The following is a 57,671-nucleotide window of genomic DNA, read 5'->3' on the forward strand; positions in this document are numbered from 1 at the left end:
CGAGCTGGCCTCGCTGGCCGGCTACAAGCTGCATGACGACAAGGACGGCAGTCAGGCCGGCGGCGGCCTGATCGCCGGCATCGGCTACATCGCCGGCGTACGTTGCCTGGTGATTGCCAACAACAGCGCGATCAAGGGCGGCACCATCTCCCCCAGCGGCCTGAAGAAATCCCTGCGCCTGCAGCAGATCGCCTTCGAGAACAAACTGCCGGTGGTGACCCTGGCAGAAAGCGGCGGCGCCAACCTCAACTACGCCGCCGACATCTTCGTCGAGGGCGCGCGCGGCTTCGCCAATCAGGCACGCATGTCGGCCATGGGCCTGCCGCAGATCACCGTGGTGCACGGCTCTAGCACCGCCGGCGGGGCCTATCAGCCCGGCCTTTCGGACTACGTGGTGGTGGTACGCGGCAAGGCCAAGATGTTCCTCGCCGGCCCACCACTGCTCAAGGCCGCCACCGGCGAGATCGCCACCGACGAGCAACTCGGCGGCGCCGAGATGCACGCTCAGGTCGCCGGCACCGCCGAATACCTGGCCGAGAACGACGCCGACGGTGTGCGCCTGGCGCGGGAGATCCTCGCCATGTTGCCCTGGAACCAGCAGCTACAGGCGCGTCCGGCGAAAACCTGGCGCGAACCGCTGTACCCAGCCGAGGAACTGCTCGGCCTGGTACCGGCCGACGCCAAGAAGCCCTACGACGTGCGCGAGATCATCGCGCGCATCGCCGATGGCTCGGAGTTCCTCGATTTCAAGAACGAGTTCGACAGCCAGACCGTCTGCGGCCATCTGCAGATCGAAGGCCAGGCCTGCGGTTTCATTGGCAACAACGGCCCTATCACCCCGCAGGGCGCGGCCAAGGCAGCGCAGTTCATCCAACTGTGCGAGCAGAGCAACACGCCGATCCTGTTCTTCCACAACACCACCGGTTTCATGGTCGGTACCGAGTCGGAGCAGAACGGCGTGATCAAGCACGGCTCGAAGATGATCCAGGCCGTGGCCAACGCCACCGTGCCCAAGCTCACCATCGTCGTAGGCGGTTCCTACGGCGCCGGCAACTACGCCATGTGCGGCCGAGGCCTCGACCCGCGCTTCATCTTCGCCTGGCCCAACAGCAAGACCGCCGTGATGGGTGGTGCCCAGGCCGGCAAGGTGCTGCGCATCGTCACCGAGGACAAGCATGCCAAGGAAGGCAAGGAAGCCGATCCGAAAATGCTCGACATGCTCGAGCAAGTCACTGCGCAGAAGCTCGACAGCCAGTCCACCGCGCTGTACGGCACCGCCAGCCTGTGGGACGACGGCCTGATCGATCCGCGTGATACGCGCAAGCTGCTGGGTTTTTTGCTGGACATCTGTGCCGAAGCCAACCTGCGTCCATTGAAGAAAAGCAGCTTCGGCGTGGCGCGATTCTGACCGTAGGGCGGGTGAAACCCGCAAAGCATGCGGCGGGTTTCACCCGCCCTACAGACCCATTCGATACGGAGCACAACAACAATGATCTTCACCCAGGAACACGAAGAACTCCGCCGTACCGTCCGCAATTTCGTCGACAAGGAAATCAATCCGCACGTCGATGAGTGGGAAAAGGAGGGCCGCTTCCCCATCCACGACATCTTCAGGAAGGCCGGCGAACTGGGGCTGCTTGGCATCTCCAAACCGGAGAAATTCGGCGGCATGGGCCTGGACTACAGCTACTCGATCGTTGCTGCCGAAGAGTTCGGCACCATTCACTGCGGCGGCATCCCCATGTCCATCGGCGTACAGACCGACATGTGCACCCCGGCCCTGGCGCGCTTCGGCTCCGATGAGCTGCGCGAGGCGTTCCTGCGCCCGGCCATTACTGGTGAGATGGTCGGCTGCATCGGCGTCTCCGAAGTTGGCGCCGGCTCCGACGTGGCGGGCCTGAAGACCACCGCGCGCAAGGACGGCGATGACTACGTGATCAACGGCAGCAAGATGTGGATCACCAACTCGCCATCGGCCGACTTCATCTGCCTGCTGGCCAACACCAGTGACGACAAGCCGCACGTCAACAAGTCACTGATCGTGGTGCCGATGAAGACTCCTGGCATCACGGTGAGCCCACACCTGGACAAGCTCGGCATGCGCAGCTCGGAAACCGCCCAGGTGTTCTTCGACAACGTGCGCGTGCCGCAGCGCTATCGCATCGGCCACGAAGGCGCCGGCTTCATGATGCAGATGCTGCAGTTCCAGGAAGAGCGCCTGTTCGGTGCGGCGAACATGATCAAGGGCCTGGAACACTGCGTAGACACCACCATCGACTACTGCAAGCAGCGCCACACCTTCGGTCAGCCGCTGATCGACAACCAGGTCATTCACTTCCGCATGGCCGAGCTGCAGACCGAGATCGAGTGCCTGCGCGCACTGGTGTACCAGGCCACCGAGCAATACGTGAAAGGCCGTGACGTGACCAAGCTGGCATCGATGGCCAAGCTCAAGGCTGGGCGCCTCGGCCGCGAGGTGTCCGACGCCTGCCTGCAGTACTGGGGCGGCATGGGCTTCATGTGGGACAACCCGGTGTCGCGCGCCTACCGCGACGTGCGCCTGGTCAGCATTGGCGGCGGTGCCGACGAAATCATGCTCGGCATCATCTGCAAGCTGATGGGCATCCTGCCTGGGAAAAAGAAGGGCTGAGATACGCTGATGGTTCCCACGTCGAGGCGTCGAACCGTCCGCGTGGGAACCCATAACGGGACGCTCCGCGTCGCCAAATGCATTCCCACGCGGAGCGTGGGAACGATCTAAAGGTGCCCGCCAATGAGCAACCTGCCCCACTGCGACACCCTGCTGCTCGACCTCGAAGGTGGCGTGCTGCACATCACCCTCAACCGCCCGGACAGCCGCAACGCCATGAGCCTGGCCATGGTCGGCGAACTGCGCGCCACGCTGGAGGCCGTACGCCATGACGCGAACGTGCGCGCCCTCGTGCTGCGCGGCGCGGGCGGCCATTTCTGCGCCGGTGGCGACATCAAGGACATGGCCGGTGCCAGAGCCCGCGGCAGTGACGCCTACCGCGAGCTGAACCGCGCCTTCGGTGCACTGCTGGAAGAGGCCCAGGCCGCACCGCAGGTACTGGTGGCGGTGCTGGAAGGCGCCGTGCTCGGCGGCGGCTTCGGCCTGGCCTGCGTGTCCGACGTGGCGATCGCGGCCAGCAGCGCCAAGTTCGGCCTGCCGGAAACCACGCTAGGCATCCTCCCGGCGCAGATCGCTCCTTTCGTCGTGCACCGCATCGGCCTGACCCAGGCGCGCCGCCTGGCTCTGACCGCCGCCCGCTTCGACGGCACCGAGGCCCTACGCCTGGGCCTGGTGCATTACTGCGAAAGCGATGACGCCGCCCTGCAGCAGCGCCTGGACGAGACCCTGGAACAGATTCGCCAATGCGCGCCACAGGCCAACGCCCAGACCAAGGTCCTGCTGCTGGCCAGCGAACGTGAAGCACTCGGCCCGCTGCTCGACCGCGCCGCCGAACAGTTCGCTGCCGCCGTCACAGGCGCCGAGGGCGTCGAAGGCACCCTGGCCTTCGTGCAGAAGCGCAAGCCGAATTGGGCGCAGTAACCACACCAACAACTGTAGGAGCGAGCTTGCTCGCGATCAGCTCGAACCAGGATCGCCAGCAAGCTGGCTCCTACAACAAAATCGACAGACCGCAGCCGGGATGTAATCCGGACACCGACCAACCAGGTTGCACAGCAGGAGCACGAAGATGCCCGCATTCAACAAGATCCTGATCGCCAACCGTGGCGAGATCGCCTGCCGGGTAATGCGCACCGCCCTTGAGTTAGGCTACCGCACCGTGGCGGTGTACTCCGAGGCCGATGCCGATGCCCGCCACGTGCAGATCGCCGACGAAGCCGTGTGCATAGGCCCGGCACAGGTGGGCCAGTCCTACCTGCGCATCGACGCCATCATCGAGGCCGCGCGCAAGACCGGCGCCGACGCCATCCACCCCGGCTACGGTTTCCTCTCCGAGAACGCCGACTTCGCCCGCGCCTGCGAGGCGGCCGGTATCGTCTTCATCGGCCCGACCGTAGAGGCCATCCACCTGATGGGCAGCAAGCGCCTGTCCAAGATCGCCATGTGTGACGCCGGCGTGCCCTGCATTCCCGGCTTTGAGGGCGCCGCCCAGGATGACGAAACCCTGGCCAGCGAAGCCGAACGCATCGGCTACCCGCTGATGATCAAGGCCAGCGCCGGTGGCGGCGGCCGCGGCATGCGCCTGGTACAGGAAGCCTCCGAACTGCTGGGGCAGATCCGCACCGCCCGCTCGGAGGCGCAGAACGCCTTCGGTTCCGGCGAGCTGATCCTCGAACGCGCGGTGATCCGCCCGCGCCATGTGGAAATCCAGGTCTTCGGCGACCAGCACGGCAATATCGTCTACCTCGGCGAACGCGACTGCTCGGTACAGCGTCGCCACCAGAAGGTGGTCGAGGAAGCGCCCAGCCCGGTGATGACGCCCGAGCTGCGCCGCGCCATGGGCGAGGCGGCGGTGAAGGCGGCGGCTTCGGTCAACTACGTCGGCGCCGGCACCGTGGAATTCCTGCTCGAAGCCAGCGGCGAGTTCTTCTTCCTGGAAATGAACACTCGCCTGCAGGTCGAGCACCCGGTCACCGAGCTGATCACAGGGCAGGATCTGGTGGCCTGGCAGATTCGCGTGGCCGAGGGCCAGCCCCTGCCACTTCGACAAGACGAAATCCGCCTCAACGGCCATGCCATGGAAGTGCGCCTGTACGCCGAGGACTCGGCCGCCGGCTTCCTGCCGCAAACCGGCCAGGTGCTGCGTTGGGAGCCCGAGCTACTGGCCGGCGTGCGCATTGATCACGGTTTGGTCGAGGGCCAGGCGGTCACGCCCTTCTACGACCCGATGCTGGCCAAGGTCATCGCCTACGGCGCAACCCGCGACGAAGCCCGGCGCAAGCTGGTGCGCGCCGTGGAACAGTGCGTGCTGCTCGGCGTGAACGGCAACCAGCGTTTCCTCGCCAACCTGCTCAAGCACCCGGAGTTCGCCGCCGGCAACGCCACCACCGCCTTTATCGCCGAACACTTCGAAGGCGATCCCAGCCTGCAACCGCACACGGCCAGCCTGGCCGAGCTGGCCATGGCCGCCGCCCTACTCTACCAGGTCTCGGCCAATGCCCGCGCGCACCAGCCCGGCCTGTCCGGCTGGCGCAGCGCCGGCAGCGCGCCCTGGCGTTTCGTTCTCAAGCAGGGGGAGCACAGACACGCTGTGGAACTGGACGTGCTCGCCAGCGGCCCACAATCACAGCTTCGCGTGCACTGGGGTGAGGAGCAGTTGTCGTTGCGCCTACTGGCCAGCGACGGCCGTTGGCTGACCCTCGAACTGGACGGCGTGCGCCGCCGCCAGGCCTACCACATAGAAGGCGAGCATCTGTGGCTGTACGGTGAACACGGCAACCTGGAGCTGCTGGACGTGACCCACGAGCCAGCGGGCGGGCAGAACGCCGCCAGCAGCGGCGCGGTAAAGGCACCGATGGATGGTGCCATCGTCGACGTACTGATCGCCGAGGGCGCTAGCGTGAGCAAGGGGCAACTGCTGGTGGTACTGGAAGCAATGAAGATGGAGCACCCGCTCAAGGCCGGCGTCGACGGCATCGTTCGTCGCGTTGGCGTGAGTCAGGGCGACCAGGTCAAGAACCGTCAGTTGCTGGTGGAAATCGAAGCTGTAGGGGCCTGATATATCGCCGTGGGAGGGGCTTTAGCCGCGAGCGTTGTTCATCGCGGCTAAAGCCCCTCCCACGGCCCCATAACAACAAGAAGGAGCACGTCCATGTCACTTTCCGGTAAAACCCTGTTCATCACCGGCGCCAGCCGTGGCATCGGCCGCGAGATCGCCCTCAAGGCCGCCGCCGATGGCGCCAACATCGTCATCGCGGCCAAGAGCGCCGAGCCGCACCCGAAACTGCAAGGCACCATCTTCAGCGTCGCAGCCGAGGTCGAAGCCGCAGGCGGCAAGGCCCTGGCGATACAGCTGGACGTGCGTGACGAGCAGGCCGTGGCGGCCGCCATGGCCAAGGCCGCCGAGCATTTCGGTGGCATCGATGCACTGATCAACAACGCCGGGGCGATCAAGCTGGTGGGCGTGGAGAAACTGGAACCCAAGCGCTTCGACTTGATGTACCAGATCAATACCCGTGCGGTGATGATCTGCAGCCAGGCGGCGCTGCCGTACTTGAAGAACAGCAGCTCCGCTGCGGGGAAGAAAAGCCCGGGCGGGCACATCCTCAACCTCTCTCCGCCGCTCAACCTCGATACCAAGTGGTTCGCCCAGCATGGCCCCTACACCGTCACCAAGTACGGCATGAGCATGCTCACCCTGGGCATGAGCGAGGAATTCAAGAAGTACGGCATCAGCGTCAACTCACTGTGGCCGAGGACCATGATCGCCACCGCCGCCATCGAGTTCGAACTGGGCAGCCGTGACGCCTTCAAGCGGGCACGCACCCCGGCGATCATGGCCGACGCGGCTCATGCGATCCTGGCCAGCCAGGGCCGCAGCATCACCGGGCGCCTGCTGATCGATGAAGACATCCTGCGCGAACGGGGTGTCAGCGACTTCGAGCAATACCGTTTCGATCCTGCTGGCGGCAGCCTGATACCGGATCTGTTCGTCGATTGAGTCAATCTTCGGCTGCTCATCGGGCCTGCAGCAAATACCGAATGTGCACCCGAAAGAAGTCAGGCACAATGCCATCACATGCCTGGCATGTCAGGAAGCCGTATGCAGGGAAGTGCAATCTGAACCCTCCCGCCGTACCGCTGATAAAAACGCGTCGCATCGCTCGCCTGGCAGTTGCCAGGTAGCGCAGGGAGCAGTCATGAACAAAGCTTTTAGTATCGTCTGGAGCTTTACCCGCAATAGCTTCGTCGTTGCCGATGAACATGCCAACCTGCATGGCAAGCGCAGTGGCGGCGCACTCAAGCTCGCAGGTGTAGCCCTTGCCCTGACGACAGCTGGAGCAGCGCAGGCTGTCCCAGGTATTTGCGGGGCTGGCAATAACACCATCAGCGGCAACGAATCCTACAGTTGTTATCTGTACGGCAATGACAGTCTGACCGTGAGCGAATCCGGCAGCATCACCACAGCCAATGAGTCAGCCGTTTTTAGCGATTCCGGTTTCGGCAGCATCAGCAATGCCGGGATCATCCGCAATACCGGCGGTACCTACTACCTGGACGGTTCCGGCATTTATCTACAAGCCAGCGGCAGCAGCATCAGCAACCTGGCAGGCGCCACCATCGAGGGTTCCTTTGTCGGTATTACCCTGGATGGTCTGATGCAAACAGTGACGCTCGATAGCCTCAACAACGCCGGTACCATCACCGGAGGTACCGGTATCCTGGCGACCGGAGATGTGGGTATCAGCACCATCGTCAACAGCGGCACCATCAACGGCATCGGTACTGATGGTGTCGGCATCGGTATTGATACCGGCACGACCATCGACTCAGTCAGCAACAGCGGCACCATCAATGGCACCCTGGCGGGCATTCAGGTCTATGACAGCGCCATCGGTGCCATCGATAACAGTGGCACCATCTCCGGAACCCAATACGCAATCAGCGACCTGAGTTTCAGTGGTATTTCCGCAATCAACATCACGGGCAATACTGCACGCCTGGTGGGCGACGTTGATGCTGGGAACAGCCTGTTCACCCTCAAGTCAGGCGCAGTTTTCAGCAGTGAAAATGCCATCGCCGTCGACCGCTTTGTAATCGAGAACGGTGCCACTCTGAAGATGGGCGCAGGCCTCAGCACGTCCAGCACGATGGACGACGGCATCTTTGCCTTCAGCGGCTTCAGCAACGCGGGAACCCTTAGCCTGGCTGCTGGCGTCACCGGCACCATTTATGGCGACTACAATCAGGCCAGCAGCGGCGCCTTGAAGATTGGCGTGGCTGATGACAACTCCTACGGCAAGCTGGTGGTAGACGGCACCGCTACCTTGCTCAGCAATGCCAAGATCATGGTGGACGTCAGCAATCCCAGCTACTCCTTCACGGCCAGCACACTCAACGATGTACTCAGCGCCAACAACCTGATCAGTGACGGTACCTTTGCCGTCAGCGACAACTCCCTGCTCTTCAACTTCGGCGCAGTCAAGGACGGCAATACCGTCGATCTGACACTGGCCAAGGCCGAGACTGCCGGCGTGCTGGACAGCGTCATCAATACCGGCAACAACCCGGCACAAGAAGCGGCCCAAGTGCTCGATAACGTACTAGCCGAAGATCCGACTGGTGAGCTGGCGTCCAACTTCATCGGCCTGACCAGCGAGCAGGAGGTCTCCAACGCAGTCACCTCTACCATGCCCACTGTCGCCGGCAGCGCCACCAGTGCCACCAGCAGCACATTGGCCGGTATCAACCGGGTGATTCAGGCCCACCAGGACAGCAATCGCGGCCTGTCTTCGGGTGACGCTCTAAGCAACGGCAATCTTTGGATCAAGACCTTTGGTTCCTGGGCCGAGCAAAATGAACGTAGTGGTATCTCTGGCTACGACGCCAACACCAAGGGCCTGGCTATCGGTGCCGATACGGCCGTTTCCGAGACCACCCGGCTTGGCCTGGCATTCGCTTACGCACAGACCGACCTGGACAGCGACTCACGGGTTGCCCCGCAAAGCGCCCAGATCGATACATTCCAACTGATTGGCTACGGCAGTTACGCCCTGAGTGCCGATACCGAGCTGAACTTCCAGCTGGACGCCGGGCAGAACCGTAACGAAAGCAAGCGCCACATGCCTTTCGCAGATGCCACTGCCCACGCCGACTACAACGGCTACAACGTCCATGCCGGCATTGGCATCGGTCACAACATGCACCTGTCCGAACAGTTGACCTTCGTGCCTTCGGCCCGCGCGGACTACACGTGGATAGGTACTGATTCGTATCATGAGAAAGGTGCTGGCGCTCTTGATCTGGACGTAGACAGCAACGACACCGAAGAGCTGTTGTTCAGCATCGACGGAAAACTCAACTACGCCTTGAGCGAAGCCACCTTGCTCAGTGCCAACCTCGGCGCCGGCTACGACGTGATCGACGAAAACGGCACAATCACGTCCACCTACGCTGGCGCACCCGGCGCCGCCTTCAGAACCCAAGGGCTGGATCTGGAGCCCTGGCTAGCCCGCGCCGGACTGGGTCTGATCCACACCCTGAGCGGAGGCACCGAAGTCAGCCTGCGTTACGATGCAGAGGCGCGTAGCGACTTCACCAACCAGGGTGCCTCAGTGAAAGCACGCTGGGCCTTCTGAGCACTGCGTCGCGACACAAAGGCCACGCCCAATGCTGTGGCCTTTGCGTGTTGGCGCTCAGCACCGATGAGCAAGATGAAACGACGGCGCGCACTACCTGATGAAACCCCGCTCCATCTGCAAACAGCTCGGTCAGCTGAGGTAGATATTCATCCATGCGCCTGAGCCCCCTATTCCTGCTGGCAGGAACACTACTGCTGGCAGCCTGCACCTCCTTTCCCAGCCCGGGCGAGCGGCACCAGCAAGCATCCATCCTCGCGCACCAACAGAACTGGCAGGCTCTGCAACTGCAGGGCGGTGCATTTCGCCTGCAGGCCTTTGCGCCTCAGACCAGAGGTGATGAGCTGACGATCTATCTGGAGGGTGATGGCTTTGCCTGGATCAGCGCTCGCCAACCTTCCAGTGACCCGACCCCTCTCGACCCGATTGCCCTGCGCCTGGCATTGGCGCAACCCCGAGGCAACGCTGCCTATCTGGGACGCCCCTGCCAGTACCTGGATGCCTCTCGCCCACCCTGCCAAAGACGCTACTGGACTGACGCCCGCTTCGCCGAAGAAGTGGTACAGAGTCTTGATCAGGCTGTTGACCAATTGAAAGACCGAGCTGGCGCTCGACGTCTGGTGCTCATCGGCTACTCGGGCGGTGGAGCCCTGACATTGCTCCTAGCGGCGCGGCGTCACGATGTGAAGCGCATCGTCACAATTGCCGGCAACCTCGATCATGCCGCCTGGACCTATCACCATCGAATCTCCGCCCTGAAAGGTTCATTAAACACTGCGGTCCTGCGTGCGCGTTTGGCGAATGTTGAACAGTTTCACCTGGTAGGAGATGAAGATCGCATTATTCCCCCTCAATTAACCGAAGCGTTCCTGGCGAGCTACCCTCCCGGCCACCGCGCGCAGCGCAAGGTAGTACGTGGCTATGATCATCGCTGCTGCTGGGCGCAAGACTGGCCTGCCCTTTGGGAGCATATCGAGGCCTGGCAGCCGGGCTCACAGGATTTCTAAACGACGATAGCGACGCAATTCGCCGATCTGCCCACCGAAGCGCGCGCCAGGGCCATGGCTGGTAAGCGCCACGCTGACTAGAGTCAAGACTCGCCTCCCATTCATGACATCCAAAGTGCGAGCCCCATGAGCCAAGCCGATCTGATTTCGCCCTTCCGCTTCCTGGCCCACCTGCCGCAGCACCTGCCGCGAGTGCCGCGCATGCTGCGCGGCCTTTACTACGCAGGCATTCGCAACCGCGAGAAGAACCTGTCGCTGGCCTGGGCCCTGCAGCGTGCAGCCGAACGCCACCCCGAACGTCCGGCGCTGATGGATGAAAACCGCCAGCTCAGTTATCACGCGTTCAACGCCTGGGCCAATCGTCTGGCCTGGGCGCTCAAGGCCGAGGGAGTAAGCCATGGCGACGTGGTCGCGGTGATGCTGGAGAACCGCCTGGAACTGCTGGCGATCCTCGCCGCGTTGAGCAAACTCGGTGCGGTCGGCGCACTGATCAACACCACTCAGCGCGGCAAGGTGCTGGCGCACAGCTTCAACCTGGTCAAGCCCGGCTTCCTGGTGATAGGTGACGAACTGCATGGCGTCTTCGACGAAATAGCCGACCAGTTGCACACCCCATGCACTCGCCGCTACTGGATCGCTGACCAGGATTGCCTGAGCGATGCTGGCCAGGCGCCGGACGGCTGGCTCAACCTCATGCAACTGGCCGCCGCCCAGGCCGAGGACAACCCGCCGGACAGCCTGCGCGTGCGCATGAAGGACGCCTGCTTTCTGATCTACACCTCCGGCACTACCGGCCTGCCCAAGGCCTCGATCATGAGCCACGGCAAGTGGATCAAGGCCTATGGCGGCTTCGGCCACTCAGGCCTGACCCTGAGCGAGCGCGACGTGCTCTACCTGACCCTACCCTGCTACCACAACAATGCCGTCACCGTATGCTGGAGCGCAGCGCTGGCCGGCGGTGCGGCCATCGCCCTGCGCCGCAGGTTTTCCGCCAGCGCCTTCTGGAGCGACGTGGCGCGCTACCAGGCTACCTGCTTCGGCTACATCGGCGAACTGTGCCGCTACCTGCTCAACCAGCCCGTGCACCCGGCGGAACAGGGCAACAGCCTGCGCTGCATGATCGGCAACGGCCTGCGCCCGTCGATCTGGAGCGACTTCAAGCAGCGCTTCGGCGTCGAGCAGATCACCGAGTTCTATGCCTCCAGCGAAGGCAACATCGGCTTCACGAACGTCTTCAACTTCGACAACACCGTCGGCTACACCCCCGCTACCTACGCCATCGTCCGCTACGACCTGGAGAATGATCGGCCGATCCGCGGCAACAAGGGCTTTCTGCAGAAGGCCGACAAGGGCGAAGCCGGTCTGCTGATCAGCGAGATCAGCGCCAAGTGGCCGTTCGATGGCTACACCGATCCGGCCAAGAGCGAGGCAGCGATCCTGCGCGACGTGTTCAAGAAGGGCGACGCCTGGTTCAACACCGGCGACCTGATGCGTGACATCGGCTGCAAGCACGCGCAGTTCGTCGACCGCCTCGGCGACACCTTCCGCTGGAAGGGCGAAAACGTTTCAACGACCGAGGTGGAGAACGTGCTCGGCGCCTTCCCAGGCGTGGAGGATGCGGTGGTTTACGGCGTGGAGATTCCCGGCACCAACGGCCGCTGCGGCATGGCTGCGCTGCGCCTGGCACAGGGCTTTGAGCTGGATGGTGCCGCGCTTGGCACCCACCTCGACGCACGATTGCCGGCCTACGCGGCGCCACTGTTCGTGCGTTTGCTCGGCGAAGTGGAGACCACCGGCACCTTCAAGTACAAGAAAGCGGATCTGAAGCAGGCCGGCTACGATCCGCGCCAGGTCGACGGCCCGCTGTTTGTACGCCTGCCGAGTTCGACGAGCTTCGAGCCGCTGGATGATGAGCTGCATGCGGCCATCGCACGGCAGGTCTATCGCTTCTGAGCGCAACCTACGCCCGAGAGGACTCGCCCCCAGGAGCCCGCCAGCTCTGTAAATGCCTGCTGTCCAGGCGATGCCAGTGCACGGCATCGCTCAGCTGTTCGGCAAGCAACCAGATATCACCAGTGCGAATCAGCATCTGTCGGGGTAACGCCAGCAGTGTCTTCATCACGACCAACTGCACCTGTTGCTCGACACCACTGACATGCAGGCCGGCAGCATCGAACGCTTCGAAGCATGGCATCGCAGCCAGAGGCTGGGGGTCGTGGCGCAGCGTGTGATCCTGAGTATCCAGCAGCAACAGGTGCCACTGTACGGTCACTTCGCCGATCACCCGACGACTCAACGCCAGATAACGGCCGTCCGCCGACCAGGCCATCGAGGGAGCGAGATCTGCCACGCCGCATCCGGAGGCGGTCAGGACGCACGCCCCACCTGGCAGCGCATTGCCTTCATGTACGTATCTGTCGAGTCCGAACAGCCAGGCAGCATCCCCAGCGCCGGGCGCAGCGAGCAGGTAATCACCCTGAGCACTGGCAGGCACAGGGCGCCATTGCAGACGCCAGTTGGGCAACAAACGCAACGACCAGGGATCGACCGCAATCTGCGTGATTCGATGATGCAGGCGGCCAAGCGCAACGAAGGCATCGGCCTGCTCTGCCGCCGGCGCCAGCGCCTCGAGATGCGGCAGGGGGCCGATACCCATGGCACTGGCCCGCCTGCCGACTATCTGCTGCAGACGAATGACACCGTCCTCGAACGCCTCCAGCCTGGCGATCAGCAGCGGCTCATCGACCCTCAGCAGGCGCCGCGCCAAAACATCAGCCACAACCAGTTGATGAGGAATGGCGGGCGCCTCGGCAAAAGCGATCAAGGCCAGATAGCGCCCGCAGTCGGAAATACGGTGATCGAGACACCACAGCCCCGGCAACTGCCAGGCACCGATATGACAGGCAAAGGCATGGCGGCGACCATCACGGCTCTTGCGCAGCAGGGTCAGGCAGGGTTGCGCGTCGTCCGACATCGACGCTGGCTGCAGCGATGCAGTGCCAGCCCGCTCCCCTTCCAACTCGGTGCACAGTGTCAGACTCATAGATCGCTCAGCTTGCGGTCCATGCATCAGCGCATCGTAAAAGAGACGCCCTCCCTCCAGGCGCATGGGTGCGCCCCACTCCAGCAAGGGCTCGTCGACGAGCGACTGCCAGGGCTCTTCCAGCGGGCGCCAGCCGGAGGCTGATCGCCAAAGCCAGGAGGTGGTTTCTTCTACGGACTGGCTCTCGGCACGCGCGAAACAGACAAGCGACTGACCGTCATCGCTCCACAACACCGAAGCACCCTGTTCGAGCAACAGCCCGGTGGGCTGGTCATCCAACCAGAGACTAAAACCTGGCGCGCCTTGGCCGTCCACTGCGCTGAACGGCTCGCCACGGAGCACGTGACTGCCCCGCGGCGCATTGAAGGTCAAGCGGCCGCTGCCGTCGATTTGGCCTTGGCAACGGTGCCCAGGCGTCGGTGTGCCGACAACCACAGGCGGCTCGGTTGGCGCAGGTGAAGCAGCCGTTACTCGCGCGATGGGACGCGACCACTGATCGACTCCAACCTGAAGCTGCTCGTTCACCCGCCCATCAATGGCCCAGGCAAAGCCAGCGATGGTCCTGGCCAGCCAGGCGGTGCCATATTTGGGCAGGTAATCCGAACGGGAAGTCGGCTCCCAATCTACTTTTCTGCCATGAGATGACAAGGTGTGACGGTATCTGAAGTCTTTGCTGGTGAAGCCCAGAAACTGCATCCAGAAAAAAAGATGCACACCGCTAAAAAGCAGAACGAACAGCCCAACGAAAAAGCCGAGGAAACCAGAAACCTCTCCCCAAAGATTAAAACTGAAGCCCAGAATCAGGCTCATCAGGGGTAACGGAAAGTGCTTGTAGAGTCCGGGATGCCCCGTAATGGCAACGACACCCAAAGCAATGATCGCCGCCTGAATAAGACCCAGTACCTGCTGCCATTGCAGGAGAATCCCCAGCGCAAGCGGAACGATAAAGCTCGCCAAAGCGGCGACAATTGTTAACGCCGCAGGGCTGTCGTGCTCATCGGTATTGGCAGACATTCGGCACTCCTTTGCCAGTGACTCAGTTTGCGGGCCGCGATAATAACGGCACAGCCCCCACGCGGACTTGCGCCAACCCGCAATCCCATTCATTCATGACCGCCAGGTACGGCAGTCGAGTCGGCTAGAATTACTGCTTGAACTCGAACTGCAGCTCAGCGCCTTCGATGGAGTCCCAGTAGTCGTCGACCCGTTCGTTGCTGATCAGTCGGCCACTGATCTGGAACGGGCTTTGAACTTCGGGTTTCTCGCCAAACAGCGGTGGCAGAACCGGCGAGAGTTCCTCGCGCGTTTCACTTTCCAGCGCCTGCTCGAACAGCTCCTGCGGCACGCTCAGGTCCAACACCAGTTTCGACTCGGGCTCTGCCGGCTTGGGCTGTGGCGCTGCAGCAGGCTTGGGCTTGGCGGCGACGGGTGGTTTGGCGGGTGTAGCCACTGGTTTGGCCTCGACCGGCTCTGGCTTGGCAGCAGGCACCTTGGCCGGTGTCGCAACCACTACCGGCTCTGGCTCGGGCTGCTGCGCAACAGGCTCCGGCTCACGCTCACAGGCGCTCAGCCAACCCAGGCACAGCAGTAGAAGAATGGACTTACGCATCATGGGACAAGATCAACTCGATCAGTAACGCGCCCATGCTCCTCCGCATGGGCGCGCCTGACAAGTCGACTTACACGACTTTTACTTCGGTTCCTGCGCGGCCAGGTGTGCGAGTTCGGCTTCGATATCCAGTTGCGGATAGTCGGCCTTCAGCTGCTCCAGCAGCCGCTGCGCCTCGTCCTGCTCGCCCGCCTTGCGCAGCTCCAGCAGACGCAGCAGCGCCTCGCGCGGCTCGCTCCGGACCACCAGCTCGGCCATGGGCGCCAGCGCAGCGCCACTGGCCATCGGTGCCTCAGCCCTATCGGCAGAGGGCGCCTGGCGTGCCATGGCCTGGCTTCTCATGCGTTCCTGCGGGGCAGCCACAGGCGCAACCGCCTCCTGCTCTGCCGCACGCTTGGCCGCCATCGGCGCCGGCGCGGCCGGGCTCATCGCAACGCTGGGCGGTACCGCATCGAAGGCATCCGGCGTCTGCTCCAGCGTGCGCCAGGTCAGGCTGACACCGATCCCGACACAGGCCAGCCCAGCCACGGCCACCGACCAGCGCTGACGGCCACTACCGAACAGCCATTGGTGCAGGCGCTGCGCCCAGCCGGATTCAGCCTCGTCGGGCTGATGCGCTTCTCGGGCAGCCGCACTGGCCGCCGCCAGGATACGTGCATCCAGCTCGGCCGAGGGCTCGCCATTGCCATGGGCACGGAAATGCGCCAGCAGCGCCTGTTCGTGGTCCAGAGGTTCTCGTTCATGGGTCATGCGGACAACTCCTCGGTGGCCAGCAGCCGGCGCAATTTCTGCAGGGCATAACGCAGACGGCTCTTGACCGTCTCGGCCGGCGTGCGGGTCAGCTCGGCAATCTCGTTCAGTTCCAGGTCGCCATGGGCGCGCAGCAGAAACACTTCGCGCTGATCTTCCGGCAAGTCGGCCAGCGCCGCCTGCAGCCGCTCACTGTCGCGACTCAGGCTCCACTGCTGCTCAGGGCCGGGCTGTGGATCGGCCTGGGCGTGCTGGCCTTCATCGTATTCGTCATGCCCGGCCTGATGACGGCCCGTCTTGCGCCAGTGGTCGATCAGGCGGTTGCGGGCGATCTGGTACAACCAGGTCTTGAACAGCACCGCCTCGCGCTGCTCGCTCTGACTGCGTACCAGGCTCATCCAGGTGTCCTGGAACACTTCCTCGGCCAGGGCGTGATCACCACACAGGCCGAGCAGAAAGCGAAACAGGCCCAGACGATGGCGCTGGTAGAGCATGTTGAAAGCGGCGGCATCGCCGCGGCGGTAACGCCGCAATAAAGCGGCGTCGTCATCCGTGAGAGGTGCGTTCACTGCTGAGCTCGTGCAGGGGTTGAAGCCGAAGTGTGCAGGCTCTGGGCGATTTCGGCCAGTTGGATGAACTCGCCACGCAGGCCGAAGCGATCCTCGCCCTTGGCCGAACGCGCCAGCGCGATGCTCTGCGCCAGATCGAAATCGCCGGTGTAGCGGCCGTCCTTGAGCTGCTGGGCGAATGCAGCCACCGCTGCGGCAAAGCGCAGATCCTCGCTGGCAGTCGCGACCGGCTTGGCCTCGGCCCGCACGATGGGCCGCTCCAGCAGACGGCTGACCGCCTCGCCTGTGGCCTTGTAGCGAATCCGCAGCCAGGCCAACTCGCCGCTCTTGCTCGCGGGCTTCGCACCAGCCTGATAACGCAAGGGCTCCAGCCAGCCTTTGGCGCCCGCCGGGACGATCTCGTAGAGCGCGGTGACGGTATGCCCGGCGCCGATATCACCGGCGTCGACCTTGTCATTACTGAAGTCCTCGCGCTTGAGCGCCCGGTTCTCGTAGCCCAGCAGACGATACTCACTGATCTCGCTCGGATTGAACTCCAGTTGCAGCTTCACGTCGCTGGCCACCGTGGCGAGGGTGGAAGCGAGCTGATCCACCAGCACCTTGCGCGCTTCGCGCAAATTATCGATGTAGGCGTAATTGCCGTTGCCGGCGTCGGCCAACTGCTCCATCAGGTGCTCGTTGTAGTTGTCCACGCCAAAGCCAAGGGTGGTCAGCGAGACACCTGTCTTGCGCTTGTCGGCCGCCATTTGCTTGAGGCTATCGAAGTCGCTGATGCCCACATTGAAGTCACCATCGGTGGCCAGCAGGATGCGGTTGATGCCGCCATCGATCAGATGCTTGCTCGCCTGCTGGTAGGCCAGCTGGATACCCGACTCCCCCGCCGTCGAACCGCCAGCGTTCAGTTGATCGATGGCAGCGCGGATCTTCGCCTTGTCGCTGCCGGGCGTGGAATCCAGCACCACCTGGCTGTCACCGGCATAGGTAACCAGCGAGACGCGATCCTGCGGGCGAAGCTGATCGACCAGCAGCTTCAACGTGCCCTGCACCATCGGCAGGCCTTCGCGGCGATGCATGGAACCGGACACGTCGACGAGGAATACCAGATTGGCCGGCGGCAGTTCCTCGACGCTGCGATCCGACGCCTTGATGGCAATGCGCAGCAGGCGCGTCTGCGCGTTCCACGGCGTCACCGCCAGTTCGGTGCTGACACCGAAGGGCGCGTCGCCCTGAGGCAGCGGATAGGTATAAGGGAAGTAGTTGACCAACTCCTCCAGACGCACGGCATCCTTCGGTGGCAGCTGCCCGCCATTGAGGAAGCGCCGCACGTTGGCGTAGCTGCCGGTATCGACATCGATGCTGAAGGTAGAAACCGGAGTCTCGGCGACAGCGAACACCGGATTATCGGCATAGGCCTGGTACTGCTCGCGCGATTCGTCATGGTAGCCCGGAGGCAGGACATCGGCGACGGGAGACGGTGCGTGAGCCAGGGTCGCCATGCGCTTCTGGCTGGCTGCTGCAGGCATCTCGGCTGCTACAGGTGCAGCCAGACGTTCACGGACGAGTGTCGCCGCCGGCTCCGAGCTGGCCTGGGCTTCCGGCTCCGGGCCAGAGGCACTACAGGCGGCGAGCAGCAGCAAGGTGCTCGCGGAAAAACCGACGGCGAACGGGCGAACAAGTAATGAGGAATAAGCGAACATGATGCACCTCCTGAGCAATGGCACGAGACCTTCGCTCAGGTAGACGCAGCCCCTCGATGAAACGGGTTAACCCAGGACGTACTTTCTCAACCCTCCCAGGAACCGCCCGCCTCCTGGCACAGCTGCGTGGCCAGCATGCCCAGGGTCATCAGCGCCCTCTCCGCCTCACGGTTCCACGGAATGCCGCAGTTGAGCCGCACGCAATGATTGAACTGCTCGGTGTTGCTGAAGATCAGCCCCGGCGCGATCGAGATGCCCTGCTGCAGCGCACGTACGTGCAGATCCTTGGTATTGACCCGCGCCGGCAGGCTGACCCAGAGGATGAAGCCGCCCTTGGGCCGGGTCATCTGCGTGCCGATCGGGAAATACTGCTGCACCGCCAACTGGAAGGCGTTGAGGTTCTTGCGATATTCCTGACGGATATGCCGCAGGTGACGATCGTAACCACCATTTTCCAGATAGGCCGCTACCGCCATCTGGGTGACGCTACACGCCGAATGGGTGGAAAAGGTCTGCAGCCGCTGAATCTCGTCCTGATACTTGCCAGCGACGATCCAGCCAATGCGCACACCCGGCGACAGCGTCTTGGAGAAGCTCGAGCAATAGATCACCCGGCTGTCGCGATCATGCGACTTCAGCGCCTTGGTCGGCCCCTGCTCGAACATCAGCTCGCCGTAGATATCGTCCTCGACGATCTGGAAATCGTAATCGCCGGCCAGGCGCAACAACTGACGCTGACGCTCCTCGGGAATGGTACCGCCCAGCGGGTTGGACAACCGCGCAGTCAGCACCAGTGCCTTGATCGGCCACTGGTTGGCCGCCAGTTGCAACGCTTCGAGGCTGATGCCGGTGGTGGGGTCACAGGGAATCTCGATGACCTTGAGGCCCAGCAGATCGGCCAGTTGCAGCAGGCCGTAATAGGTTGGCGACTCCACCGCGATCAGATCGCCCGGTTTGGTAAGCACACGCAGGCTCATCTGCAGCGCATCGACGCAACCGTGGGTGATCACCACCTCGGACGGGTCGACCACCACGCCGGCATCGCGCATGCGGATCGCCACCTGGCGGCGCAGCGGCTCGAAGCCGGGGCTGAACATGTAGCTGAACGCACGTGGGCTGTGAAAACGAGTGACCTTGGCCAACTGTTGGTGCAGCGCACGCACCGGCAGGTAATCGACATGCGGCACCGCGGCGCCCAGCGGGAACACGCCTTCACGACGCGACTCGGTGAGCACCTGGTTGATGATGCTGGCGCGGGTGACCAGGCCTGGCCGCTCCACCTTGGCGATATCCGGCGTCGGCGCGGTCAGTGCTGGCGTCTGGTGGACGTAGAAGCCGGATTGCGGGCGCGCACGAATCAACCCCTGATCTTCAAGGTTGGCGTACGCCTGCAAAACCGTGGCATGGCTGACATTGAGCTGCGCACTCATCTTGCGCACCGAAGGCACGCGCTCGCCGGGCTGGTAGACACCGCGACGAATATCTTCGGCCAACTGCTGGGCGATACGTTGATAGAGCAGCAGATTGGTCATAGCGGTATCCTCCGGGTCACTGGAGCATAACAGTAACCTATTGCTACACAATTGTACCGGCACAGATTCTATCTGTTTTTCTGGTACGGCATAACTTGCCGAAATCGCGCGGTGCCGTAGCCATTTTCAGCGCACAAAAAACCCCGGACGCTGCCGGGGTTTGGTCAGGTATTTCGCTCAACGCTCGGCGCCGAGCTGGCCTCTCTCGTCGGAGAAGACGATCTCCACCCGCCGATTCTGTGCCCGACCACGCGCCGAAGCGTTTTCCGCTACGGGGAAGTCGACGCCGTAACCGGCCACCTGAATACGCTTGGCATCCACGCCCAGGTCCACCAGTAGATCGGCTACAGCCTGTGCGCGTGCGCGCGACAGTTGGAGATTCTCGGCAGCATCACCGGTATTGTCGGTGTAGCCCTCGATCCGCACGCGGCGCTGTGGATTGATCTGCAGGAACTGCACGAGATTGAGCACCGTCCGGTTGGCTGCCGGCTGCAGCTCGGCACGACCGGCGTCGAACAGCATGTCACCCAGGGTCATGACCAGGCCGCGCTCTGTCTCATTGGTGGCGAGGCTGACCATCTGCTCCTCCAGCCAGCCACTGTGCTGCTGCACGCTCATCAGCTTGGCCTCGCGCAACGTCAGTTGCAGGCGCTGGCGCTCCAGCTCAAGCTTGGCTGCGCGCTCCTGGTTGAGGCTGATATCGCTGTGCTGTCGGGCGATCGCGGCATAGCGCTGGCTGAGGTAAGCGTAATGACGGACATCATCGCCACTGCCCCAGTAACTGGACAGACGTTCGGCACGGGCCAGCGACTCGCCTGCGCGAATCACGTCCTTGGGTGCGGCGCGCAGCACACCGGGATCTTCCTTGACTGACTGGAAGCTCAGACGCGCCTCTTCCAGGGCCTGCTCGCTCGCCAACTGACTGGAGGCACAACCACTCAACAGCGCAGCGACCAGCATCAGGCCGCCCAGGAGCTCAAAATCCTTCATCACATGGCTCCCAATTGCTGGCGCAGACGGCCGATGCGGTGATTGAGCTCGGTCAGCTGTTCCCGCCCCTTACCATTGAGGTACTCAGCCTCGGCCAGACGCGCATCCAGCTCAGCCTGCTCGGCCAGCAGGCGCGCCTGCTTGTTTTCGCCGTCCTGCATGGCCACCTGTGCCTGGGCGAACTTGTCTTCAGCCTGGCGCAGTGACTCGGACTGCTGGCTAACCACGCCCAGGGATTTGGTCTGCGCCAACGCCTGTTCGGTCAGCCGTATCTGCTCGATGGGAGCAGGATCGCTGGCGCAGGCCGTCAGGCCCAGCGCCAGCAGCAAGGGAAGGGTTCGATTGATCACGAAAATTTCCTACTGAGTGACGTCGCCAACCGGATCGGGCTGCATCTGCTGCGCCTTCCAAAGTTCCAGGTTGCGTTGCAGGAACTGCTCAGGCAGGCCAGCGGCGACCATTTCTGTCATCTTTCGCGCCAGCTGGCCGCGTAGCCAAGGCTCATTGCATGCCGAATTGTGCGACAGGGTTAAGTAGAGGCCTTCGCTGGAAATCGGCGGGTCCAGCACCTCCAGATCATCGTCCATACCCAGCGTCTCGGCGAGCGCCAAGCCGGGGTAGCGCTCGTAGAGCACGTAGTCGGTGCGGCCAAGCAGCAACTTCTGGAAAGCCTGGGTCAGGCTGGAGACGCCCTCGAGCTTCAGGTTCTGTTTGGCGAAGGTATCGAACTGCTGGCCAAAACTGTTGCCCACCAGGGTGTCGCCGGTATGTCCCTGCAAGTCGATCCAGCTGCCATAGGGAAATGCTTCGCCCTTGCGCACCCAGACCACGCTGGGCGTATAAAAGAACGCCGGGTGCACGTAATCCATGTGTTCCAACCGCGGCAGAGTGATGAACGCCCCTGCAATCAGATCGACCCGCCCGGTACGCACTTCATCCTGCGCTCGCGACCAGGGCCCGGTGTAGATCACATCAACCACTACGCCGAGCTCCTTTGCCAGATGTTTGAGCAGATCGGCATTGGCGCCAATCAACTGCTGCGGGTTCTGTGGATCACGCCAAAGATAGGGGGGATATTCCGGGTTACCGGTCGCCACCAGGCGCTCGCATTTACCAACCGCCAGGGCCGCAGTCGGCATAACGACCAAGGCACACCACAGCAACAGCGACTTAAACAGACAACGCTCAGGCATTGGCTACTCTCGGTTTATGCGTTGATTGGCAGGATGAGCTTGGCACCCCGGCATCCTCTGTGTTCATGCTAGCTTAGTGGCGCCGCCGGAATAGCTCGCGATAAGGACGCGCCATGAAAAAACTGCTGCTCGCTTTGCTGCTACTGCTTCTCGCCGCCTCAGCAACGCTGTATTTCTTTCCCGCCACTCAGTTGACCAGCCTGCGCCTGATAGAACAACAGCGCGCCGGGCTCAGTCACGAGCGGCTATCTGTCCGTAATCTTAACATCCATTACTACCAGGGAGGACCGGCGAGTGGCGAAACGCTGGTGTTGCTCCACGGCTTCGCTGCAGACAAGGATAACTGGCTGCGTTTTTCTCGCCACCTGACCAAGGACTATCGCGTAATCGCACTGGACTTGCCCGGCTTCGGCGACAGCGACCTGCCCCCTGGCAGCTACGATGTCGGCACCCAGGCGGAACGCCTGGCGGGTATTCTCGATGCCATGGGCATCCAGCAAGCTCATGTGCTGGGCAATTCGATGGGTGGACACATTGCTGCACTCTTCGCGGCACGCTACCCGGATCGCGTCCACTCGCTGGCGCTATTGGCCAACGCAGGAGTCGACAGCCCGCACAAGAGCGAGCTGTATCGACTGCTGACCAGCGGCGCGCCCAACCCTCTGGTGGTCAAGCAGCCGCAGGATTTCGAAAATCTGCTGCAATTCATCTTCGTCGAGCCACCCTATCTGCCCGAGTCGCTCAAGCGATATCTGGGCGAGCGCTCCATGGCCAAGGCTGCGCACTATGAACGGGTATTCAAGCAACTGGTAGAGCGCAACATCCCATTGGAGCCCGAACTGGCAAAAATCCAGGCGCCCACTCTGCTGCTCTGGGGCAAGCAGGACCGGGTGCTGGACGTATCCAGCATCGAGGTCATGCAACCATTGCTACGCAAACCCAGCGTGGTGATCATGAAGAACGTCGGTCACGCCCCCATGCTCGAACGCCCCGAAGAAAGCGCCCTGCTCTACCGGCAGTTTCTGGAAGGCCTGAAGTGACACCAAGCACACGCAGGCAATAAAAAGGCTCTTCGCATAGTTTGGGGAAGTGCGAGTTGACACCGGACTGGCAAGTTTGTGTGCGTCTTGCTCACGGGCTTAGCATTATCCGTTACCGAGTCCACTGAGCGTTTGGGTTGCGCCCCTTACGGGCGCCACACCTTGATTCGCAGCGCTCACCCTGCGGGCCAGCCTGCGGCTGTTACTTCGCTTCGCTGCGTTTCCTCGCTCCGGCGCCGCTCCGGGGGCCGGCTTGCAAGGGCCATCCCTGGCCCTTTAAGTGGGGCCGCCATCGGTATCTCGCCGCATCCATGCGGCGTCCCCCTACGCAACACCTCCACTCGGCCTCCTGAAGGGGACCAGGCCGCGAGCTTGCGAAATCTCCGGAAGATCAAAGTCGGTAGCGTCTGGCTTTTGCTCTTTCACCGCGATGTACCAGACGACGCCCAAGTCCCCTTCAGGAGGCCGAGTGGAATCACCGTGGAAGGGGTTGAGCGGCATGGATGCCGCGAGAGCCGTGATGGGCCAGGGATGGCCCTTCTCGGCGTGCCCCTGTAACGGTGATGGAGCGAGGGAACCCCGGCGTAGCCGGGGCCGTATGTAGGGGTGTGTTTCTTTGCTTACTTTCTTTGCACAAGCAAAGAAAGTGAGTCGCCCGTAAGGGGCGAAACCCATCAGGCCAGGCGGCGTGTTAACGGAGAGTGCCAAGTCATCGACAGCTCACACAAACTTGCCAGTCCGTTATCGAACGTATCCTCCCTGCGAGAATGCGAAAAACCATAAAAAAACCCGCTCTGGTGAGCGGGTTTTTCGTTGCGGGAAAAGCGGCTTAGACCGACTTCTCCAGCTCCGGTACGGCTTCGAACAGGTCGGCGACCAGACCGTAGTCGGCAACCTGGAAGATCGGCGCCTCTTCGTCCTTGTTGATCGCAACGATGACCTTGGAGTCCTTCATGCCGGCCAGGTGCTGGATCGCGCCGGAGATACCGACGGCGATGTACAGCTGCGGCGCAACGATCTTGCCGGTCTGACCGACCTGCATGTCGTTCGGGACGAAGCCAGCATCGACCGCAGCGCGGGAAGCGCCGACGGCAGCACCCAGCTTGTCGGCCAGGGCGTACAGGTGCTTGAAGTTGTCGCCATTGCCCATGCCACGGCCACCGGAAACGACGATCTTGGCAGCGGTCAGTTCCGGACGGTCGGACTTGGCGAGTTCTTCGCCAACGAAGGCGGACTTGCCGGCATCGGCCGGGCCGGATACGGCTTCAACAGCGGCAGAACCGCCTTCGGCAGCAGCAGCGTCAAAACCGGTGCTACGTACGGTGATCACCTTGATGGCAGCCGAGGACTGCACGGTCGCAATGGCGTTACCGGCATAGATCGGACGCTTGAAGGTATCGGCGCTTTCGACGGCGATGATCTCGGAGATCTGATCGACGTCCAGCGCAGCGGCGACGCGCGGCAGGATGTTCTTGCCGTTGCTGGTGGCGGCAGCCAGGATGTGGCTGTAGTTCTTGCCCAGCTCGGCTACCAGCGGAGCGACGTTCTCCGGCAGTTGGTTGGCATAGGCAGCGTTGTCGGCAACCAGGACCTTGGCCACGCCGGCGATCTTGGCAGCGGCTTCGGCAGCAGCGCCAGCGTTGGCACCGGCTACCAGAACGTGAATGTCGCCACCGATCTTCTGCGCAGCAGCAACGGTGTTCAGGGTCGCGGCAGCCAGAGCGGCATTGGTGTGTTCAGCGATAACCAGGATAGTCATTTAGATTACCTTCGCCTCGTTCTTCAGTTTCTCGACCAGTTCAGCCACGGACTTGACCTTGATGCCAGCGCTGCGAGCAGCCGGCGCTTCGACTTTCAGGGTCTTGACGGTGGAGGCGGTGGAAACGCCCAGAGCGTCCGGGGTAACGGTTTCCAGCGGCTTCTTCTTGGCCTTCATGATGTTCGGCAGCGACGCATAGCGCGGCTCGTTCAGACGCAGGTCGGTGGTGACGATCGCCGGCAGGTTCAGCGCAACGGTCTGCAGACCGCCATCGATCTCACGGGTGACGTTGACCTTGTCGCCAGAAACTTCGACCTTGGAGGCGAAGGTGCCTTGGCCGAAGCCAGTCAGGGCGCCCAGCATCTGGCCGGTCTGGTTGTTGTCGCTGTCGATGGCCTGCTTGCCCATGATCACCAGCTGCGGCTGCTCCTTGTCGACCACTGCCTTGAGCAGCTTGGCCACGGCCAGGGAGTTCAGCTCGTCATTGGATTCAACCAGGATGGCGCGGTCGGCACCCAGAGCCAGCGCGGTGCGCAGTTGCTCCTGGGCGGTAGCCGGGCCGATGGAGACGACGACGATTTCGCTCGCCACGCCTTTCTCCTTCAGGCGCACGGCTTCTTCCACGGCGATTTCGCAGAAGGGGTTCATGGACATCTTGACGTTGGCGAGGTCGACGCCGCTGTTGTCCGCCTTGACGCGAACCTTGACGTTGTAGTCAACCACTCGTTTGACAGCTACAAGAACCTTCATGGATTCCTCGTTACTCTCCGGTGAATAAGAATGTCGCCAAGGCGAGCCTGGCCGGTGATGCAAAATCAGCCGCAACCAACCTTTCAGCTCAGACGGCGAGCGCAAAACCGCCCGTATCTTGACCCCGCGGCCTGGCCTGGTCAATACAGCGAACTGGCCGGTCATCCGCGATGTAGTACGATTCTAACAGGCCTACAGAAAATTCAAACAAACGTTTGTATTGGCCCGCTGAGAGGGTGTAGATATAATGCCCACGCCGTGCTTAGGGAGCGAGCCGCGCCCTCCAACATAAAATATCGAAGAGCCTTGAGTAGGAGATAGCCTGTGGAACGCGAATTTATGGAGTTCGACGTCGTCATCGTCGGCGCCGGCCCGTCCGGACTGTCCGCCGCCTGCCGACTGAAGCAGAAAGCCGCTGAAGCGGGTCAGGAGATCAGCGTCTGCGTGGTCGAGAAAGGCTCCGAAGTTGGCGCTCACATCCTCTCTGGCGCGGTATTCGAACCGCGCGCCCTGAATGAACTCTTCCCCGACTGGAAAGAACTTGGCGCCCCGCTCAATACCCCGGTCAAGCGCGATGACATCTACCTGCTGCGCGACGCTGACAAGGCTACCCGAATTCCTGACTTCTTTGTGCCAAAAACCATGCACAACGAAGGCAATTACATCATTTCCCTGGGCAACCTGTGCCGCTGGCTGGCCCAGCAGGCCGAGAATCTGGGCGTCGAGATCTACCCAGGCTTCGCCGCTCAGGAAGCGCTGATCGACGAGAATGGCGTGGTACGCGGCATCGTCACCGGTGATCTGGGTGTCGACCGTGAAGGCAACCCCAAGGAAGGCTACTACACCCCCGGCATGGAACTGCGTGCCAAGTACACCCTGTTCGCCGAAGGCTGCCGTGGCCACATCGGCAAGCAACTGATCAAGCAATACAACCTCGACAGCGAAGCCGACGCCCAGCATTACGGCATCGGCATCAAGGAAATCTGGGACATCGACCCGGCCAAGCATGAACAAGGCCTGGTGGTGCACACCGCTGGCTGGCCGATGGACATCATGGGCACCGAAAATACCGGTGGTTCCTTCCTCTATCACCTGGAGAACAACCAGGTGGTAGTCGGCCTGATCATCGATCTGTCCTATTCCAACCCGCATCTGTCGCCGTTCGACGAGTTCCAGCGCTACAAGCACCACCCGGTGATTGCCCAGTACCTGGAAGGTGGCAAGCGTGTTGCGTACGGTGCTCGCGCCATCTGCAAGGGCGGTCTGAATTCGCTGCCGAAGATGGTCTTCCCGGGCGGCGCCCTGATCGGCTGTGACCTTGGCACCCTGAACTTTGCCAAGATCAAAGGTAGCCACACCGCGATGAAGTCCGGCATGCTCGCTGCCGACGCCATTGCCGAAGCACTGGCAGCCGGCCGTGAAGGCGGCGATGAGCTGAGCAACTATGTCGATGGCTTCAAGGCCAGCTGGCTGTACGACGAACTGTTCCGTAGCCGTAACTTCGGCGCAGCCATCCACAAATACGGCGCCATCGTCGGCGGCGGCATCAACTGGCTGGACCAGAACATCTTTGGCGGCAAGGCACCCTTCACCCTCCACGACAACAAGCCGGATTACGCCTGCCTGAAGCCGGCCGCAGAGTGCGCGAAGATCGCCTACCCGAAACCGGACGGCAAACTGAGCTTCGACAAACTGAGCTCGGTGTTCCTCTCCAACACCAACCACGAAGAAGAGCAGCCCTGCCACCTGAAGCTCACCGACCCGAGCATTCCGCTGGCGAAGAACCTGCCGCTGTACGACGAACCGGCGCAGCGTTACTGCCCGGCCGGAGTGTACGAAGTGGTGACGCAGGAAGACGGCGAGAAGAAGTTCCAGATCAACGCGCAGAACTGCGTGCACTGCAAGACCTGCGACATCAAGGACCCGGCCCAGAACATCACCTGGGTTGCGCCGGAAGGCACCGGTGGCCCGAATTACCCCAACATGTAATTCGCGCCACACGTGAAAAAGGCTCCTTCGGGAGCCTTTTTCGTTTCTGTCGAATTCGTAGGAGCGAGCTCTGCCCGCGAAGGTTTCAAGACCACGTTCCGCGAGCAGAGCTCGCTCCCACAGGCATTCAATCCTGATAGATCATCTTGCGGCTCATGCCGCCGTCGATGACGAACTCCTGCCCAGTGACGAAACCGGCCGCATCGGAGAGCAGCCAGGCGACCTGCGCCGCGACATCTTCCACCGTGCCGACACGGCCGACCGGATGTTGCGCATGATCGAACACCGACAGCGGCTCCAGGCGCTGCTGCGACGGGTCGCGAGAGTCGATCCAGCCTGGGCTGACGCAGTTGACGCGCACCTCCGGGCCCAGGCTGATCGACAGCGCGTGAGTGAGCGCGACAAGACCGCCCTTGCTCGCGGCATACGCCTCACAATCAGCCTCGGACTGGCTGGCGCGGGTGGAGGCGATATTGACGATGGCGCCGCGATGCCCACGCAAATATGGCGCACAGTGCTTGGCCAGCAGCATGGCGCCGGTCAGGTTGACCGCCAGCAGGCGATTCCAGCGCTTGAGGTCGAGCGACTCCAGCGGCGGCGTGTGCGGATCGGATATAGCCGCATTGCACACCAACGCATCGAGACGCCCGAACTGACCGAGCACCTCGGCGACGCCGACGCTGACCTGATCTTCCTTGGCCACATCCATGGCCACGAACCAGGCGTTATTACCCAAAGCACGTGCCACTCTGGAGCCACGCTCGCGGTCGACGTCGGCCAACACCACCTGCCAACCCTCGGTGATCAGCCAGGCACTGATACCCAGGCCGATGCCACGCGCGGCACCGGTGACCAGCGCGACACGCCCGTTGTTGGGCGTGTCATTCGTTCCCCACTCCAGCATGCTCAGAGCGCAGCCAGGCCGCGCGCCAGATCCGCCTTGAGGTCTTCCAGCTCTTCCAGGCCCACAGCGACGCGGATCAGGTTGTCGCGAATGCCGGCGTTAGCACGCTCCTGCGGAGTCAGGCGGCCATGGGAGGTGGTAGCCGGATGGGCGACGGTGGTCTTGGTATCGCCGAGGTTGGTGGTGATGGAGATGACTCGCGTGGCATCGATCACCTTCCAGGCGGCATCACGACCGCCCTTGACCTCGAAACTGACCACGGCACCGAAGGCACTCTGCTGCTTTTTTGCCAGCTCATGCTGCGGATGGCTGGCTAGCCCCGCGTAATGCACGCGCTCGACCTGCGGCTGTTGCTCGAGCCACAACGCCAGCTGCAGCGCACTTTCACTCTGTGCACGCATACGGATGCGCAGGGTTTCCAGGCCCTTGACGAACATCCAGGCGTTGAACGGGCTCAGAGTGGGCCCTGCGGTACGCAGGAAACCGACCACTTCCTTCATCTGCTCGCTACGCCCCGCCACCACACCGCCCAGGCCACGGCCCTGGCCGTCGATGTACTTGGTCGCCGAGTGCATGACGATATCGGCACCGAGCTTCAGCGGCTGTTGCAGGGCCGGGGTGCAGAAGCAGTTGTCCACCGCCAGCAGCGCGCCGCGCGCGTGAGCGATTTCGGCAAGCGCGGCGATATCCACCAGCTCGGCCAGCGGGTTGGATGGCGACTCGACGAACAACAACTTGGTATTGGGTTTGAACGCGCCCTGCCAGGCATCGAGATCGGCCAGCGGCACGTAATCGACCTCGATGCCGAAGCGCTTGAGGTACTTCTCGAACAGACTGATGGTGGAGCCGAACACACTGCGCGACACCAGCACATGGTCACCGCCACTGCACAGGCTCATGACGATGGCGAGGATCGCCGACATGCCGGAGGCAGTCGCCACCGCCTGCTCGGCGCCTTCCAGCGCGGCGATGCGCTCCTCGAAGGTGCGCACGGTGGGGTTGGTATAACGCGAATAGACGTTGCCCGGCACCTCACCAGCAAAGCGTGCAGCGGCATCGGCAGCGGTACGGAACACGTAACTGGATGTCAGGTACAACGCTTCGCCATGCTCGCCCTCGGGCGAACGGTGCTGGCCAGCACGCACCGCCAGGGTGTCGAAGCCTACGCCATCCAGGTCGCTGTCGAGCCTGCCGGCATCCCATTCCTGTGTCATATCGCTACCTCAAGCAATGTAGCCCGGATGCAATCCGGGAAATCCTTTGTGATATCCCCCGGACTGCATCCGGGCTACGGACCAGGCAGGACCGCTGCCCTGCCCGCTCGAATCAGTTGTTATACAGATCGATGATCGCGCTGACGGCCTGCGATTTGACCTTGCTGGCATCGTTGCGCGCCTGCTCGATCTTGTCCAGGTAGGCTTCGTCGACGTCGCCGGTGACGTACTTGCCGTCGAACACCGCGCAGTCGAAGTTGTCGATCTTGATCTTCTTGCTGCCACTGACCGCCTCGATCAGGTCCGGCAGATCCTGGTAGATCAGCCAGTCGGCACCGATCAGCTCGCAGACCTCTTCAGTGGTCCGGCCGTGCGCGATCAGCTCATGGGCGCTAGGCATATCGATGCCGTAGACGTTCGGGTAACGTACCGCCGGGGCTGCCGAGCAGAAGTAGACGTTCTTCGCGCCAGCCTCGCGGGCCATCTGAATGATCTGCTTGCAGGTGGTGCCACGCACGATGGAGTCGTCCACCAGCATCACGTTCTTGCCGCGGAACTCCAACTCGATGGCGTTGAGCTTCTGCCGTACGGATTTCTTGCGTGCCGCCTGGCCGGGCATGATGAAGGTGCGGCCGATGTAGCGGTTCTTGACGAAACCTTCGCGGAATTTCACGCCCAGATGATTGGCCAGCTCCAGCGCCGCCGTACGGCTGGTGTCGGGAATCGGGATGACCACGTCGATGTCATGATCCGGACGCTCACGGAGAATCTTGTCGGCCAGCTTCTCGCCCATGCGCAGACGCGCCTTGTACACCGAGATACCGTCCATGATCGAGTCCGGGCGCGCCAGGTAAACGTGCTCGAAGATGCAGGGCGCGTACTGCGGGTTGGCCGCGCACTGACGAGTGAACAGCTTGCCCTCTTCGGTGATGTAGACCGCCTCGCCCGGCGCCAGGTCGCGGATAAGGGTGAAGCCGAGTACGTCCAGCGATACGCTCTCGGACGCGATCATGTACTCGACGCCTTCATCGGTATGGCGCTGGCCGAAGACGATCGGGCGAATGCCGTTGGGATCACGGAAGCCGACGATGCCATAACCGGTGATCATCGCGACGACGGCGTAACCGCCCAGGCAGCGCTCATGCACGTGGGTAACGGCGGCGAACACATCTTCTTCGGTCGGCTGCAGCTTGCCGCGCTGGGCAAGCTCATGGGCGAACACGTTGAGCAGCACTTCCGAATCGGAATTGGTGTTCACGTGACGCAGATCGGACTCGTAGATTTCCTTGGCCAACTGCTCGACGTTGGTCAGGTTACCGTTGTGCGCCAGGGTGATGCCGTAAGGCGAGTTGACGTAGAACGGCTGAGCTTCGGCCGAGCTGGAGCTACCAGCAGTCGGGTAGCGCACATGGCCGATGCCCATATGACCAACCAGGCGCTGCATGTGACGCTGCTGGAACACGTCACGCACCAGGCCGTTGTCCTTGCGCAGGAACAGGCGGCCATCATGGCTGGTGACAATACCGGCAGCATCCTGGCCGCGGTGCTGGAGGACGGTGAGCCCGTCATACAGCGCCTGATTGACGTTCGATTTACCGACGATACCGACGATGCCACACATGTGCCACGACCCCTGCTAGATAGTTCAGGCTAATTCAGCGACCGGCGCAGCGGTTACTCCGCGCAGGCCACTCTTTTAAAGCAGATCAGCTGGGTGAGCCGACCCACCGGTAAACCACTGATCGGACCACCCCAGAATGAGGTTCTTCGACCAGTCGGCGACCATCAGAAAATGCGGCACCAGCTGTGACTGTTGCCACCACGTATCCTGTTCCACGGGTGCCAGGCTGATCAGCCCGACCAGCAGCACCACCAACAAACCACCACGTGCGGCGCCGAATACCATGCCGAGAAAACGGTCGGTACCGGACAGGCCAGTCACACGGATCAGTTCGCCAATGAGGAAATTGACCAGAGCGCCCACCAGCAAGGTGGCGATGAAGAGAATGGCACAGGCTGCAATGACCCGCGCGGAAGGCGTTTCGATAAATTCGACGAGATGCTGGGCCAGTGCGCCACCGAACATCCAGGCGACCACACCTGCGATGATCCAGGTCAGCAGCGACAGGGCTTCCTTGACGAAGCCGCGCTTCAGACTGATCAAACTAGAAATGGCGATGACGGCGATGATCGCCCAATCGACCCAGGTGAATACCACGGTGCGGCCTACCAGCGGAAAAGGCGAAGTATTTTAGCAGAGCCCGGCGCATCGGGTAACCAGGCGCTGCAAAGTCCCTTGCGTGCTTAGCCTGCTTCCGGCTGGAAGCGCACGACAAAACCACTGAGTTTGTGCTGGCGGTTGAGCTGGTCACGCAGACGCTCGGCCTCGGCGCGCTCGATCAACGGACCAACGAACACCCGATTCATGCCGTCGAAGGTACGGATATAGGCGTTGTAACCCTGACTGCGCAGCGTTTTCTGCAGATTTTCTGCTCCAGCCCGACTGGACAGACTGGCCAACTGTACCGACCAGCTGATCGGCAGACTGTTGGCGTCCAGGCGGCCTTCCGGCTTGGCAGGAGCAGCGCTCACAACCTGTTCGGTCTTGACCGGATCGGGCTTGCTCTGCTGCGCGAGAGGCGGCGGGGTCGGCTTGGGCTGCTCAGGCACCTCGACGATCTGAGGCTCCACCTCTTCAACGGGAACCGGCTCCTGCGGCAACTCCTCGGGCTCGACGACCTCGGCAGGCTGCACGATGATCTCGGCAGCAGCCGGCGCTTGCGGCATGACCGGCGCATCCACTACCACGCGGCGCATCTCATCCTCGCGCGACAGCAGCATAGGCAGGAAAATCACCGCCAGCGCCACCAGCACCAGAGCACCGACCATGCGCTGCTTGAGCCCACTGTCCAGCATTGCCATCCCCAATCCCCTTATCAAGCCGGGCGGGCCAGCCAATCCAGGGCCTCGGCCACGCAGAAAAACGATCCGAACAACAGTATCTCGTCACCCTCTGCCGCCTGCTCGCACTGCGCATCGAGCGCGGTACGCACATCCGGGTACTGCACCACCGCCGCGCCCTGCCCCCGCAGGTGCTCGGCCAGGTCATCGGCAGAGCGTGAACGCGGCGTATCCAGCGGCGCCACGGCCCAACCAGAAACCAGACTCAGCAGCGGCGACACCACGCCGGGCAGATCCTTGTCGGCCAACAAACCGAACACCGCCCAGCGCTGCCCGGCCAGCGGGCGACTCTCCAGGCGCTGCGCCAGATAATCGGCGGCATGAGGATTATGCCCAACATCGAGCAACAGTGTGAGTGACTTGCCTCGCCAATCCAGCGCGCGACGATCCAGGCGCCCGGTTACCCGCGTGGCGAGCAGGGCCTCAACGATCTGCTGGTGATTCCACGGCAGCGGCAGAAGCGCATAGGCCTGCAACGCCAGCGCCGCGTTTTCCATTGGCAGATCAAGAAGCGGCAGCTGCTCGAGTCGCAGTACCTGGCCTTTTACGTCAAGGCCATACCAGGACCAGTCCTGCGCTTGCACGCTTAGGTCATAGTCACGACTGCGCAGGAACAGCGGCGTATCCAACGTGACTGCTTGCTGCAGCAATGGCAGCGGAGGGTCGAGGTCACCGCACAACGCAGGCATGCCGGCGCGCATGATCCCGGCCTTTTCGAAGGCGACCGATTCACGGGTATCGCCCAGCCAGTCAGCGTGATCCAGCCCGATGCTGGTGATCAGCGCCAGATCGGCATCGACCAGATTCACCGCATCCAGGCGCCCGCCGAGGCCAACTTCGAGCACCACGGCATCCAGCTGAGCACGCTCGAACAGCCAGAAGGCCGCCAGCGTACCCATCTCGAAATAGGTCAGGGAGATCTCGCCACGCGCGGCTTCGACCGCCGCAAAAGCCTGGCACAACTCTTCGTCGCTGGCTTCTCGCCCCTGCACAAGCACACGTTCGTTGTAACGCAGCAGGTGCGGTGAACTGTAAACACCGACGCGCTGCCCCTGGGCGGCGATCAGACTGGCGAGAAAGGCGCAGGTAGAGCCCTTGCCATTGGTACCGGTGACGGTAACCACCAATGGCGCAGGCTTGCCCAGGCCGAGCCGCTGCGCGACCTCACGCGAGCGCTCCAGGCCCATGTCGATGGCCGAAGGATGCAACTGCTCGAGATAGGCGAGCCACTCGCCCAGGCTGCGTTCGGTCATGCAGTGGCCGGCAGGGAAACCGGAGAGGGACGATTCATCATTTGCGCAAGCAGACGAGCCAGGCGCGGACGCAGCTCATCGCGCGAAATGATCATGTCGATGGCACCATGCTCGATGAGGAACTCGCTACGCTGGAAGCCTTCCGGCAGTTTCTCGCGCACGGTCTGCTCGATCACGCGCGGGCCGGCGAAACCGATCAGCGCCTTCGGCTCGGCCACGATGACATCTCCAAGCATTGCCAGGCTGGCGGAAACACCACCGTAGACCGGGTCAGTCAGCACGGAGATGAACGGCAGGCCTTCTTCACGCAGACGCGCCAGGGCGGCGGAAGTCTTGGCCATCTGCATCAGCGAGATCAGCGCTTCCTGCATGCGCGCACCGCCCGAAGCGGAGAAGCACACCAGCGGGCAGCGTTTTTCCAGCGCGACATTGGCCGCCTGGACGAAACGCTCACCGACGATGGCGCCCATGGAGCCACCCATGAAGGAGAACTCGAACGCGCAAACGGCGATCGGCATACCTTCGAGGGTGCCACTCATTGAGATCAGGGCGTCCTTCTCGCCGGTCTGCTTCTGCGCACCAGCCAGACGATCCTTGTACTTCTTGCTGTCGCGAAATTTCAGGCGGTCGACCGGTTCCAGATCAGCACCGATCTCCTCGCGGCCGTCGGCATCGAGGAAGATGTCGATACGCGCACGAGCGCCGATACGCATGTGGTGATTGCACTTGGGACAGACGTCGAGCGTCTTTTCCAGCTCAGGACGGTAGAGCACGGCATCACAGGACGGACATTTGTGCCACAGGCCCTCGGGCACAGAGCTCTTCTTCACCTCGGAACGCATGATCGAGGGAATGAGTTTGTCTACCAACCAGTTGCTCATGCTGTCATTTCTCCATAACCGTTGGTTCGGATGAACGCCTCATCGTGAAACGCCCATCTCCAGCAATTCTTTTCTGCCGCACCCAGCGCCCGTCGAAACGAGCCCATGGCGGCGTGACAGGCTAATTGACGGCCCTGCTTCAATCGCCGTCACATCGAGCATCACGCACCGCCCGCACGAATGCACGAATCTTGCCTGCATCCTTTATGCCTTTACTGGCCTCTACCCCACCACTGACGTCGACGGCATAAGGGCGCACCTGGCGAATGGCCCGCGCGACATTGTCCGAATCGAGGCCGCCGGCCAGGATGATTGGTTTGGCGGCATCTTCAGGCACCAGCGACCAATCGAACGAAGCGCCCGTACCACCCGGCACGCCCTCGACGAAGGTATCCAGCAGAATACCCCGCGCACCAGTGTAGGGCGCCATGGCTGCCGCCACGTCCTCACCGGGGCGAACCCGCAGCGCCTTGATATAGGGGCGGCCAAAGCCTTCACAGTCGGCTGGCGACTCGTCACCGTGAAACTGCAGCAGATCCAGCGGCAGGCGCTGCAGCAACTGCTGCAGCTCGTCGCGCGGCATGTCGACGAACAGCCCGACAGTGGTCACGAACGGCGGTAAGGCATGCAGGATCGCAGCGGCCTGCTCGACACTGACTGCTCGCGGGCTTTTCCCGTAGAACACCAGACCAATAGCGTCGGCTCCCGCCTCCACCACCGCCAGGGCATCCTCGATGCGGGTGATACCACAAATCTTGCTGCGTACGACCGTCACGTTCATGCCTCTCGCCATGCGGGTTCGGATGGTAACAAAGGGTTATGGCTGTCGCACGTCCGGAAGACCAGAGAGAAAATGCGGCCCGAGATAGCGCTGCGGCAATTCGAACTCCTCCGGGTAATCGACCTGTATCAGATAGAGACCGTAGGGGTGCGCCGTCACTCCCCCGCTATGTCGATCACCGCGCTCGAGCACCTCCCGCGCCCATTCTGGCGACCGCTCGCCGGCACCAATGGTCATCAGCACACCCGCGATGTTACGCACCATATGGTGCAGAAAAGCATTGGCGCGGATATCCAGCACGATGAAGCGGCCATGCTCGATCAGTTGCAGGTGGTGCACGGTCTTGACCGGTGACTTGGCCTGGCAGCGGGTTGCCCGGAAGGCGCTGAAATCATGAGTGCCTACCAGCGCCAGGGCCGCTTCACGCATGCGCGCCACATCCAGCGGGCGATGATTCCAGGTCACTTCCTCGGCCATGTGCGCCGGGCGAATCGGATCGTTGTAGATCACGTAGCGGTAGCGTCGCGCCATTGCCGAGAAGCGCGCATGAAAGTGCGCCGGCATCACCTTCGCCCAGGTCACGCTGATGTCAGCGGGCAAATTCATGTTGGCGCCCATGATCCAGGCGTGCAGCGAACGCTCGACAGTGGTATCGAAATGCACCACCTGACCACTGGAATGCACAGAGGCATCGGTACGTCCGGCGCACAGAATGCTGACCGGGGCACCACCAGCGACTTTGGACAAGGCCGTTTCCAGATGACCCTGGATCGACGGAACATTCGCGCCCTGGCGTTGGAACCCACGATAACGTGCGCCCTTGTATTCGAGGCCCAGAGCGATTCTGAAAAAGCCAGCGGCCGCCATTTCGGCGGCCGCTACAGGTACTGCATCAGACATGTTTCAATCAAACCATCTTGGCAATCATCTCGCGAGCTTCCTGCTGCTGAGCATCACTGCCCTCGGCAATCACTTCATCAAGAATGTCGCGGGCACCTTCAGTGTCGCCCATGTCGATATAGGCCCGGGCCAGATCCAGCTTGGTCGCGGTTTCATCGGTACCGGACAGGAAGTCGAAGTCATCATCGCCATCCAGATCACTGGACAGGCTACTGGCCGGTGCCAGCGGAGCTGCTTGCGGCTCTTCGAAATCAGTCGACAGCTGATCCAGCTCAGCGGTCACCTCGTCCAGCTGCGCGGCGAAGCTATCAGGCGCGACAGCCGGCTGAGCCGGAGTTTCATCTTCGAGCGAGAGATCGAAGTCAGCCGGCAGATCGAGATTGGCAGACGGCGTTTCTTCAGCCAGATCGATGCTCAGATCGGAAAGATCGTCAGCCGACTGGTTCAGCGGCGCATCGTCATCGAGGCTCAGCAGGAAATCATCAACTTCGTCGCTGGCTGCCGGAGCAGGTTCATCCAGGTCCAGGCTGAAGGCGGACAGATCGTCGCTCGGCCGGGACAGTTCGACCTTGTCATCATCCAGGGCCAGATCGAAGCTCAGATCGTCATCGGCAGAAGCTGCCGGCGCGGCTGGCTCATCGACCAGACCGAAGTCCAGATCATCGTCCAGCGACAACGGCGCTTGGTCAGTCCTGGCTGACTGAACATCACTCTCCAGATCAGCCTCCAGATCGTCGAGGCTCAGATCGAAGGCATCATCCAGATCACCACCAGTGGAAGCAGGCGCCTCAGCGGTCGGCCCATCCAGGCTGAGGTCGTCCAGACTGAACTCGCCCATGTCGTCATCGGCGGAGGCAGCGGCCGCTACGGCACCCGCACCCGCGAAGGCAGCGATCGCCGGATACTTGGACTTCAGCTGCTCGGCTTCGGCATTCACGCCGCCGATCTCGCGCAGTTCATTATCCTGACGGGCAAAGCCTTCGCGATCACCCAGCTCGGCATAGACTTCCATCAGCTTCAGACGCAGATCGGCACGATGTGGCTCGTCATTGATGGCGTTCTGCAGCAGTTCGGCCGCCTGATTGAAGCGCCCGTAAGCAATGTAGATATCGGCCTCGCCCAGCGCGTCGCCAGTCTGCGCCGTAACGCGGTCTTCGCCAGCGCCCTGAGCGGCCTGGACAGGCTCGTCGTCAAGGCCTGCGAAGCTGCCTTCAGGCATGTCCAGATCGGAGGCGAACGCCTGCCCCTGGGACAAGTCGTCAGCCAGTTCATCTTGCAGCTCGGACTCTTTCTGGGCGTTGCGGCGCGACAGCGCCATCAAGCCAACCAGCAGGAGCAGAAGCGCACCACCACCGGCCAAACCCAGCGTCATCGGGTTAGCCAGCAGGTCATCGATGAAACCCTGCGGGGCCGGTGCAGGCGCAGGAGCAGGTGTAGCAGGTTTGGCGGCTTCGGCCGGCTTGACCGGGGCGGCTGGTTCAACGGCAGCAGCCGGCTCACTGGCCGGCTGCTGGGTTGCGGCGGCGCTGTCCTCGACAGGCGCAGCCGGTTCCTCGGAATAGTTGTAGTCAGGCGCCGCCTCCTCAGGCGGCGTAGTCGGCGGCGTTGTCGCTTGCGCAGCGGGCGGCGCGGCTTCAGGCGCCGCTGCCGGAGTTTCCGCAGGCGGCTCTTGCGTTGCGGCAGGAGCAGGAGCTTCGGGCGCTGCCGACAGGTCGGCCTGCATCTTGGCCAACTGACTGTCCTTCAGCTCTACCAGACGCTGCAACTTGTCCAGCTGGCTTTGCAGATCACCTACACGGCTCTGCAGCTCGGCGTTCTCGCGACGGGTCGAATCCAGACTTTCCTGAGTCACTGCCAGCTTGTCAGCCAGCGCCTTGCTTCCAGCCGCACCGGTATCGCTACCGCGAGTGGCCTGACCAGCCTCAGCAGCAACCAACTTAAGACTGTCGCCCGCCTCTGCAGTCGCCGGTGCTGCGCCAGCGGTGGTACGGCGAGTGGCATCCAGTTGACGCGAGGCGACGGCACGACCTTCACGCCAGGCTGCATTCTGCTCGGAGACCTGAGCGATCGCCTCGGCATTGCTGCGACTACGAATCTGCTGTTCGTCCGGCAGACGTAGCACCTGACCGCTCTTCATACGGTTGATATTGCCGCCAATGAAAGCATCCGGATTCAGGTCCTGGATAGCCAGCATGGTCTGATTGACCGAACCACCGCCAACACGCTGGGCGATTTCCCAGAGCGTATCGTTGGCAGTGGTTTTGTATTCGCTACCGGAAATGGCGCGCGCTGCAGGCGCTGGTGCAGCAGGACGCGGTGCAGGTGCAGGAGCAACGCTGCGTGGCGCAGGCGCTGGAGCGGAGGCCGGACGCGGTGCAGGTGCGGCGACCGGCAGCTGCGGAGCAGCGGCGACTGCCGTTTGCGGGGAATAAAGTGGCGGATCGAGCAGCAGGGTGTATTCACGCAGCAGGCGACCGTTCGGCCAGAGCACTTCAACCAGGAAATTGAGGTAGGGCTCACGCACGGTCTTGCTCGAGGTGATGCGGATAACGCTCTTGCCGTTGGGTTTCAATACAGGGGTGAACTTGAGGTCGGTCAGAAAGTACTGACGATCGACGCCAGCTTTGACGAACTCCTCAGGAGACGCGAGGCTGGTAATCACCTCATTGGAAGCAAGGTCGCGCACCTCCAGCAATTCGATTTCCGCTACCAACGGCTGATTCAGCGACGATTGCAGGGTAACTTCACCCAACCCCAGCGCATGCGCCATACCGGAAGACAGCGCGGAAGCGGCTGCGATTGCCAGCACCAGTTTGCGAACCCGAACCATAGCGTTATCCCTTGTTTTATCTTTTTCTCGGCATGCGAGAGGGTCTTGAGAACTGCTGCCTGCCTCCGCTCCACGAGCGGCTCCCCATTCAGCAATCAACTCAGCCAGTATTGCCAAGCTAGAAAGATTCTTCAAATTTCTAGGTAAGTATCTTTTACAGATAGTGTTTTATCAATAACTCAGCTATCTGCACAGCATTCAGGGCGGCGCCTTTTCTTACATTATCAGACGCAATCCACAAATTGAGTTGCCTTGGATCGCTCACACCACGACGGATACGCCCCACGTACACCTGATCCTGCCCCACCGCATCACCCACTGCAGTCGGGTAGTCGCCGGCCTCTACCAACTCGATACCTTGCGCGACCTCGAGCAACTGCTGCACGGCACTGATATCGATATCCGAATCAGCATACACACCCAGCGCGAGACTATCGCCAAAGAATACTGGCACCAAGGCGCAGGTCGCTGCGACCGGAAGCTCAGGCAGACTCAACAATTGTCGAATCTCGGCGGCCAGACGCTTCTCCAGCTGAGCATGCCCTTGATCATCCACCTCGCCGACCTGCGCCAGCAGATTGAACGCGATCTGTCGATCCACCGTCTTCGGTTCCAGAGGGCGCCCGTTGAGCAGCTCAGCGGTCTGCCGTGCCAGCTCCTGAACGCCACTGCGCCCCAGTGTGGAAATCGACAGCATGGCCGTCACCTGCAACTGCTGCGGCTTTAGCACAGGCTTCAGTGCTGCCAGTACCAACGCACAGGCAACCGCCGAAGGCGTCGGCGCACTGACGCACCACGGCTTGGTCAATGCCGGCAGCCCTTCGGCGCCGAGCTCGGGCAATACGCATGGCGCCTGATCCAGCGAAAAAGCAGCGCTCAGATCGATAACGGAACAACCGGCTGCGACCACGCGCTCCTGATGGGTGCGTGTCACTTCAGAACCTGCGGCAAAGAAAGCCAGTTGCACCTGAGTGAAATCGAAGGCATCGAGCGACCTGACCCGCACCTGCCGACCACGGAAAGAAAGACTCTGCCCAGCCGACTCGTTGCTGGCCAGCAGATGCAGATCCTTCACCGGGAACTCACGCTCTTCGAGCAACTCGACCAGCGCTTCGCCGACGTTGCTGGTGGCGCCGATCACGGCGATATTGATGGACTGACTCATGAGCGGACCTGCGACACAGAGGGAGCGGCACTGTAACTGCGCCCCATCGCCCAAGCAATCAGCTTGCGCCCCCATAAAACACAAAGCCCCTCTGCCGAGACAGAAGGGCTTTGTTTGACGCTGGATATCAGCCTGCGGTTAACGCTCCAGCAGAATCCGCAGCATGCGGCGCAGCGGCTCGGCAGCGCCCCACAGCAGTTGGTCACCGACAGTGAACGCGCCCAGGTACTGCGAACCCATGTTGAGCTTGCGCAGACGACCGACCGGAACACTGAGGGTGCCGGTCACGGCAGTCGGGCCGAGGTCGCGGATGGAATCTTCGCGATGGTTCGGCACCAGCTTGACCCAGGGATTGTGCTGGCTGATCAGGCCTTCGATGTCGGCCATCGGCACATCCTTGTTCAGTTTGATGGTCAGCGCCTGGCTGTGGCAGCGCATGGCGCCGATGCGCACGCAAATGCCATCGACCGGGATCGGGTTCTTGAAGCGACCGAGAATCTTGTTGGTTTCGGCCTGAGCCTTCCACTCTTCACGGCTCTGCCCGTTCGGCAGTTCCTTGTCGATGTAGGGAATCAGGCTGCCGGCCAGCGGTACGCCGAAGTTGTCGACCGGGAAGCCTTCGCCACGCATGGCCTCAGCCACCTTGCGGTCGATGTCGAGAATGGCGCTGGCCGGGTCGGCCAATTCGTCGGCAACGGCACCGTTGATCGCGCCCATCTGCTTGATCAGCTCACGCATGTTCTGCGCGCCAGCCCCGGAGGCAGCCTGGTAGGTCATGGCACTCATCCACTCCACCAGACCAGCCTCGTACAGGCCACCGAGAGCCATCAGCATCAGGCTGACGGTGCAGTTGCCGCCGATGTAGTTCCTGGTACCGGCGTCCAGCGCCTGGTCGATCACCTTGCGGTTGACCGGATCGAGCACGATCACCGAGTCGTCATCCATACGCAGGCTGGAGGCCGCATCGATCCAGTAGCCCTGCCAGCCGGCTTCACGCAGCTTGGGGAATACTTCATTGGTGTAGTCGCCGCCCTGGCAGGTCAGGATCACGTCCAGGCCCTTGAGGTCGTCAATGCTGTAGGCATCTTTCAGCGTCGCGATGTCCTTGCCGATGGCAGGGCCTTGGCCACCGACATTGGAAGTGGTGAAGAACACCGGCTCGATCAGGTCGAAGTCCCGTTCTTCCAGCATGCGCTGCATGAGCACGGAACCGACCATGCCACGCCAACCGATCAGACCTACACGTTTCATAACGACTACACCTATATAAACAGCCCGCCGGAACCACACCGGCGGGGCTGGGAAGATTACAGACTACGCAGCGCGGAGGCCACTGCATCACCCATCTCAGCAGTACCGACCTTGGTCTTGCCTTCGGACCAGATGTCGCCCGTGCGCAGGCCCTGATCCAGTACCAGGCTCACCGCCTTCTCGATGGCATCGGCGGCAGCGACCTGGCCGAAGCTGTAACGCAGCATCATGGAGACCGAGAGAATAGTGGCCAGCGGGTTGGCGATGCCCTTGCCGGCGATGTCCGGCGCGGAGCCATGGCAAGGTTCGTACATACCCTTATTGTTGGCGTCCAGGGATGCCGACGGCAGCATGCCGATGGAGCCGGTCAGCATCGAAGCTTCGTCAGACAAAATGTCACCAAACATGTTGTCGGTGACCATCACGTCGAATTGCTTGGGTGCACGCACCAGCTGCATGGCGGCGTTGTCGACGTACATGTGGCTCAATTCGACGTCCGGGTAGTCCTTGGCCACTTCCTCGACCACGGCGCGCCACAGCTGGCTGGACGCCAGGACGTTGGCCTTGTCCACCGAGCACAGCTTCTTGCCGCGCACGCGCGCCATGTCGAAACCGACCTTGGCGATGCGGCGGATTTCGCTCTCGCTGTACGGCAGGGTGTCGAACGCCATGCGCTCACCGTTTTCCAGCACCTTGCTTTCGCGCGGCTGGCCGAAGTAGATGCCACCGGTCAGCTCACGGACGATGAGGATATCCAGGCCAGCGACCACTTCCGGCTTGAGGCTGGAGGCTTCGGCCAGTTGCGGGTAGAGGATGGCCGGACGCAGGTTGCCGAACAGGCCTAGCTGCGAGCGGATCTTCAGCAGGCCGCGCTCGGGGCGGATGGCCGGATCGATGGTGTCCCACTTCGGCCCGCCAACGGCGCCGAGCAGCACGGCATCGGCAGCCTTGGCGCGCGCCAGGGTCTCGTCGGCCAGCGGCACGCCATAACGGTCGATAGCGGCGCCACCCAGGTCATCGAAGCTCAGCTCGAAGCCCAGGGCGTATTTGTCGTTGGCAAGGTTCAGCACCTTGACCGCCTCGGCCATGATTTCCGGGCCGATACCGTCGCCGGGGAGAACCAGAATCTGCTTGCTCATTGCATCCCTCAATCTATCCGTAGGGTGGATGACGCTGCTTTCATCCACCGAAACCCAGCACGGTGGATGGATAAAGCGCCATCCACCCTACCTTCATGTATTACTTGATTGCGCCGAACAGCCAGGGGCTGCTCTGCTGGTAACCGACCTCGAACGCCTTGATCGCGTCCTGATCCTGCAGCGTAAGGCCGATGTCGTCCAGGCCATTGAGCAGGCAGTGCTTGCGAAAAGCATCGACCTCGAAGCTGTACTGCACGCCATCGGGGCGGGTCACGGTCTGCGCCTGGAGATCGACGGTCAGTTGGTAACCCTCGGTGGCTTCGGCCTGCTCGAACAGCGCATCGACCTCTTCGTCCTTGAGGACGATCGGCAGCAGGCCGTTCTTGAAGCTGTTGTTGAAAAAGATGTCGGCAAAGCTCGGCGCTATCACCGTGCGGAAACCGTATTCGTCCAGTGCCCAAGGCGCATGCTCGCGCGAAGAGCCGCAGCCGAAGTTCTCGCGGGCCAGCAGCACGCTAGCGCCCTGGTAGCGCGGGAAGTTGAGCACGAAATCCTTGTTGATCGGGCGCTTGGAGTTGTCCTGGTTCGGCTGGCCGACATCCAGATAACGCCATTCGTCGAACAGGTTCGGACCAAAGCCGGTGCGCTTGATCGACTTCAGGAACTGCTTGGGAATGATCTGATCGGTGTCGACGTTGGCACGGTCGAGCGGACAGACCAGGCCGGTGTGTTGGGTAAAGGCTTTCATCATCTAGCTCCTCAGGCCTGGATCAATTCGCGAACGTCGATGAAACGACCGGTTACCGCAGCAGCGGCAGCCATGGCCGGGCTCACCAGGTGGGTACGGCCACCAGCGCCCTGACGGCCCTCGAAGTTGCGGTTGGAGGTCGAGGCGCAATGCTCGCCACTGCCCAGCTTGTCCGGGTTCATCGCCAGGCACATGGAGCAACCCGGCTCACGCCATTCGAAACCGGCCTCGATGAAGATCTTGTCCAGCCCCTCGGCCTCGGCCTGCTGTTTCACCAGGCCAGAACCCGGCACCACCATGGCTTGCTTGACGGTGCTGGCGACCTTGCGCCCCTTGGCCACCTCGGCAGCAGCGCGCAGGTCTTCGATGCGCGAGTTGGTGCAGGAGCCGATGAACACGCGGTCCAGCTGGATATCGGTGATCGGCTGGTTGGCGCTCAGCCCCATGTACTTCAGTGCGCGGGTGATCGAGTCCTTCTTCACCGGGTCGGCTTCGGCGGCCGGGTCCGGCACGTTCTGGTCGACGGCCAAAACCATCTCCGGCGAGGTGCCCCAGCTGACTTGCGGCTTGATGTCTTCGGCTTTCAATTCGACCACGGTGTCGAACACCGCATCGGCGTCAGACACCAGGCTCTGCCATTGCGCCACGGCCTTGTCCCAGTCACTGCCCTTGGGCGCGAATGGACGACCCTTGACGTAGGCAATGGTTTTCTCGTCCACGGCCACCAGGCCTACACGGGCACCAGCTTCGATGGACATGTTGCAGATGGTCATGCGTCCTTCCAGCGACAGGTCGCGGATGGCGCTGCCGGCGAACTCCAGCGCGTGGCCATTGCCACCGGCGGTGCCGATCTTGCCGATCACGGCGAGCACGATGTCCTTGGCGGTGACGCCGAACGGCAGCTTGCCTTCGACGCGCACCTGCATGTTCTTCATCTTCTTGGCCACCAGGCACTGGGTGGCGAGCACATGCTCGACCTCGGAGGTGCCGATGCCGTGGGCCAGCGCACCGAAGGCGCCATGGGTAGAAGTGTGCGAGTCGCCACAGACCACGGTCATGCCCGGCAAGGTGGCGCCCTGCTCCGGACCGACCACGTGGACAATGCCCTGGCGCACATCGTTCATCTTGAACTCGAGGATGCCGAAGTCATCGCAGTTCTCGTCCAGGGTCCGTACCTGAATGCGCGAAACCTCATCGGCGATGGCCTCGAGGCCACCCTGACGCTCGGCCTTGGTGGTCGGCACGTTGTGATCCGGGGTGGCGATGTTGGCGTCGATGCGCCACGGCTTGCGCCCGGCCAGGCGCAGGCCCTCGAAGGCCTGCGGCGAGGTCACTTCGTGAAGGATGTGACGATCGATGTAGATCAACGAAGAACCGTCGTCGCGACGTTTCACTTCGTGCATTTCCCAGAGCTTGTCGTAGAGCGTCTTGCCAGTCATCAGCCTTACCTCATCAGCGCCTTTTGAGCACATCCGCAAACTGCCTGCGTTATCACCGCCCGGCGTCAGAAGTGCACCTTTCTATGCCTGGGCGAAAATGGCCCTTCGGCTTATGGGGAGAATGCTATTGCCAGGCACGAAATAACTCAAATTCATATTTTTTATTCAAAGGATTCCGAAGAGGAATGTATGCTCAGCGCATCATTACTGACCCGGAGCGCTCCATGGATCTGGCCAACCTCAATGCCTTCATCGCCATTGCCGAAACCGGCAGCTTTTCCGAAGCCGGCGAGCGCCTGCACCTGACCCAGCCTGCCGTGAGCAAGCGCATCGCCGGCCTGGAACAGCAACTGGGCGTGCGTCTGTTCGACCGCCTCGGTCGCGAGATTGGCCTGACCCAAGCCGGCCGCGCCCTGTTGCCGCGCGCCTACCAGATTCTCAACGTGCTGGACGATACCCGTCGCGCGCTGACCAACCTCTCCGGTGAAGTCAGCGGCCGCCTGACCCTGGCGACCAGCCACCACATCGGCCTGCATCGCCTGCCCGCCCTGCTGCGCGCCTTTACCCGCGCCCATCCGCAGGTGGCGCTGGATATCCAGTTCCTCGACTCGGAGGTCGCGTACGAAGAAGTCCTGCATGGCCGCGCCGAACTGGCGGTGATCACCCTCGCCCCGGAAACACGTGAGCCGATCCGCGCCGTCGCCGTGTGGGACGACCCTCTGGATTTCGTCGCCGCACCGGAACACCCACTGGCCCGCAGCCAAATGATCAGCCTGGCCGACGTGGCGCAGCACCCAGCCGTATTTCCCGGCGGCAACACCTTCACCCATCACATCGTCCAGCGCCTGTTCGAGGCCCAGAGCCTGACACCCAATATCGCCATGAGCACCAACTACCTGGAAACCATCAAGATGATGGTCTCCATCGGCCTGGCCTGGAGCGTGCTGCCCCGCACCATGCTCGATGATCAGGTCGCGCGCCTGCCGATACCGGGCATCCAGCTGACCCGCCAGTTGGGCTACATCCTGCATACCGAGCGCACCCTGTCGAATGCCGCACGGGCATTCATGGATTTGCTCGACAGCCAGCGCGATGATCTTGCATAGGCATCCGAACTGAGACTAACGTGGCGACATAACGACAAAAACATACCTACATGCCTCTAAAGCCCGCCCCGCAAACCGCGCACTCCGGAGGAAGGTACGGCCATGGCCAGATCGACTGACCAGACCCCGCCCCTGCCACATATACCGGCGATGGATCCCGCCGAATTCGAGCAAACCTGGCAAGACGCGCCACGTTTGCTGGCTGCGCTGAACGGTGCGCACCTCGGTACCTGGTATTGGGACATTCGCAGTGGCCAGGTGAACTGGTCGCGCGGCGCCCAGGCACTGTTCGGCCTCGATCCCAATCGCCCGGTCACGCGAGAACTGCACTACATCGAGCTGATCCCCGAAGAGGAACGCGCCGACGTTCTGGCTAAATTCGACGCCATCCTCAAGGGCGAACAGATTGCCAACGCCCTGCGCCACCGCATCCGCTGGCCGGACGGCAGCCTGCACTGGCTGGAGATCACCGGCAGTCTGCAACGCGAGGCCGATGGTCGGCCGCGCATGTTCGGCGTGATCCGCGACATCAGCGCCCAGCAGGAGCGTGCCGAGGCCCTGCGCGCCTCCGAGGAACGCTTCGCCAGCCTGTTCCGCCTGAGCCCGGACATCATGATGCTGGTGCGCTATGACACCAGTGAGGTCGTCGAGGTCAACCAGCACTTCACCCACGCCTTCGGCTGGAACGCCAGCGACATTCTTGGCCGCACTACCCATGAGCTGAATCTCTGGGTACACGCCAGCCAGCGCGACCAGTTGCGCCAGCAGGCGCCGCTTAGCCGGGAACCAGTGATTCAGGAAGTACAACTGCGCACCCGGGGCGGCAATATTCTCGATGGCGTGCTGTCGAGTCAGTACATCGAGCTGCAGGGCGAGCGCCTGATGCTCTGCACCTTCCTCGATACCAGCGAACGCAAGCGCGCAGAAAACGCCCTGCGCGCCAGTGAGGAAAAGTTCGCCAAGGCCTTCATGCATACGCCTGACGCGGTGGCCATCACTGACCGGGGGACAGGCCGCTTCATCGAGGTCAACCCGAGTTTCGAGCAGCAATTTGGCTGGAGCAGCGCCGAAGCCGTGGGCCGCACCTCGCTGGAGCTAGGCATCTGGGCTGACCCCAGCGACCGTCAACGCATGCTCGACGCCGTACAGACCGGGCGCCTGAACAACCTCGAGGTACGGCTGTTCAGCCGCGACGGCAGCGTCACCAGTAACTTGCTGTTCGGTGGCGAAATAGAGCTGAACGGCACCTCCTGTCTGGTCCTCACCGTGCGCAACATCACCGAGCAGCGCGCGCAGGAGCAGGCACTCAACGAAAGCAAGCAGCGCCTGCGCCTTGCCCTGGAGTCGGCCGATCTGGGCACCTGGGACTGGCACATTCCCAGTAGTCGGCTGTTTGCCAGCGCCCGGGCCTCCCAGCTGCAAGGCCTGGAGTCGCTACCGTTCGAAGGCGCCTTCCTCGACTTCTTCCGTCAGGTACCGATGGAAGATCGACGCAGTCTGCGCCAGAGCTACCAGAGCCTGGTCGAAGAGCACCGCAGCCACTATCAGGTCACCTACCGTGTGCAACTGAAAAATGGCGGCCTGCGCTTTCTCGAAAGCACTGCCAAACTGCAGCTCGACGAGGCCGGCCAACCGCTGCGCATGGTCGGCACGCTGGTCGATATCAGCGAGCGACTGCTGCGCGAACAGCGCCTGCAAGCCTCGGAAGAGAAGTTCGCCAAGGCCTTCCACTCCAGTCCGGACGCCATCACCATCACCGAACGGGACAGCGGGCGCTACATCGAGGTCAACGAAGGCTTCACCCGCATCACCGGCTACCAGGGCTGGGAGGTGATCGGCCGCACGGTGCATGAGCTGGACATCTGGGCCTACCCCGAAGAGCGCGTACGGATGATCGAACACCTGGCCCAGCAGGGCCAGGTGCTGCACATGGAAATGCACGGCCGGCATCGGGACGGTGAAGTGCGTCTGGTCGACGTTTCCGTGCAGCCCATCGAGCTCAATGGCGTGCCCTGCCTGCTGCTCACTGCACGCGACATCAGCGAACTGAAGCAGGCGCAGGCGCAAGTACAGCACCTGGCCTACCACGATGCGTTGACCAACCTGCCCAACCGCGCCCTGCTGATGGATCGCCTGACCCAGCAGATCGCCCTGCTCAAGCGCCATGATCTGCGCGGCGCCCTGCTGTTTCTCGACCTCGACCACTTCAAGCACATCAACGATTCACTCGGCCACCCCGTCGGCGACTCCGTGCTGCGTCTGGTCACCGCGCGCCTGGAAGCCAGCGTGCGCCTCGAAGACACCGTGGCCCGCCTCGGCGGCGACGAATTCGTGGTGCTGCTCTCCGGCCTGGAGGGCAAGCGCTCGGAGGTCACCCGCCATGTCCGCCAGGTCGCCGACAAGCTGCGCCAGTTGCTCGCCGAACCGATGCTGCTGGACGGCCACCGCCTGCAGGTGACCCCGAGCATCGGCGTCGCCCTGATTCCCGATCACGGCAATACTCCGGCGGATCTGCTCAAGCGCGCCGATATCGCCCTCTACCGCGCCAAGGATTCCGGACGTAACGCCATCCAGCTGTTCCGCACCACCATGCAGGAAGCGGCCAGCGCACGTCTGCGTCTGGAGAACGATCTGCGCCTGGCCCTGGCACGCGGCGAATTCGAACTGCACTTCCAGCCCCAGGTGGACGCTCGTGATGGCCAGGTGGTCGGCGCCGAGGCACTGCTGCGCTGGCAACATCCGCAGCTGGGCCCCCAGTCGCCCGCGCAGTTCATCCAGGTGCTGGAAGAAAGCGGGCTGATCGTCGAAGTCGGTGGCTGGGTGCTGGCCGAGGCCTGCCATTTCTGCTCCCAGCTACTCGCGGGCGGCTTGATCGACAGCGAACGCTTCAGCCTGTGCGTCAATATCAGCCCTCGCCAGTTCCGCCAGCACGATTTCGTCGAACGGGTAGCGACCAGCCTGCGCGACAGCCAACTGCCCAACGCCATGCTCAAGCTGGAGATCACCGAAGGCATCGTCATTCAGAACATCGATGACACCGTCGGCAAGATGCTGCGCCTGAAAAAGCACGGCGTCAGCTTCGCCATGGACGATTTCGGCACGGGCTACAGTTCGCTGACCTATCTCAAGCGCCTGCCGGTGGACATGCTGAAGATCGACCAGTCCTTCGTGCGTGACGCCACCAACGACCCCAACGATGCCGAGATCATCCGAGCAATCGTCGCCATGGCGCGCAGCCTGGGCCTGGCGCTGATCGCTGAGGGCGTCGAGCAGCAAGATCAATTGGACTTCCTGCAGGCGCAAGACTGCCATCTCTATCAGGGCTATCTGTTCAGCAAACCATTGCCGCAGGAAGCCTTTCGTGAACTACTGGAAAGGCAGCGACCGTAACCGGACAGCACTCTCGGTGCGCACAGCGCATCCTACCGACGAAACAGCCGGAACCAGACTTTTGCCTGAAGTGAAAAAGGCGCCCCAAGGGGCGCCTTCTTCATCATCAGCTATCGACTCAGCTTTCCAGCGCCGGACGCTGGCTGCCGATAGGAATGCGCTTGGCCTTGGCCTCTTCCGGCACGATGCGCTCCAGCTCGACATGGAGCAGGCCATTGGCCAGGTTGGCGCCCTTGACCTCGATATGGTCAGCCAGGCGGAACGACAGCTTGAATGCACGCTGGGCGATGCCCTGATGCAGGTAGCTGATGCTCTCGGCGCTGCGGTCACGCTTGTTGCCGACCACGGTCAGCACGCCACGCTCGACCTGCAACTCCAGGTCGTCTTCCTCGAAGCCGGCAGCCGCGACCACGATGCGGTAGTGGTCCTCGCCATGCTTCTCGACGTTGTAGGGCGGGTAGGAACTGCCGGCGTCATTGCTGCGCAGGGCAGATTCGAAAAGATCGTTGAAACGGTCGAAACCGACAGACTGGCGAAACAGTGGGGCCAGGGACAGTACGTTGCTCATGAGTAATCTCCTGAAATTTCAGCAAGTGTCATATCGCGGAACCCGACTTCGGCATCCCGCAGTCACTTATCTGAGGTCACTCGGACATTTTTCAAGAGCTGGAAAATTGCTCACGACCAACAGGGCAAGAGGCACACATTCATGCCTGGCAGGCGGTGCGCACAGCGCACCCTATGGAAATGGCGCAAGCAGCTGGTCGATGCGCTCGCAATCCTGTTCGCGGCGCACCTCAGCGAACAGCGCGACAGCTTCCGGGTAGGTACGGGTAAGCATCGCCAGCCACTGCTTCAAACGCCCCGGCGCATAGCGTGGCGCCAGCTTGCGCCGTGCCTGCTGCCAGAAGTCGAGCAGCAGCGGCTGCAGCTCGGCCCAGCTCATTTCCTCAGGCTCTTCGCCAGCTCTGACCGCCGCGATCTGCCGCGCCAGCCCCGGCCGAGAAACCAGGCCGCGCCCCAGCATGATGTCATCCACGCCGCTGATCTCGCGGCAGCGGCGCCAGTCGTCCAGCGTCCACACCTCGCCATTGGCGAATACCGGCACGGTGACCACCTCCTGCACCCGCGCCACCCACTCCCAATGCGCTGGCGGCTTGTAACCCTCGACCTTGGTCCGCGCATGCACGACGATCTGGCTCGCCCCGCCCTCGGCAAGCGCTCGCGCGCAGTCCAGCGCGCCCTCCTTGCCCTCGAAGCCCAGGCGCATCTTCGCCGTCACCGGAATCTCGGCCGGTACCGTGCGCCGCACTTCACGGACGATGGCGTGCAGCAACTCCGGCTCCTTGAGCAGCACCGCGCCGCCCCGCGACTTGTTCACCGTCTTGGCCGGACAGCCGAAGTTGAGATCGATCACTGGCGCACCGAGGGTACAGGCGAAGGCAGCGTTGTCCGCCAGGCACTGCGGATCCGAACCCAGAAACTGCACACGCATTGGTGTGCCAGCCAGGGTGCGCGAGCCGTTGAACAGCTCAGGCGCCAGCTTGTGATAAGTCGCAGCCGGCAACAGCCGTTCGCTGACGCGAATGAACTCGGTGACGCACCAGTCGATACCGCCGACACGAGTCAGTACGTCGCGCAGAATCTCGTCGACCAGTCCCTCCATGGGCGCCAGGGCGATTTGCATGAGGTTGTCCGGAAAAATGGGGCGCACAGTCTAACAGCCCGTTGAAAAACGTAGGCGACGACTGCATGGATGCAGGAGGTAGAGCGACGCAGGAGGCCAAAGCCGAGGTAGTTTTTCAATGGCCTGTTAAGGGGTCGCGCGCGGCGCGCAACATGGGCCACACTGGTGCCTCGCCAAACAGGGAGGCTTGCCATGCGTTATCTCGCACTGATCGTAGTGGGTATGTGCTGTTTGGGGGCACAAGCCAACGAGGCGGTGCCCAGCGACATCGCGCCAATGCCTGCAGACCCGACGGCCGATGCGCCAGCTCGCCTGATATTCAGTCGCGACAACAACGCACCGAATGCCTGCGACGTGGAGCTCTACGTCAACCAGCAGGTAGTGGCGAAACTCGGCCCCGGCAAGCACACCAGCCTGGATCTGCCCAGCGGCGAACTGAGCGTAGCCGTGGCCATGTCGCCAGATGGCTATTGCGCAGGCCGTGGGCCGGACGTGGCGCAATCGGTCATCCTGCGCCCCGGTGAAACCCGCCAGTTCGACGTCATGGTCGAGCCGGGGCAGGTATTTCTCGCGCCGGCGATCGACTGAGCGGCCTTACAGCTCCAGCGGATAGGACGGCATCAGCGCCTTGCCATAACCTTCGACGAACTCCGCTGGCATGCGCTTGGGGCGACCGCTGGACAACTCGATGCAGACGAAGGTGGTCTTGGCGCGCAGCAAGGTCGCGCCATCTTCCGGGCGAACCAGCTGGAAGCGCCGATCCATCTTCAGGCGCTGGTCGGACTCGACGATCCAGGTCGCCATCTGCAGATGCTGCCCTTCGTAAGCACTGGCCAGATAGTCGATCTCGTGACGCACCACGGCCATGGCCCGATCCAGACGGCGATACTCGACCAGGTCCAGCCCCAGGAACTGCGAATGCCGCCAGGCGCAGCGCTCCAGCCAACTGACGTACACCGCATTATTGGCATGGCCGAGGCCGTCGATGTCCTCTGCGCTCACTTCGATATCGATGACGAAGGGGCTGGGCAACTCCCAGTTCATGACTGTACCTCCAGGTGTGCAGCCCGCATGTGGCAAGCTGGGTGATCCGATTCATGAGCGTGGCCGCCAGCATCCTCGGCGACCGTTCGGCCAGGTGCTGCATGATACGCCGCGCAGCCCTTGCATGCAGTGCCGAGCTTTCATCGCGTCATCGCCGCGCGCCATAATGCAGTGCACTCGCCTGAGAGCCCGAGAACGAGCAATTGACTGCCATCCTGCGCCTACTGATGCTTTTGCTGCTGCCAGCGCTGACCTGGGCAGAAAGCCTGCCGCTGCCGATCGGTCAGGCGCAGACACTGCCCGGTCCCTATATGCACGTCTGGGAGGACCCGGACGGCCAGGCCGACTTCATGGATGTCAGCGCACTCCCCGACTCCGCCTGGCAGGTCGTCGCCCGGCGCGATGCCAGCTTCGGCTACAGCGGCAGCACCTATTGGCTGCGCCTGGATGTGCACAATCCGCACAACCGCTCGCTTGGCTGGGTCCTACTGATCGGCAATCCCTTGCTGGATCAACTCGACGCCTACGGCCTGGACGGCAAGCGCATCTACCGCGCCGGCGACCAGCGCCCCTTTGACTGGCGCTGGGTCGCACACCGGCAACTGGTACTCCCCCTCACCCTGGAGTCTGGCGAGCAGCAGCGCATCTGGCTGCGCATGCAAACCGATGGCTCGGCGAACCTCAGCGCCAGCCTGATGACGCGCGAAGCCTTCGACCTCCAGGAACAGCGCAGCCTGTTGCTACAAGGCCTGTTCTTCGGCGCCCTGATCGCGATGCTGATCTATAACCTGAGCATTTTCTGCATCACTCGCGATCGCAACTACCTCTGGTACAGCCTGTTCGTCGCCAGCTTCAGCCTCTACCAGTTCATTCAACTCGGCTTCGCCCTGCAATGGCTGTGGCCCAACGCCCTGAGCTGGCATCAACTGAGCTTCCCGCTCAGCTCGGCACTGGCGACACTGTTCGGCATTCACTTCACCTACGGCGTGCTGGAACTGGACAAGGCCGCGCGGCCTTACCGCTGGGTCGCCAACACACTCAAGGCCTGCGCCTGGCTGGTGCTGGGCATGGCGCTGTTTGGCCCCTACGCACCAGCCCTGATCGGCAGCTTCGTGCTGGTGGTCGCCTGCGCCGTGGCTGCCTTCATCATCACCCTGCTGCGCTGGCGGGGCGGTTACGCGGCCGCGCGCCTGTTCGCCCTGGGCTGGTTCGTGCTTATTGCTGCCAGCCTTGCCAGCATCCTCACCGGCACAGGGCTGCTGCCTTACTCGCTGCTGACCCTGCATGCCCAGCAGATCGGCGGCCTGATCGAGATGACAGTGTTCTCCATCGCCCTGGCCTCACGTATCCGCCACGCGCAGGAAGCAGAACGCCTGGCCCAGGCCAAACTGATCGACCAGGAACGCCGCCTGCGCACCGAGCAGACCAGGCACCTGGAACTGCAGACGCAGATCAGCGAAAGCCTGGAACAGCGCGTACAGGAGCGTACCGCGACCCTGCAGGACACCCTGCATCAACTGTCCAGCGCCAACCTGCGCCTGGCCGAACTGAATCGTCGCGACGGACTCACCGGCCTGTTCAATCGCCAGACACTCAGCGAAGAACTGGCACGCGCCTGCGCCCGCGCCGAGCGCAGCCGACAGTCGCTGGCGGTATTGATGCTGGATCTGGATCACTTCAAGCAGGTCAATGATCGCTACGGCCACCTGGCTGGCGATGCCTGCCTGCGTCATGCGGCCCAGCGCATTCAACAACGCCTGCGCAGCAGCGATCTGCTGGCACGCTTCGGCGGCGAAGAGTTCGCCGCCCTGCTCGACAGCACGGATCTGACCGGCGCACTCGATCTGGCCGAGCGACTGCGCGAGGACCTCGCGCAAAACCCTTGCATCTATCAACAAACGCCGATAGCGCTGAGTATGAGTATCGGCCTGTACGCCGGAGTACCGAGCGACCCCGGCTGCGGCGAGCAATGGCTGGAACTGGCAGACCGTGCCCTGTATAGCGCCAAGGCAAGCGGTCGTAACCGTGTAGTCAGTTACGAAGCCAGCGCCTTCAACGACGTCTGAGGCACCGTATCCAGCAGCTCGAGCACGGCCTGCAGAAGCAACGGATCGCTCAGCAGACGCTGATGCCCACCCGCAGGCAGGCGCAGCAGCTGGCTGTCGAACCAGGCCTTGTGGATCAGATCGGCTTCGCTCGCCGGCACCACCTGATCATCCGCGGCATGCACGATCAGACCCGGCAGTTCCAGCTGATAACGCTGCACGTCGAGATGCGCAGCCGGGATGCCGGCGGTCTTTTCCACCTGATGCACGAAATGCGCACGCGCTTCGGCAGGCAACCCCATGAATCGAGCGAAGCCGCGCAACAGCCCCAAGATGCGGCTCGGCGCGGCGATGGTCACCAGGGTCTCGCTGCGCAAGCCCATTTGCGTAGCCAGCAGCGCGCTGGCCCCTCCCATCGAGTGACCGATCACGGCGCGTAGCGGCGGCAACTCACTGGCGGCCTCGAGCAGCGCACGTGCGAACAGCACCACATTGGCCTCACGCCCCGGCGATTGACCATGGGCGGGCGCGTCCAGTGCGACGACACCATAACCCGCATCGACAAGGCCGCGAATCAGCAGCGCGAACTGGGTCGGGCGCCCCTCCCAGCCATGCATCAGCAACACTGTAGGGCCGCTACCCCAACGCAACGCAGAGAGACCGAAACGCAGGGTAATACGCTCTGAACTTGCCAGCAGCGGCAGCTCCCAATCCCGCGGCGACGAAGTGCGCGGCGTCATGAAACGTTCGCGCAAACGACTGGCGATCAGTTGCGGCGCCACTCTACCCAGCGTTGCATTGACACCACGGACCCAGGTCATCTGGTTCATCACCCTCTCCTTCACGCTTGATTTCACACAACTGCCGACTTGGCAGCACGCAGCACCCGGTCGGACAATTCGCCAGGCCCCAAGGCCCGCGCCAGCGCCAGACCACCGATCATCAGCGCCAAGTCAGCCAGCGCCACATCGCCCTCTTCCGGCGCCCCGCTCATTTGCGCGGTCATCAACTCGATGTGTTCAGCCAGGGTCTGGCGAAAACCATCCGGCAACCGCGCAATTTCCGCCAGCGAACTCGGTAGCGGGCAGCGCTCGTCATTGTCATCACGGTGCCTGCGCGAAAGGTAGAACGCGGCCAAGAGCACTCGGCGCTCTCTGCCTGTCAGGCTCTGATCGACCTGCGCCAGTCGCTCACGCCGCACCAGGAGCAACTGGCGAAAGGCCTCGAGCATCAGCGCATCCTTGCTGGCGAAGTGCGCGTAGAAGCCGCCGACCGTCAACCCCGCCTCCGCCATGACCTCAGCCACCGCCGGGTCACCAGGCCCGCGCTCTGCGAGCACTCGCCCTGCCGCAGCGAGAATGCGCTTACGAGTTTCACTCTTGCGTTCGCTCATGATCGCGCCCTTGATATGATGAACACAATATTACGGCCATCATATTAATTTGCAAGCCAGCCGATCGACCGCCGGTCAGCATTACCAGGCAGGCGCACCAGCATCGGAAAAAGAAGGGGCGAAAACAAAAAGGGGCCACTTCCGAAGAAGTGACCCCTGGGTCCCGCAAACGCGGCAAGAAAAATGGCGTCCCCTAGGGGACTCGAACCCCTGTTACCGCCGTGAAAGGGCGGTGTCCTAGGCCACTAGACGAAGGGGACGAAACCTTCGAACGACAAGGCCAGCACTAGGCTGGCCTTGAGTGTGATTGGTGGAGCTAAACGGGATCGAACCGTTGACCTCTTGCATGCCATGCAAGCGCTCTCCCAGCTGAGCTATAGCCCCAAAACCTTGCGGTCGGTTCGCAACACTTGAGCGCTGCGACTGGAAAATGGCGTCCCCTAGGGGACTCGAACCCCTGTTACCGCCGTGAAAGGGCGGTGTCCTAGGCCACTAGACGAAGGGGACAAAACCTTCGAAGAACAAGGCCAGCACTAGGCTGGCCTTGTCAGTGTTTGGTGGAGCTAAACGGGATCGAACCGTTGACCTCTTGCATGCCATGCAAGCGCTCTCCCAGCTGAGCTATAGCCCCAAAACCTTTCGGTCTGGCTGCAACGCCTGAGCGCTGCGGCTGGAATAAATGGCGTCCCCTAGGGGACTCGAACCCCTGTTACCGCCGTGAAAGGGCGGTGTCCTAGGCCACTAGACGAAGGGGACGCAAGACCCTGATCGTGAATCGACTTACGTCGACTCTGGCACTCCCGAAGGAGCCGAGATTGGTGGAGCTAAACGGGATCGAACCGTTGACCTCTTGCATGCCATGCAAGCGCTCTCCCAGCTGAGCTATAGCCCCATCTCGAGGACGGGGCGCATGTTAAGAGCGCCCCGACTGGCTGTCAACAACATTTTTCCTGCCAGCCCAAAGTTTTTGCCACTAGAACAATTACTTAGAGCCTCACTCGTGGAAAGTTAGCTGCAACCGTGGGAGGCGCTTCAGCGGCGACAAAATCAAATCATCGCGGCTAAAGCCCCTCCCACAGTTGCACGCCTCGACTTAGCCGATGCTCGCCAGCAGCTTCTCCCACTCCTTGGCCTCTTTCTTCGAGGTGCCACCGAGCAACTCCAGCGCCTGACGCAGGCGGAAGCGCGTCAGGTCCGGGCCGAGGATTTCCATGGCGTCGAGCACGGAAACCGAGCTGGCCTGGCCGGTGATCGCCGCGAACATCAGCGGCATGGCATCACGCAGCTTCAACTCCAGATGCTCGACCACCGCCTGAATGCAGCCGGTGATGCGATCCTTTTCCCACTGACGCAGCGACTCGAGCTTCCACAGGATCAGTTGCATCAGCTGGCGCACCTGATCGGCCGAGAGTTTCTTGTGCTCGAACAGCTTGGCGTCCAGATTCAGGCCACCGGAGAAGAAGAAGCCCGCCAGCGGTGCGATCTGGCTGAACGTCTCCACCCTGCCCTGAACGTGCGGCGCGATCTTCATCAGGTAGTCGGGATTGAGCGCCCACTTCTGCACTTCGGCAGCGAAGGTTTCTACCGGCAGCTCGCGCAGCCATTGGCCGTTGAGCCAGGACAGCTTCTCCAGGTCGAAGATCGGCCCGCCCAGCGACACGCGGTTGATGTCGAAGTGCTCGATCATCTCGGCGAGCGAGAACTTCTCGCGCTCGTCCGGCATCGACCAGCCCATGCGGCCGAGGTAGTTGAGCATGGCCTGCGGCAGGTAGCCCATGCGCTCGTAGAAGGTGATGCTGGTGGGGTTCTTGCGCTTGGACAGCTTGCTCTTGTCCGGATTACGCAGCAGCGGCATGTAGCACAGCGCCGGCTGCTCCCAACCGAAGTATTCGTAGAGCTTGATCAGCTTGGGCGCCGACGGCAGCCACTCCTCGCCACGCAGCACATGGGTGATGCCCATCAGGTGGTCATCGACCACGTTGGCCAGGAAGTAGGTGGGTAGGCCGTCGGCCTTCATCAGCACCTGCATGTCCATGCGATCCCACGGGATCTCGACGTTGCCACGCAGCATGTCCGGCACCACGCAAACACCTTCACTCGGTACCTTCATGCGCACCACATGCGACTCACCCGCAGCGATGCGGCGCTGCGCCTCGGCCGGCTCCAGATGCATGCAGTGACCGTCGTAGCGCGGGGTTTCCTTGTTGGCCATCTGCTGCGCGCGCACTTCGTCGAGGCGCTCGGCTGAGCAGAAGCACGGGAAGGCATGGCCTTTGCCGACCAGCTCGTCCGAGTATTTCTTGTAGATCTCGCCACGCTCACTC

The 57,671-nt window shown here is 62.4% G+C and carries 46 protein-coding genes and 6 tRNA genes (2 of these 52 only partly in view); 14 read left to right on the forward strand and 38 right to left on the reverse strand.

Annotated features, from left to right (window positions below; translation table 11 throughout):
* The 8 genes from atuC to INS93_RS11775 all read left to right on the forward strand — a co-directional run.
* Nucleotides 1-1,408 carry the 3' portion of a geranyl-CoA carboxylase subunit beta gene (atuC, locus tag INS93_RS11740; protein WP_192982089.1) on the forward strand. The gene continues 209 nt to the left of window position 1, outside the view, so only the last 1,408 of its 1,617 coding nucleotides appear in the window; its start codon lies off the left edge, out of view; its stop codon occupies nucleotides 1,406-1,408.
* Nucleotides 1,409-1,489: 81 nt separating this feature from the next.
* Nucleotides 1,490-2,650 carry a citronellyl-CoA dehydrogenase gene (gene atuD, locus INS93_RS11745; RefSeq protein ID WP_160016624.1) on the forward strand — a complete coding sequence of 387 codons (1,161 nt, stop codon included), beginning with the start codon at nucleotides 1,490-1,492 and terminating at the stop codon, nucleotides 2,648-2,650.
* Between the two features lie 123 nt (nucleotides 2,651-2,773).
* Entirely contained in the window at nucleotides 2,774-3,571 is a 798-nt protein-coding gene (gene atuE / locus INS93_RS11750) for an isohexenylglutaconyl-CoA hydratase (RefSeq protein WP_192982092.1), read from the forward strand.
* 148 nt (nucleotides 3,572-3,719) lie between these two features.
* Nucleotides 3,720-5,708: an acetyl-CoA carboxylase biotin carboxylase subunit gene (locus INS93_RS11755; protein ID WP_192982095.1), complete on the forward strand. Its 1,989-nt coding sequence runs from the start codon at nucleotides 3,720-3,722 to the stop codon at nucleotides 5,706-5,708.
* Between the two features lie 93 nt (nucleotides 5,709-5,801).
* On the forward strand, nucleotides 5,802-6,650 hold the full coding sequence (locus INS93_RS11760; RefSeq protein WP_192982098.1) for an SDR family oxidoreductase: 849 nt from the start codon (nucleotides 5,802-5,804) through the stop codon (nucleotides 6,648-6,650).
* Nucleotides 6,651-6,849: 199 nt separating this feature from the next.
* Nucleotides 6,850-9,288, forward strand: coding sequence for an autotransporter domain-containing protein (locus INS93_RS11765; protein ID WP_192982101.1), 2,439 nt, complete (start codon nucleotides 6,850-6,852; stop codon nucleotides 9,286-9,288).
* 155 nt (nucleotides 9,289-9,443) lie between these two features.
* Nucleotides 9,444-10,295, forward strand: coding sequence for an alpha/beta hydrolase (locus tag INS93_RS11770; protein ID WP_226945488.1), 852 nt, complete (start codon nucleotides 9,444-9,446; stop codon nucleotides 10,293-10,295).
* Nucleotides 10,296-10,421: 126 nt separating this feature from the next.
* Nucleotides 10,422-12,248, forward strand: coding sequence for a long-chain-acyl-CoA synthetase (locus INS93_RS11775; protein ID WP_192982104.1), 1,827 nt, complete (start codon nucleotides 10,422-10,424; stop codon nucleotides 12,246-12,248).
* Nucleotides 12,249-12,255: 7 nt separating this feature from the next.
* On the opposite strand, the gene INS93_RS11780 is transcribed toward INS93_RS11775, so the two are convergent.
* From INS93_RS11780 to INS93_RS11820, 9 genes are all read right to left on the reverse strand, one after another.
* Nucleotides 12,256-14,445: a hypothetical protein gene (locus INS93_RS11780; protein ID WP_192982107.1), complete on the reverse strand. Its 2,190-nt coding sequence runs from the start codon at nucleotides 14,443-14,445 to the stop codon at nucleotides 12,256-12,258.
* A gap of 37 nt (nucleotides 14,446-14,482) precedes the next feature.
* Complete coding sequence (locus INS93_RS11785; protein WP_192982110.1) at nucleotides 14,483-14,950, reverse strand: hypothetical protein; 468 nt, start codon at nucleotides 14,948-14,950, stop codon at nucleotides 14,483-14,485.
* A 78-nt stretch (nucleotides 14,951-15,028) separates the two neighbouring features.
* Entirely contained in the window at nucleotides 15,029-15,697 is a 669-nt protein-coding gene (locus INS93_RS11790; protein ID WP_192982113.1) for a hypothetical protein, read from the reverse strand.
* Nucleotides 15,694-16,266, reverse strand: a complete 573-nt coding sequence (locus INS93_RS11795; protein WP_192982116.1) for an RNA polymerase sigma factor — start codon at nucleotides 16,264-16,266, stop codon at nucleotides 15,694-15,696. Before INS93_RS11795 ends, INS93_RS11790 begins: the two co-directional genes overlap by 4 nt.
* Nucleotides 16,263-17,963, reverse strand: coding sequence for a VWA domain-containing protein (locus tag INS93_RS11800; protein WP_192982118.1), 1,701 nt, complete (start codon nucleotides 17,961-17,963; stop codon nucleotides 16,263-16,265). The genes INS93_RS11795 and INS93_RS11800 overlap by 4 nt, the downstream gene beginning before the upstream one ends.
* A gap of 86 nt (nucleotides 17,964-18,049) precedes the next feature.
* Complete coding sequence (locus INS93_RS11805; RefSeq protein WP_074674926.1) at nucleotides 18,050-19,495, reverse strand: PLP-dependent aminotransferase family protein; 1,446 nt, start codon at nucleotides 19,493-19,495, stop codon at nucleotides 18,050-18,052.
* Nucleotides 19,496-19,672: 177 nt separating this feature from the next.
* Entirely contained in the window at nucleotides 19,673-20,485 is an 813-nt protein-coding gene (locus INS93_RS11810; protein ID WP_192982121.1) for an OmpA family protein, read from the reverse strand.
* A complete protein-coding gene (locus tag INS93_RS11815; protein WP_192982123.1) occupies nucleotides 20,485-20,835 on the reverse strand; it encodes a DUF4398 domain-containing protein in 351 nt (116 codons plus the stop codon). The genes INS93_RS11810 and INS93_RS11815 overlap by 1 nt, the downstream gene beginning before the upstream one ends.
* A gap of 9 nt (nucleotides 20,836-20,844) precedes the next feature.
* Entirely contained in the window at nucleotides 20,845-21,678 is an 834-nt protein-coding gene (locus INS93_RS11820; RefSeq protein ID WP_160016642.1) for a substrate-binding periplasmic protein, read from the reverse strand.
* 113 nt (nucleotides 21,679-21,791) lie between these two features.
* Between INS93_RS11820 and INS93_RS11825 the strand changes: the two genes are divergently transcribed.
* Nucleotides 21,792-22,718, forward strand: a complete 927-nt coding sequence (locus INS93_RS11825) for an alpha/beta fold hydrolase (RefSeq protein WP_192982126.1) — start codon at nucleotides 21,792-21,794, stop codon at nucleotides 22,716-22,718.
* 829 nt (nucleotides 22,719-23,547) lie between these two features.
* On the opposite strand, the gene INS93_RS11830 is transcribed toward INS93_RS11825, so the two are convergent.
* Nucleotides 23,548-24,477: an electron transfer flavoprotein subunit alpha/FixB family protein gene (locus INS93_RS11830; protein ID WP_192982128.1), complete on the reverse strand. Its 930-nt coding sequence runs from the start codon at nucleotides 24,475-24,477 to the stop codon at nucleotides 23,548-23,550.
* Nucleotides 24,478-25,227 (reverse strand): electron transfer flavoprotein subunit beta/FixA family protein, encoded by a 750-nt coding sequence (locus INS93_RS11835; RefSeq protein ID WP_160016648.1) that lies wholly within the window; start codon nucleotides 25,225-25,227, stop codon nucleotides 24,478-24,480. It lies immediately after the preceding gene.
* Nucleotides 25,228-25,551: 324 nt separating this feature from the next.
* Here INS93_RS11835 and INS93_RS11840 point away from each other — a divergent pair, with 324 nt between their 5' ends.
* Nucleotides 25,552-27,216, forward strand: coding sequence for an electron transfer flavoprotein-ubiquinone oxidoreductase (locus INS93_RS11840; protein WP_192982131.1), 1,665 nt, complete (start codon nucleotides 25,552-25,554; stop codon nucleotides 27,214-27,216).
* A 127-nt stretch (nucleotides 27,217-27,343) separates the two neighbouring features.
* On the opposite strand, the gene INS93_RS11845 is transcribed toward INS93_RS11840, so the two are convergent.
* The 15 genes from INS93_RS11845 to leuC form a co-directional block, all read right to left on the reverse strand.
* Complete coding sequence (locus INS93_RS11845) at nucleotides 27,344-28,120, reverse strand: SDR family oxidoreductase (protein WP_160016651.1); 777 nt, start codon at nucleotides 28,118-28,120, stop codon at nucleotides 27,344-27,346.
* Between the two features lie 2 nt (nucleotides 28,121-28,122).
* On the reverse strand, nucleotides 28,123-29,334 hold the full coding sequence (locus INS93_RS11850) for an O-succinylhomoserine sulfhydrylase (protein WP_192982134.1): 1,212 nt from the start codon (nucleotides 29,332-29,334) through the stop codon (nucleotides 28,123-28,125).
* 112 nt (nucleotides 29,335-29,446) lie between these two features.
* A complete protein-coding gene (gene purF, locus INS93_RS11855) occupies nucleotides 29,447-30,955 on the reverse strand; it encodes an amidophosphoribosyltransferase (protein ID WP_160016653.1) in 1,509 nt (502 codons plus the stop codon).
* A gap of 75 nt (nucleotides 30,956-31,030) precedes the next feature.
* Entirely contained in the window at nucleotides 31,031-31,552 is a 522-nt protein-coding gene (locus INS93_RS11860; protein WP_003461125.1) for a CvpA family protein, read from the reverse strand.
* An 86-nt stretch (nucleotides 31,553-31,638) separates the two neighbouring features.
* A complete protein-coding gene (locus INS93_RS11865) occupies nucleotides 31,639-32,256 on the reverse strand; it encodes an SPOR domain-containing protein (RefSeq protein WP_192982136.1) in 618 nt (205 codons plus the stop codon).
* A 14-nt stretch (nucleotides 32,257-32,270) separates the two neighbouring features.
* Nucleotides 32,271-33,548, reverse strand: coding sequence for a bifunctional tetrahydrofolate synthase/dihydrofolate synthase (folC, locus tag INS93_RS11870; protein ID WP_192982138.1), 1,278 nt, complete (start codon nucleotides 33,546-33,548; stop codon nucleotides 32,271-32,273).
* Entirely contained in the window at nucleotides 33,545-34,429 is an 885-nt protein-coding gene (gene accD, locus INS93_RS11875; RefSeq protein ID WP_160016657.1) for an acetyl-CoA carboxylase, carboxyltransferase subunit beta, read from the reverse strand. Before accD ends, folC begins: the two co-directional genes overlap by 4 nt.
* 139 nt (nucleotides 34,430-34,568) lie before the next feature.
* Nucleotides 34,569-35,222, reverse strand: coding sequence for a phosphoribosylanthranilate isomerase (locus INS93_RS11880; protein WP_192982140.1), 654 nt, complete (start codon nucleotides 35,220-35,222; stop codon nucleotides 34,569-34,571).
* Between the two features lie 24 nt (nucleotides 35,223-35,246).
* Nucleotides 35,247-36,110: a tRNA pseudouridine(38-40) synthase TruA gene (gene truA, locus INS93_RS11885; protein ID WP_160016660.1), complete on the reverse strand. Its 864-nt coding sequence runs from the start codon at nucleotides 36,108-36,110 to the stop codon at nucleotides 35,247-35,249.
* A gap of 7 nt (nucleotides 36,111-36,117) precedes the next feature.
* On the reverse strand, nucleotides 36,118-38,940 hold the full coding sequence (locus INS93_RS11890; protein ID WP_192982142.1) for a FimV family protein: 2,823 nt from the start codon (nucleotides 38,938-38,940) through the stop codon (nucleotides 36,118-36,120).
* Between the two features lie 154 nt (nucleotides 38,941-39,094).
* A complete protein-coding gene (locus tag INS93_RS11895; protein WP_192982144.1) occupies nucleotides 39,095-40,105 on the reverse strand; it encodes an aspartate-semialdehyde dehydrogenase in 1,011 nt (336 codons plus the stop codon).
* A 138-nt stretch (nucleotides 40,106-40,243) separates the two neighbouring features.
* Entirely contained in the window at nucleotides 40,244-41,356 is a 1,113-nt protein-coding gene (gene asd, locus INS93_RS11900) for an aspartate-semialdehyde dehydrogenase (RefSeq protein WP_160016664.1), read from the reverse strand.
* Between the two features lie 56 nt (nucleotides 41,357-41,412).
* Nucleotides 41,413-42,495, reverse strand: a complete 1,083-nt coding sequence (gene leuB, locus INS93_RS11905) for a 3-isopropylmalate dehydrogenase (protein WP_192982146.1) — start codon at nucleotides 42,493-42,495, stop codon at nucleotides 41,413-41,415.
* Nucleotides 42,496-42,595: 100 nt separating this feature from the next.
* Nucleotides 42,596-43,243 (reverse strand): 3-isopropylmalate dehydratase small subunit, encoded by a 648-nt coding sequence (gene leuD, locus INS93_RS11910; RefSeq protein WP_160016667.1) that lies wholly within the window; start codon nucleotides 43,241-43,243, stop codon nucleotides 42,596-42,598.
* 11 nt (nucleotides 43,244-43,254) lie between these two features.
* Nucleotides 43,255-44,682, reverse strand: coding sequence for a 3-isopropylmalate dehydratase large subunit (gene leuC, locus INS93_RS11915; protein ID WP_160016668.1), 1,428 nt, complete (start codon nucleotides 44,680-44,682; stop codon nucleotides 43,255-43,257).
* A 224-nt stretch (nucleotides 44,683-44,906) separates the two neighbouring features.
* Between leuC and INS93_RS11920 the strand changes: the two genes are divergently transcribed.
* Entirely contained in the window at nucleotides 44,907-45,788 is an 882-nt protein-coding gene (locus INS93_RS11920; protein ID WP_192982416.1) for a LysR family transcriptional regulator, read from the forward strand.
* A 102-nt stretch (nucleotides 45,789-45,890) separates the two neighbouring features.
* A complete protein-coding gene (locus INS93_RS11925) occupies nucleotides 45,891-49,178 on the forward strand; it encodes a PAS domain S-box protein (RefSeq protein ID WP_192982148.1) in 3,288 nt (1,095 codons plus the stop codon).
* Nucleotides 49,179-49,296: 118 nt separating this feature from the next.
* Here the strand turns inward: INS93_RS11925 and INS93_RS11930 are convergent, their stop codons facing one another.
* Together INS93_RS11930 and INS93_RS11935 are read right to left on the reverse strand one after the other, a co-directional pair.
* Nucleotides 49,297-49,746 carry an Hsp20 family protein gene (locus INS93_RS11930; RefSeq protein WP_160016671.1) on the reverse strand — a complete coding sequence of 150 codons (450 nt, stop codon included), beginning with the start codon at nucleotides 49,744-49,746 and terminating at the stop codon, nucleotides 49,297-49,299.
* 171 nt (nucleotides 49,747-49,917) lie between these two features.
* Nucleotides 49,918-50,865 carry a tRNA dihydrouridine synthase gene (locus tag INS93_RS11935; RefSeq protein ID WP_192982151.1) on the reverse strand — a complete coding sequence of 316 codons (948 nt, stop codon included), beginning with the start codon at nucleotides 50,863-50,865 and terminating at the stop codon, nucleotides 49,918-49,920.
* 192 nt (nucleotides 50,866-51,057) lie between these two features.
* Between INS93_RS11935 and INS93_RS11940 the strand changes: the two genes are divergently transcribed.
* The gene (locus INS93_RS11940) at nucleotides 51,058-51,453 is read left to right on the forward strand and encodes a hypothetical protein (RefSeq protein ID WP_192982153.1); all 396 of its coding nucleotides are present in this window, start codon (nucleotides 51,058-51,060) and stop codon (nucleotides 51,451-51,453) included.
* A 6-nt stretch (nucleotides 51,454-51,459) separates the two neighbouring features.
* On the opposite strand, the gene INS93_RS11945 is transcribed toward INS93_RS11940, so the two are convergent.
* On the reverse strand, nucleotides 51,460-51,909 hold the full coding sequence (locus tag INS93_RS11945; protein WP_192982156.1) for an acyl-CoA thioesterase: 450 nt from the start codon (nucleotides 51,907-51,909) through the stop codon (nucleotides 51,460-51,462).
* A gap of 203 nt (nucleotides 51,910-52,112) precedes the next feature.
* On the opposite strand from INS93_RS11945, the gene INS93_RS11950 reads away from it, so the two are divergent.
* Nucleotides 52,113-53,975, forward strand: coding sequence for a diguanylate cyclase (locus INS93_RS11950; protein WP_226945489.1), 1,863 nt, complete (start codon nucleotides 52,113-52,115; stop codon nucleotides 53,973-53,975).
* On the opposite strand, the gene INS93_RS11955 is transcribed toward INS93_RS11950, so the two are convergent.
* From INS93_RS11955 to gltX, 9 genes are all read right to left on the reverse strand, one after another.
* On the reverse strand, nucleotides 53,945-54,784 hold the full coding sequence (locus tag INS93_RS11955; protein WP_160016675.1) for an alpha/beta fold hydrolase: 840 nt from the start codon (nucleotides 54,782-54,784) through the stop codon (nucleotides 53,945-53,947). The genes INS93_RS11950 and INS93_RS11955 overlap by 31 nt on opposite strands.
* 23 nt (nucleotides 54,785-54,807) lie before the next feature.
* Nucleotides 54,808-55,347, reverse strand: a complete 540-nt coding sequence (locus tag INS93_RS11960; RefSeq protein WP_192982158.1) for a TetR/AcrR family transcriptional regulator — start codon at nucleotides 55,345-55,347, stop codon at nucleotides 54,808-54,810.
* Nucleotides 55,348-55,531: 184 nt separating this feature from the next.
* Nucleotides 55,532-55,607: transfer RNA gene (locus INS93_RS11965), tRNA-Glu, on the reverse strand.
* Nucleotides 55,608-55,655: 48 nt separating this feature from the next.
* Nucleotides 55,656-55,731: transfer RNA gene (locus tag INS93_RS11970), tRNA-Ala, on the reverse strand.
* 47 nt (nucleotides 55,732-55,778) lie between these two features.
* A tRNA-Glu gene (locus INS93_RS11975) sits at nucleotides 55,779-55,854 on the reverse strand.
* A gap of 48 nt (nucleotides 55,855-55,902) precedes the next feature.
* A tRNA-Ala gene (locus INS93_RS11980) sits at nucleotides 55,903-55,978 on the reverse strand.
* 49 nt (nucleotides 55,979-56,027) lie between these two features.
* Nucleotides 56,028-56,103, reverse strand: a tRNA-Glu gene (locus INS93_RS11985).
* Nucleotides 56,104-56,163: 60 nt separating this feature from the next.
* Nucleotides 56,164-56,239 (reverse strand) — tRNA-Ala (locus INS93_RS11990).
* A 201-nt stretch (nucleotides 56,240-56,440) separates the two neighbouring features.
* Nucleotides 56,441-57,671, reverse strand: the 3' portion of a protein-coding gene (gltX, locus tag INS93_RS11995; protein WP_192982161.1) for a glutamate--tRNA ligase. 251 nt of this gene lie beyond the right edge of the window; the window shows 1,231 of its 1,482 coding nt (coding positions 252-1,482); the start codon falls outside the window, past its right edge; it ends in the stop codon at nucleotides 56,441-56,443.

The organism is Pseudomonas sp. EggHat1 (assembly GCF_014892995.1).
In the GTDB taxonomy this organism is placed as follows: domain Bacteria; phylum Pseudomonadota; class Gammaproteobacteria; order Pseudomonadales; family Pseudomonadaceae; genus Aquipseudomonas; species Aquipseudomonas chaetocerotis.

Excerpts from the sequence above, each read along its gene's own strand:
- atuD (WP_160016624.1), top strand. The coding sequence starts at position 1,490 with ATGATCTTCACCCAGGAACACGAAGAACTCCGCCGTACCGTCCGCAAT.
- INS93_RS11955 (WP_160016675.1), bottom strand. The coding sequence starts at position 54,784 with ATGAACCAGATGACCTGGGTCCGTGGTGTCAATGCAACGCTGGGTAGA.
- INS93_RS11830 (WP_192982128.1), bottom strand. The coding sequence starts at position 24,477 with ATGACTATCCTGGTTATCGCTGAACACACCAATGCCGCTCTGGCTGCC.
- INS93_RS11800 (WP_192982118.1), bottom strand. The coding sequence starts at position 17,963 with ATGTTCGCTTATTCCTCATTACTTGTTCGCCCGTTCGCCGTCGGTTTT.
- INS93_RS11945 (WP_192982156.1), bottom strand. The coding sequence starts at position 51,909 with ATGAACTGGGAGTTGCCCAGCCCCTTCGTCATCGATATCGAAGTGAGC.
- INS93_RS11810 (WP_192982121.1), bottom strand. The coding sequence starts at position 20,485 with ATGAAGGATTTTGAGCTCCTGGGCGGCCTGATGCTGGTCGCTGCGCTG.
- INS93_RS11920 (WP_192982416.1), top strand. The coding sequence starts at position 44,907 with ATGGATCTGGCCAACCTCAATGCCTTCATCGCCATTGCCGAAACCGGC.
- INS93_RS11940 (WP_192982153.1), top strand. The coding sequence starts at position 51,058 with ATGCGTTATCTCGCACTGATCGTAGTGGGTATGTGCTGTTTGGGGGCA.
- INS93_RS11880 (WP_192982140.1), bottom strand. The coding sequence starts at position 35,222 with ATGGCGAGAGGCATGAACGTGACGGTCGTACGCAGCAAGATTTGTGGT.
- asd (WP_160016664.1), bottom strand. The coding sequence starts at position 41,356 with ATGAAACGTGTAGGTCTGATCGGTTGGCGTGGCATGGTCGGTTCCGTG.
- INS93_RS11765 (WP_192982101.1), top strand. The coding sequence starts at position 6,850 with ATGAACAAAGCTTTTAGTATCGTCTGGAGCTTTACCCGCAATAGCTTC.
- INS93_RS11770 (WP_226945488.1), top strand. The coding sequence starts at position 9,444 with ATGCGCCTGAGCCCCCTATTCCTGCTGGCAGGAACACTACTGCTGGCA.
- INS93_RS11865 (WP_192982136.1), bottom strand. The coding sequence starts at position 32,256 with ATGGCAATGCTGGACAGTGGGCTCAAGCAGCGCATGGTCGGTGCTCTG.
- atuE (WP_192982092.1), top strand. The coding sequence starts at position 2,774 with ATGAGCAACCTGCCCCACTGCGACACCCTGCTGCTCGACCTCGAAGGT.
- INS93_RS11960 (WP_192982158.1), bottom strand. The coding sequence starts at position 55,347 with ATGAGCGAACGCAAGAGTGAAACTCGTAAGCGCATTCTCGCTGCGGCA.
- INS93_RS11845 (WP_160016651.1), bottom strand. The coding sequence starts at position 28,120 with ATGCTGGAGTGGGGAACGAATGACACGCCCAACAACGGGCGTGTCGCG.
- leuD (WP_160016667.1), bottom strand. The coding sequence starts at position 43,243 with ATGAAAGCCTTTACCCAACACACCGGCCTGGTCTGTCCGCTCGACCGT.
- INS93_RS11895 (WP_192982144.1), bottom strand. The coding sequence starts at position 40,105 with ATGAGTCAGTCCATCAATATCGCCGTGATCGGCGCCACCAGCAACGTC.
- truA (WP_160016660.1), bottom strand. The coding sequence starts at position 36,110 with ATGTCTGATGCAGTACCTGTAGCGGCCGCCGAAATGGCGGCCGCTGGC.
- INS93_RS11925 (WP_192982148.1), top strand. The coding sequence starts at position 45,891 with ATGGCCAGATCGACTGACCAGACCCCGCCCCTGCCACATATACCGGCG.
- folC (WP_192982138.1), bottom strand. The coding sequence starts at position 33,548 with ATGACCGAACGCAGCCTGGGCGAGTGGCTCGCCTATCTCGAGCAGTTG.
- INS93_RS11775 (WP_192982104.1), top strand. The coding sequence starts at position 10,422 with ATGAGCCAAGCCGATCTGATTTCGCCCTTCCGCTTCCTGGCCCACCTG.
- accD (WP_160016657.1), bottom strand. The coding sequence starts at position 34,429 with ATGAGCAACTGGTTGGTAGACAAACTCATTCCCTCGATCATGCGTTCC.
- INS93_RS11790 (WP_192982113.1), bottom strand. The coding sequence starts at position 15,697 with ATGACCCATGAACGAGAACCTCTGGACCACGAACAGGCGCTGCTGGCG.
- INS93_RS11835 (WP_160016648.1), bottom strand. The coding sequence starts at position 25,227 with ATGAAGGTTCTTGTAGCTGTCAAACGAGTGGTTGACTACAACGTCAAG.
- INS93_RS11825 (WP_192982126.1), top strand. The coding sequence starts at position 21,792 with ATGAAAAAACTGCTGCTCGCTTTGCTGCTACTGCTTCTCGCCGCCTCA.
- INS93_RS11805 (WP_074674926.1), bottom strand. The coding sequence starts at position 19,495 with ATGACCAATCTGCTGCTCTATCAACGTATCGCCCAGCAGTTGGCCGAA.
- INS93_RS11785 (WP_192982110.1), bottom strand. The coding sequence starts at position 14,950 with ATGATGCGTAAGTCCATTCTTCTACTGCTGTGCCTGGGTTGGCTGAGC.
- INS93_RS11935 (WP_192982151.1), bottom strand. The coding sequence starts at position 50,865 with ATGCAAATCGCCCTGGCGCCCATGGAGGGACTGGTCGACGAGATTCTG.
- leuB (WP_192982146.1), bottom strand. The coding sequence starts at position 42,495 with ATGAGCAAGCAGATTCTGGTTCTCCCCGGCGACGGTATCGGCCCGGAA.
- purF (WP_160016653.1), bottom strand. The coding sequence starts at position 30,955 with ATGTGTGGCATCGTCGGTATCGTCGGTAAATCGAACGTCAATCAGGCG.
- INS93_RS11820 (WP_160016642.1), bottom strand. The coding sequence starts at position 21,678 with ATGCCTGAGCGTTGTCTGTTTAAGTCGCTGTTGCTGTGGTGTGCCTTG.
- INS93_RS11850 (WP_192982134.1), bottom strand. The coding sequence starts at position 29,334 with ATGACACAGGAATGGGATGCCGGCAGGCTCGACAGCGACCTGGATGGC.
- INS93_RS11890 (WP_192982142.1), bottom strand. The coding sequence starts at position 38,940 with ATGGTTCGGGTTCGCAAACTGGTGCTGGCAATCGCAGCCGCTTCCGCG.
- INS93_RS11930 (WP_160016671.1), bottom strand. The coding sequence starts at position 49,746 with ATGAGCAACGTACTGTCCCTGGCCCCACTGTTTCGCCAGTCTGTCGGT.
- INS93_RS11755 (WP_192982095.1), top strand. The coding sequence starts at position 3,720 with ATGCCCGCATTCAACAAGATCCTGATCGCCAACCGTGGCGAGATCGCC.
- INS93_RS11780 (WP_192982107.1), bottom strand. The coding sequence starts at position 14,445 with ATGAATGGGATTGCGGGTTGGCGCAAGTCCGCGTGGGGGCTGTGCCGT.
- leuC (WP_160016668.1), bottom strand. The coding sequence starts at position 44,682 with ATGACTGGCAAGACGCTCTACGACAAGCTCTGGGAAATGCACGAAGTG.
- INS93_RS11760 (WP_192982098.1), top strand. The coding sequence starts at position 5,802 with ATGTCACTTTCCGGTAAAACCCTGTTCATCACCGGCGCCAGCCGTGGC.